Here is a 57,671-nt window from a genome sequence, read left to right on the forward strand (position 1 = left end):
GATGAATTCCTCACCCCCGTAGCGGCCCAGCAAATCGGAGGGGCGCTGCAGACAACCTTTTATCGCTTGCGTGATCTGCTTGAGACAGCGGTCGCCCGCCGGGTGGCCGTAGTGATCGTTGTAGGGCTTGAAGTGGTCGACATCGATCATCAGCACACTGGTGGGTGTCTGATGGCGAACCGCGAGCCGCCAGTGTTGGTTGGCCTGATCGTTGAACGTGCGGCGATTGAGAATCTGGGTAAGACTGTCGAGTTGGCTGAGGGCTTCCAACTCCGCATTCAACTGGTTGAGCTGGTCGCGCATCTCGGCAATCCGGGCCATGGCCCGGATTTTGGCCTTGATGATCACGGGGCTGACCGGTTTGATCAGATAGTCGTCGCCACCGGCCTCGATCCCTTCGCGATAGCTTTCGTCCTCGTTCTTCCCGGTCACGAAGATGATCGGCACCCAGTGTCCGCCGAGCCACTCCCGGATCAGGCGCGTGGTTTCAAAGCCATTCAGCCCTGGCATTTCCACGTCCATAATGATCAGGTCGACGGGGGTGTCTTCCAGCAACTGCAGCGCCTCTTCTCCGCTGCGGGCAATGAGTGGCGTGTGGCCCGCCTCGCTGATGTACTGGGACATGGCGTGGCGCAAGGTGGCGCTGTCTTCGACCAGCAAAATCTTCATGAGCTGACGATTATCTCACTTGTTATTGTTGAATGGACTTTTATGATCCTCTGTCCCGGGAATAAGTTTACGGGTTTACGGCTTCAGGGTCGATCGCCTTCGGCGGAAATTTCGACCTGGATCACGGCCCGGAACTGGCTTTTTCGCGGGGTTTTCGGTATGTTGTGCGACCATTTTCCCCGTAGCCGTTCCGGCCCTGATTCAACCTGACTCCTACAGACTGCCTGTGATGACCGAGTTCGACGATATTCGTCCCTATGATGATCATGAAGTTCGCCCCACCCTGGAGCGATTGCTGACCAACCCTGAATTGGCAGACGCCGTAGCGCGTCTCAAGTTCCCTCGGGCTGCCGGTCCCCTGGGCTGGTTGTTGCGCCCGTTGGTGCAGAAAGCCATGCGCCGGCAGATGCGCGGTGTGGACACCGTTCTGGGCTTTCAGGAGGTGGTCAAGGGCTACATGCAGCGGATGATTGCCGATACCACCACCGAGCTCACCACCTCGGGGCTGGACCGGCTGGACCCGAACGGCGCCTATCTGTTCGTCAGCAATCATCGGGACATCGCCATGGACCCGGCGTTTGTGAATTGGACCCTGTACCACGGCGGCTTCAATACCCTGCGCATCGCCATTGGTGACAACCTGCTCACCAAGGACTACGTGTCGGATCTGATGCGGCTCAACAAGAGTTTCATTGTGAACCGCTCGGCGCGCGCACCGCGGGAGAAGCTCAAGGCTGCGAAGAAACTGTCCGCCTACATTCATCACTCAATTGCCGAAGATCACGCCAATATCTGGATCGCCCAGCGCGAGGGGCGGGCCAAAGACGGCAAGGACAAGACCAACTCGGCGGTCGTGGGCATGTTCAGCCTAAGTCGACCCAAGAGCCAGCCCTTTGCCGAATACGTTCGCGAACTGAAAATCGTCCCGGTCTCCATCTCCTACGAGTGGGATCCCTGTGATGCGGCCAAGGCCCGTGAGCTGCATCAGCAGCGCACCAGTGGTGGTTACCAGAAGGCCGAGCACGAAGACGTGAAAAGCATTGCCATGGGCATTGCCGGCCAGAAAGGGCATGTGCATGTCGCCTTTGGGGATGTGCTCGACGGAGACTACGAGGATACCGACGCGGTGGTGGCGGAAATCGACCGGCAGATTCTGGACAACTACGTGCTCCATGCGACCAACTGTCTGGCCTGGGAGCGCCTGAATGGCGACCTGCCGGACATGGCGCACGGGTATCCGCCCAAAACCTTCACCCCGGAGGACCTGGGAGAAGTGCGTCAGCGGTTTGAGTTGCACCTGGCCAACATCCCGGCGGATCACCGCGCGCTGGTGCTGGACATGTACGCCAATCCGGTCGCGGCCAAGCTCGACCGGCGCTGAGTATGCTCACCGACGCGGTCAAACAACAGATTCAGACGGCCTACCGCCAGTTCCTCCAGAACCGGGAGCTGAACGCGCGCTACGGTCAGAAACTGATGATCGCCGAAATTGCCCGCACCCTCGGTGGTATTGAGCTGAATGACGAGGGCGAGCGCGAAAGCCGGGGGCATGTCTGTGTGATCGAAGCCGGCACCGGCACCGGAAAGACGGTGGGCTACCTGTTGCCGGCATTGATCATCGCCAAGGCGCTGGGCAAAAAACTCGTGGTGTCTACCGCAACGGTGGCGCTACAGGAGCAGGTCGTGAACAAAGACCTGCCGGAGCTCAAGCGTCACAGTGAGCTGTCGTTCAGCTTCACCCTGGCCAAGGGGCGCGGGCGCTATGTGTGCCTGAGCAAGCTCGATAATCTCCTCAGCACCATCCACGAAGGCCTGGACCCGACCCGTCCGCTGTATGAAGACGAGCTGCCCGCCGTGGATGAGCGGGCGGTCAAAATCTATGACTCCATGGTCGATGCCCTGGCGCAAAACCGCTGGGACGGCGAGCGCGACAGCTGGCCCGACGGTATCGAGCAGGAGGATTGGCAACGGGTGACCACCGACCACCGCCAGTGTACCGGCCGTCGCTGCTCGAACGTGTCGGTGTGCAGTTTTTTCCGGGCCCGGGAGGCGCTGCACACCGCCGACTGTATCGTCACCAATCACGATCTGGTACTGGCCGATCTGGCGCTCGGCGGCGGGGCCATTCTGCCCAGCCCCGAAGACAGCATTTACGTGTTTGACGAAGGCCACCAATTGCCCACCAAGGCGCTGAATCACTTTGCCCATCACAGCCGTGTGGTCAGCACCGTGCGCTGGCTGGATCAGTGCAACAAGGCGCTGGGAACCATGCTGGGCCACATCAGTGGCGCGGGCAATGTCGACCGTTTTGCCGAACAATTGCCGGCGGCCCTGATGGACTGCAAGCAGCGGCTGGAGCAACTGCATCCAGCCCTGGACGCGCTGGCGCAGGAAGTGGCCCTGGACGACCGACAGAGTCACTATCGATTCCCCGGGGGGCAGTTGCCGGAGTCGCTGGTGTTGCCCTCGGTCGAGCTGCACCGGGGCTTTGACCGGCTGTCGGACCTGCTCGATAAAATGGTCGCGGAAGTCAGTGAAGCCATGGAGGATGCCCACTGCCCGGTGCCCAAAGTGGACCTCGAACAGCACTATCCGGCGCTCGGGGCCTGGCAGGCCCGGGCAGAGGCCAACCGGGAGCTCTGGTTCAGCTACGCCACTCCGGACGACAAAGACGAGGTGCCGCGGGCGCGCTGGTTGACCCCCGTGGATGCGGGAGCCGGCATTGATATTGAGGTCTGTTCCAGTCCCATTCTGGCCGCGGGCACCCTGGCAAAAAGCCTGTGGTACCGCTGCTGCGGCGCGGTGGTCACCTCGGCGACACTGGCGGCTCTGGGGCGCTTTGACCGGTTCCAGATGCGCGCCGGTACCCCCAAGGATAGCCAGTACGCTCAGATGCCCAGCCCGTTTGATTTCTCCCAGGCGAGCCTGGAAGTGCCGGCCTGGGCGGTGGAAGCGGGTGACGCCCTACGGCACACCGAATCCCTGGTCACGGGGCTACCCGATCTGCTCAACCCGGGTGAGGGCAGTCTGGTCCTGTTTTCCTCCCGTCGACAGATGCTCGATGTGTACGACCAGTTGCCTGATGAGTGGCGCGAGCGCATTCTGGTTCAGGGTGACAAGTCCAAGCAGGCCATGCTCGATACCCACCGGGAGCGGATTGACGCGGGGCAGGGCAGTGTACTGTTTGGTCTGGCGAGCTTTGCCGAGGGGGTGGACCTGCCGGGCGATTACTGCCGGCACGTGGTGATTGCCAAACTGCCCTTTTCCGTGCCGGATGATCCCATCGAAGCGGCGCTGGCCGAATGGGTGGAGGCCCGGGGCGGCAATGCCTTTATGGAGATCACCGTCCCGGACGCCTCGCTGCGCCTGATTCAGGCCTGTGGGCGCCTGCTGCGCAATGAGAGCGACAGCGGCACGATTACGCTGCTGGACCGGCGCGTGGTCACCAAGCGCTATGGCAAGGCGCTGCTCAATTCATTACCGCCTTTCAAGCGAGTGATTGCATGACCGATATTCACAGAGAGTTGGCCGAAACCCTGTTTGAGCTTGAGCGCGAGTTGCGCGCGCTCGCCCTGTGGGATGAGACGCCGCCAAACCCCGAAGCCCTGGCCAGCACCCAGCCGTTTGCGGTGGATACGCTGGAGCTGTACCAGTGGCTGCAGTTCGTGTTCATTCCCAGGCTGTATCGGCTGGTGGAGCACCGGATGGGGCTGCCGGAGAGCTGTTCGGTCTCGCCCATGGCGGAAGAGTATTTCCGGCCCCGCCCGGAGAGCGGCGAGGCGGTGATTGCGGTGTTGGAGCGGATCGATATCCTGGTTACATCTGCTCCATAACCTCAATACCCAGCAGCTCCAGCCCCTGAGCCAGCGTGCGTGACACCAGATCACACAGGCGCAGGCGGCTGGCGCGCAACTCGGCGGGAACCCCGTCTTTCTGCACCGGACAGGCTTCGTAGAAGCGCATATACAGGCTGGCGAGGTCGTACAGGTAGGTGCACAGCAGGTGCGGCATGGCATCCCGCGCCACCTGATCCAACGCCTCGCTGAACTGCAGCAGCTTGATGGCCAGCGCCCGCTCCTCGGCTTCCACCAGTTGAATCGCCTCGGACAGACTGTCCGGTTGGACGCCCGCGCGCCGGAAAATGCTGCGCACTCGGGTATAGGCGTATTGCAGGTAAGGGGCGGTGTTGCCGTCAAAGCTGAGCATCGCGTCCCAGTTGAAGACGTAATCGTTGGTGCGGGTTTTACTCAGGTCCGCATACTTGACCGCACCAATGCCCACTTTGCGGCCGATCTCGGTCATGGCCTCCGGGCTCAATTCGCTGTTTTTCTCCCGAACCAGTGCGGCGGCCCGTTCGGCGGCCTCATCCAGCAATTCGGCGAGTTTGACGGTGCCCCCGCTGCGGGTTTTGAACGGTTTGCCGTCCGAGCCCATCATGGTGCCGAAGGCGTGATGCTCCAGGCTGACGTTCTCGCCGACGAAACCGGCTTTGCGGGCGACGGTGAACACCTGCTGCATATGCAGGGACTGACGGGCATCGATAAAGTACATCAAGCGGTTGGCGCCGAGCTCGCCAGCGCGAAAGCGCAGGGCCGCCAGGTCGGTGGTGGCGTAGAGATAGCCACCGCCCTGTTTCTGAATGATCACCGGTGAGGGGTTGCCGTCTTTATCCGCCAGCTCCTCCAGGAACACCACTTTGGCGCCCTGATCCTCCACCGCGAGGCCTTTCTCTTCCAGTTCAGCCACCAGCGGGGCCAGATCGTCGTTGTAGAAACTCTCGCCGCGCACATCCTCCGGGCGGAGGGTGACGTTCAGCTTTTCGTAGATCTCCTGGCTGTGATCCAGGGAGACCGAGCGGAACTGCTCCCACAGCGCCAGCACATCGCTATTCCCGGATTGCAGCTTGACCACATAGTCCCGGGCCTTGTCGGCGAACGCCGGGTCTTCGTCGAAGTGCCGTTTGGCCTGCTGGTAGAACACTTCCAGGTCGCTCAGGGCCATGGTGGCCTCGCGATTCTCCGCCAGTTGCTCTTCAAGTTCGGCGATCAACATGCCGAACTGGGTGCCCCAGTCGCCGACGTGGTTCTGGCGGATGACCTGGTGGCCCTGAAAGCTCAACAGGCGGGCCAGAGCGTCCCCAATGATGGTGGAGCGCAGGTGGCCTACGTGCATTTCCTTGGCCAAGTTCGGGGAGGAGTAATCCACCACCGCCGTCTGTGGCTCGGCCACGGGGGCAATGCCCAGGCGGGTATTATCGGCCGCCTTGCCCAACTGCTGGCTCAACCACTCCGGTGCCAGGTGAATATTGATGAACCCGGGGCCGGCAATCTCGACCTTCTCCGCAATACCGTCCAGCTCCAGGTGGCGCATGATCTCACCTGCGAGCTCCCGAGGGTTGGTCTTCATGGCCTTGGCCGCGCCCATCGCGCCATTGGCCTGGTAGTCACCAAAGCCGGGCTTTTTGCTCGGAGAGACCATCGGGGGGTGCTGGAAGGGGATATGAGCAGACAGCATGGCCTGCTGGACCTTGTGGTTCAGTAAATCGCGAATATTCATAGTCACTATGTGTGGTTTGGGCGAACGCGGGATTGTAACCGGCCAGCTCGGCGTGTGTCATCTATTGCTGCTACTATTCAGGCATAAATTGGCGGTCAGAGTGCAAACCGGAGGAAGACACCCGATGACTGAGCGACTGAACGGTCAGAATGGCCAGGCACCGACGGTCCTGGTGGTGGGCGGAACCAGTGGGATCAATCGCGGCATCGCCGAGGGTTTTGCTCGCGATGGGGCTCGAGTCGCCGTGGTCAGCCGTTCCGAGGACAAGGTGCGCGCCACCCTGGGGGCGCTGCGAGCACTGGGCGCCGAGGCCGAGGGGTTCACGGCGGATGTCCGTGCCCCTGAAGCCCTGCAGCAGGGGGTGGCCGGGCTCTGCGACCGGTGGGGGCCTCTGGATGTGGTGGTCTCCGGTGCGGCGGGCAACTTCCCGGCGCTGGCCTCGGGTATGTCGGCCAATGCCTTTCGCTCGGTGGTGGAGATTGATCTTCTGGGCAGCTTTCATGTACTTCAGGCGGTCTACCCCCACCTGCGCCGTCCCTCATCGGTTATTCAGATCTCAGCCCCCCAGGCGGTTCTGCCCATGGTGGGGCAGTCCCACGTCTGTGCGGCCAAAGCGGGGGTGGATATGTTGACCCGAACCCTGGCCCAGGAGTGGGGGGCGGAAGGAATCCGAGTAAATTCGGTGCTCCCCGGCCCGATTGCGCACACCGAAGGCATGAAGCGTCTCGCCCCCTCACCGGCACTACAGGAACAGGTTACCGCATCGGTACCACTGAAACGGCTCGGACAGGCGGAGGACATTTATCGGGCCTGCCGGTTTTTGGCCTCCGCGGATGCCGACTTCATTACCGGCGCGGTGTTGCCGGTCGATGGCGGTTGGTCGCTGTCGGGCGCCTCGCGGGTGGGCGATGCCCTGGCGGAAGCGCTCAAGCGCTGACCCACAACCCGCTCTTCGGAGTGTCATGTTCGAGCGGGAGTGTCAACGCCTGCCCAGCGGGCCGGTGGTTGTTGGCACGGGCTCCCGAGGCGTCTCACAATCTCCTGAAACCCCTTGTCTTCTCAGCGCATCGCGCGCTGCCTGTTTTGACACGCCCCACCTTTTCTGACCATCGTTAAACTGGGACGAACACTCGCGACCATTCTGCCAGAGTACCTCCTCAGGCGGCCAGGGCCACGCCCTGAAGCTTCAACCAAGGGATGACGTTGCCGCCGGACAATAAACCGAATAATGACAGCAATGAGTGAGGTCACCGCTATGAATAGGCGCCTTTTGGGATTCGGCATTCTGTTTTTTGCCACATCAGTTACCGCGCAGAACTATCCACCACCGAGCACCACGCCCACCGAAAGTGCGGTCAGTGTCGGGGCAGGCAGCTATCTCAGCGAATGGGATAGTCGAGTCGATGCCGCGATCCCGGACAACCGGGATGTGCAGCAGACGCAGCACATTACCTCCAACCTTGAGGGGCAACCGATCCCGACCAACGACTGGTGGAGCTCTCTGGTGTGGGCGGGGGTGAACGAGCCCTGGTTGGATTGGGGGACGCGTGGTAGCCACAACGTCAGTTATGCCCATCCGTTCGCACTGAAAGCGCAACGCAATGGGATGCGGCTCTATGCTCCGAACAAGAGTGATTACTGGACGGCGGATTATGCCTTCGTCGGAGCCATGCCAAACCCGGTGGAAGAGTGGGTGGACGGTACGCCCACCCCGCTGTTTGATACGGTCTACTTCAAAGACCTGGATTTCGTTCTGGGCAACAGTGCCGCCGATGACAACCTGAATGCGAAGGTTCACGATTTCAGCGATTGGTTTGTGACGACCCGAATGGAGGCACCAGGCGCGTCCATGGACCTGACTTTCGGGCATGGGTCACCCTATGTGTTTGCCCACTACGCAACCGGGAATCCGACGCTGGAGTTTTCCACCGACAGTACCGCCCCCGATGCGGCCGTCGCGCAGGTCTGGGCGGGCTCGGAGAACACACCGGTGTTGGGGTTCACCGTGGAGGGGCGTCACTACGCGGCTTTTGCGCCGGAAGGGACCACCTGGGAAGGGTTGGGCACGGCCACCATTACCGCCAACTTACCCCAGACAGATCGTTACTTCAGTGTCGCGGCCTTGCCGGATCCAGACGCCCTGGCACTGTTTGAGCGGTACGCCTACAACCACGTGACGCACTCGGAGGTCAGTTGGGACTACCGGCAGAATGAAAGCGCCGTGGTCACCACCTATCAGGTCGAAACGGAAAACCATGTCGAAAGCGAGGCGCCTGGCACGTTGTTCGGATTGTATCCGCACCAGTGGCGCAAATTGGCCGACGGTGTGACCTTTACCGGGGACGCCTATTACACGCCGCGCGGTGATATGAAGCTGGCCGAGGGCGATGGCTTTACCACCCGGGCGCGGTTCCAGGGGGTTATTCCGGAGCTGCCAAGGCTCGAGAGTGAGGCTGATCTGGAACGGCTGTCGGGGCTGGTTGAATCCGCGCGTCGAGAGACGTTCACCCACCGCGATACCTATTACACCGGGAAGCGGCTCGGCAAGCTGGCTACCCTGGTGCCGCTGGCTCGACAGTCCGGTAACACCGACGCCGGGGAGCAGTTTCTCGATGAGCTCAAGTGGCGTCTGGAAGGCTGGTTGAAGGCGGATGTGATTGATGATCTGGAACCCTCGCCGTTTGCCAAAAACCTGTTTTATTACAATGACCACTGGGGAACGATGTTGGGTATCGATGCCAGCTTTGGCAGCATCGACCAGCTTAACGACCATCATTTTCATTACGGCTATTTTGTGCGAGCGGCGGCCGAGATTGCCCGCGTTGAACCCGAGTGGGCTTCGCCGGCGCAGTTTGGTGGCATGATTGAATTGCTGATTCGGGATTACGCCAATTGGGAACGACCGGGACAATCCTCGACGCCGGAGGGGGCGATGTTTCCCTTTCTCCGCAACTTCGATATCTATGCGGGCCACTCCTGGGCGTCCGGGCACTCGCGCTTCGGTGCGGGGAATAACAACGAGTCCTCCTCCGAGGCGATGAACGCCTGGACGGCCATGATTCTCTGGGGTGAGTTGACCGGCAACACCGCCATGCGGGATGCGGGCATTTATCTGTACACCACGGAAAAAACCGCCATTCAGGAATACTGGAACGACGTGTATGAAGAAAACCTGCACGAGGATTTTACCAAGCCCATGGCGTCACTCATCTGGGGCGGTAAAACCGATTATGCCACCTGGTTCAGTGCCCGCCCCGAGGCCATGCACGGCATCATCTTGCTGCCGATTCAGTCCGGCTCGCTCTATCTTGGGGAATACCCCGACAACGTAAAGGCGAATTACGAGTTCCTGGAAAACAGTGTGGACCAGTTTGTCCAGTGGGATGCCATTTTCTATGCCTTTCAGGCCGCGTACGACCCCGATGGGGCGCTGGCCAACTTCAACGCAAACGAGGGCCTTATGGCGTCATCGGTCAGTGGCCCCGCGGCGCGCACCGAAGTGGGCAACTCCTTGGCCAACACCTTTTCCTGGATCAAAACGTTTGACCAGTATGGCCGTATCGACCGGGGCGTGTATTCAACCAACCATCCCACCGTCGCGGTGTTCAATGATGGCGATCTCAGAACCTATGTGGTCTATAACGCGGATCTGAGCAATGCCAAGGACGTTACGTTTAATGATGGTGCTGTGGTGCCGGTAGGGCCCGGTGAATTGGTTGTGCAGCAGGCCGTGATACCGGACTCCAATGTGCCAGAGGCGCCCGAGCTCAACCGTGTTGCCGCTGAGAACTCGGCGTTGCGGGTGAATTTTTCACCGGTCGATGGCGCGACTGAATATCAGGTGGCTTACGGTGAAGTGGGGCAGCCGCACACGGCGATCATGGCGGCGGGCGATGCGACCGATTACGCCTTGACCAACCTGCAAAACGGAACCGAATACTACATTCAGATCAGAGCGACCAATCACTTTGGTGACGGTGCCTGGTCCGAAGCGCAGTATGCCACTCCGGGCTCCGGGGGTTCTGGTAGCAGCCAGTCGTCTTCCAGTTCTGACAGCTCATCCAGTGATTCCAGTTCGTCTAGTAGCCACTCTCAGAGCAGCTCCTCGTCCAGTCACTCCCAAAGCTCGTCGAGCAGCACGTCGTCCTCGGCCAGTTCCTCCGACGCCAGTAGCTCGACGCCACCAATGCCCGAGACTGGCGAGATCCAGATTACCTCCCTGAGCGACGGAGCGGTGCGGTTCAGCCTGCGCCTGGATGAAGAGAAAAATCAGGTTCATCTGTTTACCCGCCGTAACGGTCTTCAGGATTATGTGGTGATCGATCTGCACGCCCAGGCTGGCGGCGTAGCGGATAACGGTGATGGCACTTTCACTTATTCAGCGATTCGCGACGGCGCCTATTCGATCGGTGATCAGGTGGAGGCCCGGTTCTACACCTATACGCCCGACAGTGGCCAGGTGTTTTATCCCGGGCCGACGGACAATGTCTGGGCGTTGGCCAGCTACGAGCCGGGCGCTGCTTCATCCAGCAGCTCGTCAAGCAGTGCGTCGGATGTCTCATCATCGAGCAGCCCCTCATCGTCCTCCAGCTCGTCGTCGGTGGCCTACTCGGACGAAGCGGTCCTGCCCAACGGGGCGCCTGTCGAGTACACCACAAGTGCCCGGTATGAAGGCGGCGATGTGATCATTACCTTCACGACCGAGGAAGCGTTGAATTGGGCCTGGTGCTTTACGCCGGGCTGGAATGAGATGACCGCTGTGGACGATGGCCATTACGAGGTCCGTATCCCCGATCAACCCCCCGGAACGACGCTGACCTACTACTTTACCGTCAGCACTGCGACTCGCGGCGAGGGCAATAACAACAATGAGCCCCACCGCTTTGTGATTGAGTGATGGGGCGGGCGGGACTGCGTCCGGTCCTGGTCAGGGAGGGTGTTTGACGGTCCCGCCGGCGGTGCGCTACTGTCTTGACAGGTGGTGGCCACCGCCCACGCATTTCTGACCTTTAAGGAGGCGCTATGAGCACGTTAGCCAACCAGACCTGTGAGGCCTGCCGGGCCGATGCCCCCCGGTTATCCGACGCGCAGATTGCGGAGTTACAACCTGAGGCGCCAGAGTGGGAGTCGCTTGAAGTGGATGGCGAAAAACGCCTCAGGCGAATGTTCAAATTCAAGAACTTTGCCGAGGCCCTGGCGTTTACCCAGCGCGTCGGTGACCTGGCGGAAGAGGCCGATCACCACCCGGCGCTGTTGACCGAGTGGGGTAAGGTGACCGTTGACTGGTGGACCCACAAGATCGGTGGTCTGCACCGCAATGACTTCATCATGGCGGCCAAGACAGATCGGGTCTATTCATCTTAGAGGATGCTCTTAGCGGGTCCTCTTAACGGGGCGTTGCCTCACTCCCGGAGGGCCGATGATCTGAAATACCCTTCGCGCTGACTCCCTCAGTCCTGCCTTGCACCCTGGTGGTGCACGGCACGGCCTTCATGTTGTAATATGTGCCAGGTTGCCGGTCCCTGAGGCCGGTCTGTTTCATCATGGAGACCTTTGGAGGTCGGCTATGTGGCGAGTTATGGTTCCTGTAATCGGAGTCCTGGCGCTGTGGGCGGGCCTGGTGGCACCGTTGCAGGCTCGGGAGGTGCTGCATATGGTTTCCCGGGGCGATCACAACGCCCATTATACCGAAACCATGATCCGCCTGGCCCTGGACAAAGCCGGCTATGCCTATACCCTGGAAATCCACCCTGGCAACCTGACCGCCGCCCGGCAACAGCGGGATACCCGGGAAGGGCGCATCGACATCATGTGGTCGGCGACCTCCCGTGAGCTGGAAGAAACCTTGCTGCCGGTGCGTATTCCACTTTACAAGGGACTGATCGGGCACCGGATATTCATCACTCACCCTGAGCATATCGAACAGCTGAAAGCGGTGGAAAGCCTCGAGCAGTTGCGAGCCTTCAGTTACGGGCAGGGAGTGGGCTGGCCGGATTCCCGGATTCTGAAAGACAATGGGTTCGATGTGCGCGAGGAAAGCTTTGATCGGCTGATAAAAATGGTGCACGCCAAACGCTTTCAGCTATTCCCTCGTGGAGTGCACGAGCCGTGGAGTGAGGTGAGCAACCGGCCGGAACTCGAGCTGAGCATCGACGCGCACATTATGCTGGTCTACCCCATGCCGTTTTACCTGTTTGTTACCCCCGAGCACCCCGAGTTGGCCCAGGCGCTTGAACGGGGTTTGATGCGCGCCGTTGAAGATGGCAGTTTTGATCAACTGTTTCGAAGCAGTCCCATGGTGCAGTCGGTTATCAATCGGGCGGGGATTGCCCAGCGTAAGGTTTTCTACCTGGAGAACCGCGCGTTGACTGAGCAGACGCCGCTGAGTGACCCACGCCTGTGGTTGTCTCTGGAAGAGCTGGTGCCGTCGTCCTGATCGACGCTGCGGGCCGATACGGAAAACGCCGCGCAAGCGCGGCGTCCAGTGGTCGGCTTGAGACGCAGGGCCCGGTCAGTCGGTCGTCTCAGCGTTGAGCAGCCGGTCGGCGGCCAGCGCGAGGAACATGAAGTTGCTGGCTCCGCCACCCAGTACATACTCCGATTGTTGCCAGAGGTAGGGAAACTCCTTCAACTCGGGAAAGTCCGGCTGAATCAGGGCCGTCCCCACAATCACACCGCCAGGAATATAGCTGTAATCCATGCGGTTCAGACCGTAGGCGGCGCGCTTGGACTTGGCGCCCACCCCGGTGGCGTAGGACTGGGCATTGGCCCCGGGGTTGGTGCCCAGCACGTAGTGCAGAATGTTCAGCAGATACTCCTTACCGAACGCCTCGGGGAAAGCCTTGTGTAAAAAGTACTGGGCAACGCCTTCGTGCTGCAATGTCCAGCCCCGGCCCCACAGCTGCATTTCAAAATCCAGTCCGTAGGGCGTGGCGTTCATTTTCTGTTGCAGCTCCCGATCGTACTCGGCGGCGGCGTTGCGCATGGCGTCGGTCAGGGCCGGGTCGTCCAGCTCGTGAACCACCCGGGCCACGGCCCAGCCGATCTGGCGGAACTGATCCAGAATATGATCGCGCTGATTCAGCAGGAACGAGCGGTACTCGGCTTTCCCCGTGGTGCGGAACAACTCGACGGCGGCTCGGATCTGCTCGTTGCGCTCAGTGGTGCTCTCCACGGCCCGCTCAACCCGCCACAAAGCTTCGGCCGCCGCCAGAGTACGCTCGGCCAGGTCATCGTCATAGCCGCGCATGGGGCCGACACTGGCGGCAATGTTGGCGATGGCATCGAACTCCCGGGCGGGGTTTTCCTCGGTGAAGACCCACCGATCATCGGGTAGCCCCGAATGGGTAGCGGTGCGCTCCTGCCGGCCCAGCGTCTTGTCGTAGATCAGGTTGTCGGTCTGACCGGAGAAGTCGCCGCCCATGACGTATTGAGTAAGGGTGGGCACGATAATGCCCCGGTACAGCCGTCCGAGTACTTCGTAACCGCCCACGACGGTCAGCAGGCCGTGCTCGATCTGTTGCAGGATGTCGGGCCGTCCGTCGGGCTCGCGTAGTTCGGTCAGGCGCAGTTCCTGATCAATCAGTGTGTTGTCGTGCTGAATACCAAACTCGTCGTAGGCGGCACTGAGAATAAAGACCTCGCCGGATTGGGACTCGATGCGGAAATCTTCATCCCCCGCGTCATACCAGCCGCCGCGGGTCAGCCCCGGGACATGCTCGCCGGGGGCAAAGTCCGTCAGCGTGCTGCTGCCCTGGACATAGCCGTCAAAGTGGTTGATGTCCGTTGGCGCCATCAGGGCATCGTCCCGGTGGCTGTCGTCATGCCAGAGCTTGTACTTTTCCTTGACCCGCATATGGCCCATCTGCACCGGCAGGAAGTACTCCAGGGTGGGCTGCCAGACATTCTGGTCATAGACATTGCGGGCGATGCGGAACGGGTGGCTGCGGGTGTCGCCGAGCGCCAGCTGCTACAGCCCCTCCTCCTGTACCGAGGAAAAGTCGAACTGGTAGTAGCGGTAGCGCAGGAAGTCGCCCCACAGGGTGGGGGCCTGAGAGATGACTTCCTGAGCGCCACTGGCGTCCAGTTTCAGCAACCGCACGGGGTCACCCAGCGGCGCGTCCGGATCGGTTTCAATCACCGCCACTTTATTCTGCTCGGGGTGATAACCCACCATGGAGTGTTGGATGACCGGCTCGCGCGCCCAGCCATCCACCACGTTGGGGGTGATTCGCCAGGACACGGCATTGGTGGTGGCTCCCGCCTCGATCGGGCTGCGCAGCGTGAACCAACCGTTCTGGTGCTGGACCCGGCCATCGAGCAGTTGCAGCTCACCCTTGAGGCTCTCAATCTGCAGGCGCATCGGGTCGGACTCCGGCGCTACGGTCAGCGTTTGGCCGCTCGCCAGGGGGGCGGGCTGGGCGCGGTGGTGCGCCAGTGGGGCCAGGCCGGCCCGCTCACCGTCGGAGACAATTTTCGGTGTGGGCGTCGAGTCGTCCGGAACGGTCACCCCGTAGGGTTGGCGCGGGAAAATGCCCGTGGCGTCGTCCATGATCCAGCTCTTGCCAAACAGGTCGGCGGGGTAGAGCTCCAACTGAAAGCCCACCTTTCCGGCCCACTCCTCGGGAAGCGGCGACTTGAGATCAACCTGAACCAGAAGGTCGTCCCCCTCGGCGCGAACCCGCAGGTCGTACTCCAACTCCAGGTCCGGGTAGTCGAGCGGATTGAACCCGGTGCGATGCTGGCGCTCGTCGGGGTACTTCAGCGTCGCCACGATTTCGCCTTTTTCCCGGTCCACCGTGCGACTCAGCAGGCGGGGCACCGGGGACCATTGCCCCGGGGTCAGCTCCAGGCGCAGGTCGCCATTGGATGCCAGGCGGTTGTCGTGACTGACCAAAATCAGTCCGCTCTGCCGGCTCTCGGGCGAGGTGTCCTGGAACACCATAAGGCCGACGCCCTGTTGCTCGAAGTAACCCTGGTCGTTGAGGGCGAAGCCGCTCTGGGAGGGTGCCGGGGTGTCTGAGGAATTGCCGCAGCCGCTGAGCGCTGTGCTCAGGGCCAGACCGAATAGAATCTGCCGGGTATGCATGGGACTGGGTCTCCGGTTATTGGAATTATGAGTGCTAGTGGTCCATGCGAACATAAGGCAGCTTTGGCGCGAAAGTCAACCTGGGCCGCTCTGTGACTGGCCCTCAGAGCACTTGTCGCTTGCTAAGTTGGCGTATTTCGCTAATATCCCCGTCACTACCAGCGATGTATCCAGGGGGTTGAGTGAAGTCAGACGTTTCGGCAGAAGAAGTATTTCGGCAGTTGGCTGACAGTCTGGCACTCAACGACTCGCCCGATTTTTTTCTGAACCTTTGTCAGCGTCTGACCGAGCTGCTGGGCGTCGACCACGCGCTGGTTGCCGAAGTGTTTCCCGATCTCGCCCAAGCACGGACTCTGGCTGTATGGTCCCAGGGGCAGCCCGTCGATAACTTTTCCTACCCTTTGGCAGGCAGTCCCTGTAACACCGTGGTGGGCGCCAGCGCCTGCCTTTACCCCGCGAGTGTATGCACCCGCTTTCCCGATGATGAAATGCTGCAGGCAATGCGGGTGGAAGGCTATTTCGGGTTTCCCATGACCTCCCAGGATGGCTCGGCAATGGGGCTGATCGCCCTGCTGAGCGATGCGCCCATGGTGTTGCCCGGTGTGGCCGAGGAGGTGCTGCGTATCGCCGCCGCTCAGGCCGGCGCCGAACTGGGCCGGCGCCGCGCCGAGGAGTCGCTGTTGGAAAGCGAGCGGCGGCTGCACACTCTGATGAACCATCTCCCCGGAATGGCCTACCGTTGCCGTAACGATGCCGATTGGACCATGGAGTTTGTCAGCCAGGGCGCGCGCGAGCTGACCGGTTATCCGCCCGAAGCGTTGATCGAGAGCCGCCAGATCGCGTTTGCCCAGCTGATTCATCGGGCCGACCGGGCCAGGGTGGATACCGAGGTTCAGAGCAGCGTTACCGCAGGCAAACCCTACCGGGTGATCTACCGACTGATCAATGCGCAGGGCGATGTCCGCTGGGTCTGGGAGCAAGGGCAGGGGGTATTCAGCCCGGATCGCGGCGAGGTGTTGCTGGAGGGGTTTATCTCCGATATTACCGAGCAGCACGAATCCGAACGGGTTCAGGAGGCGGTTGTGCAGACGGCGACGGCGATTACCAGTCGTCTTGGCGCGGACTTCTTTCAGCAACTGGTGCTGCATCTGACTCGCGCGCTGGATGCCGATGTGGGGTTTGTCGCCACCCTTCAGGGTGACGATGAGATGGAGACACTAGCGCGGGTGGTGGCCGGTCAGCCGGTGGAAAATGTTCACTACCGGCTGGAAGGTTCTCATTGTGCGGAAGTGCTGTCCAAAGGCGAGAGTGTCGGCGAATTCGATCCGCCAATCAGTATTCCCCATCCGAACGGCGGGGAGCCCGTTCTGGCCCGCAGCTATGTGGGGCGGCGCCTGGACAGTGCCAGCGGTGAGCCGATCGGCTCCCTGATGGTGATTTATAGTCACGCCACCCCGGATCTGAGCCTGGCGACGTCCGTGCTTCGAATTCTGGCGGTCGGGGCGGCCGGGGAGTTGGAGCGCCAGACCAATGATCGGCGTATCTATCAGTTGGCTTATGTTGATAGCACCACCGCGCTGCCCAACCGCATTCATTTCATGGAGCGCCTCGGCAGCGCCCTGCAGCACGCCGAACACTCCGGGGAATCCCTCAGTCTGGTTTTTCTCGACCTGAAACGGTTCAAGGAAATCAATGATGTCCTGGGCCACGATACCGGCGATCAACTGCTGGCCGCGGTGGCCCGTCGACTGGAGCAGGCCTGCCGGGTTGATGAGTTTCTGGCGCGCCTGTCCGGTGACGAGTTTGCTCTGCTGGTACCCAATTTGGGTGCCGACGGTTTACCGGCAGTGATAGAGCGCTGTCATCAGTGCCTGGCCCGCCCGGTCTACGCGGCGGGGCGGGAGTTCTCGCTCGACGTCAATATTGGAGCCGCCTGCTACCCGGTGGATGCAATGACCGCGGCGGACCTGTTCCAGTGTGCCAGTGTGGCCATGCATGAGGCCAAGCGCAGTGGCGGCAATGCCTGCATCTTCGATGTCTCGATCGCCGAGGCGCTCAATCGGCGCCGGGCGCTGGCGGAGCGCTTCGCCCGGGCCCTGGTGGACGACCGGTTGACCCTGCATTATCAGCCCCAGGTCGACCTGGTGACCGGTGCTCTGGTGGGCGCGGAAGTGCTCTGTCGTTGGAAGGATGAGCACTGGGGGTGGGTAAACCCCTCGGAGTTTATTCCGCTGGCGGAGGAGCGCGGCCTGATACACGATCTCGGGCAGTGGGTGCTCAGTTCGGCGAGTCGCCAATGGGCCGCCTGGCAGGCGCAGGGTTTGCGTTTTCCGGGGCGGTTGTCGGTGAATATCTCGGCGCTTCAGTTTACCGACCTGTCTTTGGCTGAAGAGATCAAAACGATGGCGGCGCCGGTGCCCCCCGAGGCGATCGGGCTGGAGTTGACCGAAAGCGGGTTTATGCGTGACCCCGAGCTCGCGGTAGAAATCACCGAGCGTTTGCGCCAGGCCGGCTTCGCCTTGTCGATTGATGATTTCGGTACCGGCTACTCGTCGTTGAGTTACTTGCGCCGATTTGCGGCGGACACCCTCAAGATCGACATGTCGTTTGTGTGCGATATGCTTGAAAATCAGAGTGATTACACCATCGTGACCACGATCGTCGCCATGGCACACAGTCTGGGTATGATGACAGTGGCAGAAGGGGTGGAGACCCGGGCCCAGGCAGACGCCCTGACTCGGCTTGGGTGCGATCGGGCTCAGGGTTTTCTTTACGACCGCCCCCTGGACAGTCAGCGATTCGCCGCGCGCTGGCTGACGCCCGAGTAGGGCACGGGTCAGATCATCCGGTAGCGTTCGTCCACCTGTTCGATGCCGGTGATCGGCTTCATCAGGTTGCGCAGAATGCCGTCCTCAATACTGTAAATCCAGCCGTGAACGGTCAGTTCCTGACCGCGTTTCCAGGCATTCTGCACGATATTGGTGTGGGTGACGTTGGCTACCTGCTCCATGACATTCAGCTCGCACATCCGGTCCAGACGTTGGGTATCGTCGGCAATTTCATCCATCGCGTCCTGATGTTTCAGATACACCTCGCGAATATTGCGCACCCAGTAATCCAGCAATCCGTACTGCTGGTTGGCCAGTGCTGCTTTGACCCCACCGCAGCCGTAATGACCGGTGACCATAATGTGTTTGACTTTCAGGTACTCGACGGCGAACTGCATGACCGAAAGACAGTTCAGATCGGTCTGAATGACCAGGTTGGCAACATTGCGATGGACGAACAGCTCCCCCGGCATCAAACCGACGATTTCGTTGGCCGGCACCCGGCTGTCCGCGCAGCCGATCCAGAGATATTCCGGTGCCTGTTGCTTGGACAGGGTGGCAAAAAACTGCGGGTCTTCCGACTTGATCTGGTCTGCCCAGGCACGGTTGTTCTGAAAAAGATCGTCGAGTTCGGGCATGCAGCCTCCTTTACGGTCGTTCGGCGGATTATAGCAGCCGGTAGGCCTGAACGGAGCCGGGTGGTAAAGTGGCGACACATTCTGGTGTGAGGAGCCCGGCAGTGAGTGAGTCCAAAACCCTGTATTGGCACGATTATGAAACCTGGGGTGAGGTGCCCGCCCAGGATCGTCCCAGCCAGTTTGCCGGCGTGCGCACCGATGAGAACCTGAACATCATCGGTGATCCGTTGATGCTCTACTGTCGGCCGGTGGTCGACTGTCTCCCCAAACCGGAAGCCTGCCTGGTCACCGGTATTACTCCGCAAATGGCGCTGGAGAAAGGTGTCCCCGAGCCCGAGTTTATTGCCACCATCATGGCGGAGCTGGGCCAGCCTGGCACCTGTGGCGTGGGGTATAACTCGATCCGTTTTGATGATGAGGTCACCCGCTATACCCTGTACCGCAATTTCTACGACCCTTATGAGCGCGAGTGGCGCAATGGTAATTCGCGCTGGGACCTGATTGATGTGGTGCGCATGACCCGGGCACTGCGGCCCGAGGGGATTGAGTGGCCGGATTACGACAACGGTAAACCCTGCTTCAAGCTGGAAAAACTGACCGAGGCCAACGGCCTGGATCACGCCGCCGCGCACGATGCGCTCTCGGATGTGTACGCCACCATTGCCATGGCCCGCCTGGTGCGGGATCGGCAGCCAAAACTGTACGAGCACGCCTATCGCCTGCGGGACAAACGGTTCGCCGCCGGGTTTATAGATATTGATGGTCATCGCCCGCTGTTGCACATTTCCGGCATGTATCCGGCCGAGCGCGGTAACGCGGCGCTGGTGCTTCCGTTGGCGCTGCACCCGGCGAACAAAAACAGCGTGCTGGTATTTGATCTGTCGGAATCGCCCGAGGACCTGTTGTCGGCCTCGGAAGACTCTCTGCGCGAGCGCCTGTTTACCCGCTCCGAGGATCTGCCGGAAGGCACCCGGCGGCCAGCGCTCAAGGAAGTGCACCTGAACAAGACCCCGATGATCGCCCCGGCCAACACCCTGGATGAGCGCACCGCTCGGCGCCTGGGTATCGACAAGGCTCAGGCGGAAGTCCATTGGCGGCAACTGGCCGACCTGACCCTCAGTGAGCAGCAACAGCTTCGGGCCAAGTTGCAGAGCATCTATCGGGCGCCGGGCTTCGAGCCGCGCACCGATCCCGATCAGCAGCTATACGACGGCTTTTTTGATGACCATGACAAAAAGCTGATGACCGAGCTGCGCCGTGCTCAGCCCGAGGCGCTCGCGGCCAATGTGTTTGATTTTCATGACCAGCGCCTGCCGGAGCTGCTGTTCCGCTACCGGGGGCGACATTTTCCGGACAGCCTCACCGACGAGGAACGTCGACAGTGGCGCGACTTCTGCTATCGGCGGCTGACTGATCCGGCCGCGGGTGCCGGGCTGACCTGGGACCAGTTACAGGCGAGACTTGGGGCGCTGCGCGCCGAAGGCGTGAGTGCAGAGCAGGAGCGGGTCCTGGTCGCGCTGGAGCATTACGCGCGCGGACAACTCGACGCGATGGGCTCTTAGTCAATCTCCTTGAGCCACTCAAGGTGCACCCCGACGCTGTCTTTGTCGCTGGACACCCAGACATCCTGTTCACTGATGTTGAACTGCAGAACCATGCCGCGCTCCACCATGCCGGCGAGCTGCTGCAGCGCCTCATCTGGCAGGGCCCTGACACTGAGGTTGCGATAGCGTGCCAGGGCCCGCTCCTGTTGCTGCCACCAGACCCGGACGCTGTTCTCGCCGTAGGCGAACACCTGCACCTGTCGGGCGCGATTGCAGGCTTTACGAAGCCACTTCTCATCCGGAGTGCCAAAGGCCACCCACAGTTCGATGTCGCCCACCAGGTTCCGGCGGGACAGCTCCGGCTCCTCGTCCTCTGAGCTCAGACTGCTCGAAAAGGTCAGGTCATCGGAGGCATTGAGGGCAAAGGCCAGCAGCCGCACCATCAGGCGCTGGTCGTTTTCCGACGGGTGCCGGGCCAGGGTCAGGGCATGACTCTGGTAGTAGTGCCGGTTCATGTCGGCTATCTCAAGGCGTGCCTTGATCACGGTTGCATTGGTGGCCATGGGTCTCTCGCTGTCCGGGCGCGGTGTTGGGGGAAGTGTACACGCTTCCCCGGTCAAATGCGGCGAATTCGCCTCCAGGGCTATGGGATTTCAAGGCAATCGCGGGTACAATATGCGCCGCTTTGAGGCCGTCCCCAGGGCGTGAAACCTCCATGAAGTACTGATTCTCAGCGGGAGCACTCTATGTCATCCATCAAGAAAGTGGTTTTGGCCTACTCCGGTGGCCTGGACACCTCGGTCATCGTCAAGTGGCTGCAGGAAACCTACAACTGTGAAGTGGTGACCTTCACCGCCGATATCGGCCAGGGTGAAGAAGTGGAGCCCGCGCGGGCCAAGGCCCAGGCGCTGGGTGTGAAGGAAATCTACATCGACGATCTGCGCGAGGAATACGTGCGCGACTTCGTCTTCCCGATGTTCCGCGCCAACGCCATTTATGAGGGCGAGTACCTGCTGGGCACCTCCATTGCCCGGCCGCTGATCTCCAAGCGCCTGATCGAAATCGCCAATGAGACCGGTGCCGATGCCATCTCCCACGGCGCCACCGGTAAGGGCAACGATCAGGTGCGCTTCGAGCTGGGCGCCTACGCCCTCAAGCCCGGCGTCAAGGTCATCGCCCCCTGGCGCGAGTGGGACCTGAACTCCCGCGACAAGCTGATGGCGTACTGCGAAGAGCACAACATCCCCGTGGATTTCTCCAAGGGCAAGAAAAAGTCGCCCTATTCCATGGACGCCAACCTGCTGCACATCTCCTACGAGGGCGGTGTGTTGGAAGACCCCTGGACCGAAGCCGAGGAAGATATGTGGCGCTGGAGCGTCTCCCCGGAAGCGGCCCCGGATCAGCCCACCTATATTGACCTGACGTACGAGAAAGGCGATATTGTGGCCATTGATGGCGAGCGTCTGTCACCCGCCACCGTGCTGGAGCGCCTGAACAAGGTGGCCGGTGACAACGGCATCGGTCGCCTGGATATCGTAGAGAACCGCTACGTGGGCATGAAGTCCCGCGGCTGCTACGAAACTCCCGGCGGTACCGTGATGATGAAGGCGCATCGGGCGATCGAATCCATCACCCTGGACCGCGAAGTGGCTCACCTGAAGGACGAGCTGATGCCCAAGTACGCCGAGCTGATCTACAACGGCTACTGGTGGAGCCCGGAGCGTCAGATGCTGCAGACTGCCATCGATCAGACGCAGGAACACGTTAACGGTGACGTCCGTCTGAAATTGTACAAAGGGGGCGTACACGTTGTGGGCCGTCGTTCGGCGGAAAGTCTGTTCGACGAGAAAGTCGCCACGTTCGAGGACGATGCCGGCGCCTACGACCAGAAAGATGCGGAAGGCTTCATCAAGCTGAATGCCCTGCGCATGCGCATTGCCGCCAATAAGGGCCGCAAACTGCGTTAATACCCGGGGCGAGCGCCCCGGCTTTGCCCCGCTTTGCGGGGCAACCCACCACTAATAACAATTCCACAACGACTGACGAACCGCGTTTTTTTGACTGAGGTCAAGAAGGCTGGCTGCGCTTTGCGCGACAATGCCCGCGCCAGACGCCCGCCCGAGTTGTCGGCTCGGTGCCCGTGTGCGTATACGCTGGGTGGAATAACAATTTGATCTGCAATAATGGGAAAGACCTATGAGTAGTAATCTGACAGCGGCCGGGGATCATCCGGTGTACGACTATAAAGTCGTGCGTCAGTTCTCCATCATGACGATTGTCTGGGGCATCTTCGGGATGGGGGTTGGCGTGTTGATCGCGGCACAACTGGTATGGCCAGCACTGAATGATCTGGTGCAGCCGTTTACCCATTTCGGTCGGCTTCGGCCCCTGCACACCAACGCGGTCATTTTTGCGTTCGGCGGCTGCGCCCTGATGGCGACCTCTTACTATGTGGTCCAGCGGACCTGTCAGACGCCGCTGTTTGGCGGTTGGTTGGTGCCGTTCACTTTCTGGGGCTGGCAAGCGGTCATCGTTCTGGCCGCGATCACCCTGCCCATGGGGCTGACCAGTACCAAGGAGTACGCGGAACTGGAGTGGCCGATTGATATCCTGATCGCGGTGGTCTGGATCAGTTACGCCATCGTGTTTTTCGGCACCATTGCCAAGCGCAAAACCTCCCACATCTATGTGGCCAACTGGTTCTATGGTGGCTTCATTCTCACCGTTGCGGTACTGCACGTGGTCAATAGCGCGGCCATTCCGGTGGCCTGGTTCAAGTCATACTCGGCCTATGCCGGTGCGGCCGATGCCATGATTCAGTGGTGGTATGGTCACAACGCGGTGGGCTTCTTCCTGACCGCCGGCTTCTTGGGCATGATGTACTACTTCGTGCCCAAGCAGGCCAATCGCCCGGTGTACTCCTACCAGTTGTCCATTGTTCACTTCTGGGCGCTGATCTCGGTCTACATCTGGGCCGGCTCCCACCACCTGCACTATTCCGCGCTGCCGGACTGGGCCCAGAGTCTGGGCATGGTGATGTCCCTGATCCTGCTGGCGCCGAGCTGGGGCGGAATGATCAACGGTATCATGACGCTCTCCGGTGCCTGGCATAAGCTGCGCACTGACCCGACCCTGCGTTTCCTGGTGGTGTCACTGTCCTTCTACGGCATGTCCACCTTTGAGGGGCCGATGATGTCCATCAAAACCGTGAACGCCCTGTCCCACAATACCGACTGGACCATCGGCCATGTGCACTCCGGTGCCCTGGGCTGGGTGGCGATGATTTCCATTGGCGCCATTTATCACCTGCTGCCGATCCTGTTTGGCAAAAAGGAAATGTACAGCGTCAAGTGGATCAACATCCACTTCTGGTTGGCGACCATCGGCACGGTTCTGTACATCGCCTCCATGTGGGTCAACGGCATCACGCAGGGGCTTATGTGGCGCGCCTTCAACGCCGATGGCACCTTGACGTACAGCTTTATTGAATCGGTGATCGCCAGTTACCCGGGTTACTTTGTACGCTTCGTGGGCGGTGCCATTTTCCTGTCTGGTATGTTGCTGATGGCCCTCAATGCCTGGCGCACTGCCGCGAGCTCGACCTCCGTGGCGGGTGAAGACAACTTGACTCAGCCTCAAGCGGTTTAAGGGAGCGGTCCATGAAATATCATGATGTAGTTGAAAAAAATATTGGCTTAATGACCGTGCTGATGGTCGTTGCCATCAGCTTCGGTGGTCTGGTTCAGATCGTGCCGCAATTCTTCCTCAAGGAAACCACCGAGCCGGTGGCCGGGCTGAAACCCCTGGCCCCGCTGGAGCTTGAAGGGCGCGATATTTATATTCGTGAAGGTTGCCACGTCTGTCACACCCAGATGGTTCGTCCGTTGCGTGCTGAAGTGGAGCGCTACGGGCACTACTCGGTGGCCGGCGAGCATGTTTATGAACACCCCTTCCTGTGGGGTTCGAAACGTACCGGGCCGGACCTGGCGCGCGTGGGTGGTCGCTACTCTGACGACTGGCACAAAGCCCATTTGTACAATCCACGCACCGTGGTGCCGGAGTCCAACATGCCGGCGTTCCCCTGGCTGTATGACAACAAGCTGACCGGCGAACACACCGAAGCGAAAATGCGCGGTTTGCGCAAAGTGGGTGTGCCCTATACCGACGAGGATATCGAAGGTGCGGGTGAAGAGGTCAAGGGCGTGACGGAAATGGATGCCCTGGTCGCCTACCTGCAGCAGTTGGGCACCTTGCTGACCGAGAAGCGGTGATTTATGGATCAGGGTACCTTGGGCGCAATATCAACGGTTCTGGTAACCATCGCTTTCATCGGCATCTGCTGGTGGGCTTTCTCGCCACGTCGGAAAAAGCGCTTTGATGACGCGGCCAATTTGCCCTTTGCCGATGAAGACCAGAACAAACAAGCTTCGGAGTCGCCCGACTCCGAGGAACAGAATGAACAGGCGGATCATCACGCCGGTGATGAGACTGACAGGCGGAACTGATTATGAGTACATTTTGGAGCCTTTGGATTATTGTCCTCACCCTCACCAATCTGGCGCTGCTGCTGTGGGTGCTGCTCGCCAACCGGAAGGTCGCGGTACGGGATGACGAAGACCCGGAAAACCGCACCACCGGGCATGTGTATGACGGTATTGAGGAATACGACAACCCGCTGCCGCGCTGGTGGTTCAAGATGTTTATTGCCACCTTCATTTTCGCGGGCGTCTATCTGATTCTGTACCCGGGCCTTGGCAGTTTCCCCGGGGTGTTGGGCTGGACGCAGGAGAAAGAGTTGCGCGGTCACCAGCAGCAGGCACAGGCGCGCTTCTCCGAGCAGTTCGGTGAGTACGCCCAAACCCCCATTGAGGAGCTCGCACGGGATCCTCAGGCCATGAAAATGGGCCTGCGTCTGTTCGCCAATAACTGCGCGGTCTGCCATGGCTCAGACGGTGGCGGGAACTGGGGCTTTCCGAACCTGACCGACGATGCCTGGCATTGGGGGGGCTCCCCCGAGCGTATCAAGCAGACGCTGGTACAGGGGCGCAAAGCGGCCATGCCGGCGTGGAGTGCGAGCCTGGGTGAGCAGGGTATTGCCGAAGTGACTGAGTACGTTCTGAGCATGGGTGACCGTGAGCACGATGCTGAACTGGCGTCCGCCGGTGAGCAGAAATTCATGCGCAACTGTGCTGCCTGTCACGGAGCCGATGGCACCGGTAATATCAATCTGGGCGCGCCCAACCTCACCGATGATGTCTGGTTGTACGGCGGCGAGCCGAGCGACATTCGCCAGACGCTGCGGGTCGGTCGCAACGGTGTGATGCCCGCCCAGGGCGAACTGCTCAAAGACGACCGGATTCATATTCTGGCCGCCTACGTCTACAGCCTGTCACTGAACTATGACGAACAAGAGTAAGAAAACGGAGCAGGAAAAGGATACAGGGATACGCTATGTAAACCTCTATGAGGCCGATGATAAGGTGTATATGCGGCGCATTACCGGCTTCTACCAGAAGCTGCGCCGCTACACCGGCTTGCCGCTGTTGGCCGCTTACCTGTTGATGCCCTGGCTGGTCATCGACGGGCGTCCCGCCATGCTGTTCGATCTTCCCGAACGGCGCTTTCACGTTCTGTGGCTCAGCTTTGGGCCCCAGGACGGCATGTTTCTCGCCTGGCTGCTGATTATTGCCGCCTTCATGCTGTTTACCGTCACAGTCCTGGTGGGCCGCGTCTGGTGCGGTTTCACCTGCCCGCAAACGGTCTGGACCCAGATGTTCATCTGGGCCGAGTTTCTGTGCGAGGGCGATCGCAATAAACGTATGAAGCTCGATGCGCAGCCCTGGGGGCCGGAGAAAATGGCTCGCAAAGGCGCCAAGCATGGTATCTGGCTGCTGATTGCCCTGGTGACCGGGCTCACCTTCGTGGGGTACTTTTTACCCATACGGGAATTGTTGGTCGGGCTGGTGGCTATTGATGTCCACCCGGCAGCGGCCTTCTGGGTGTTCTTTTTTACCGCAGCCACCTATATGAACGCCGGCTTTATGCGCGAGCAGGTGTGCAAGTACATGTGCCCCTATGCCCGCTTTCAGTCGGTGATGTACGACAAAGATACCCTGACGGTATTCTACAACTACGTTCGCGGTGAGCCGCGCGGTCCGCGCAAGCCCTCCGATGATCCCGGGGAGAAAGGGCTGGGCGATTGCATTGACTGTTCCTGGTGTGTGCAAGTCTGTCCCGTGGATATCGACATCCGCGACGGTCTGCAGGCCGACTGTATCGACTGTGGTTTGTGCGTGGATGCCTGTAATCAGGTGATGGATCGCATGAATTACCCACGCGGTCTGATCAGTTTCACCACCGAAGATGCCATTGAAAAAGGCCACACCAAAGTGTTCCGGCCCCGGCTCCTGGGTTACGGTGCGGTGTTGCTGGTCATGTTCAGTGTGTTCACCTATGCGCTCAGTGCCCGTCTGCCCGTTGGCCTGGACGTATTACGCGATCGGGGCATGCGGATGTACCGGATCAGTGGCCCCGACGTGGAGAACGTCTACACCCTGAAAATCAACAACAAGGACCGCGACACGCACATCTACGACCTCTCGGTCAGTGGCGACTACCCGTTTGAGCTGGAAGGTTATCGGCCCCTGCCGGTGAGCGAAGGGGAGGTATTGACCTTGCCGGTGCGGGTGGTTGTGCCCAGAGAGGCTCTGGATACCGTGAAAACCTCAGTGACTCTGCGCGTCGAGGCGCGGGAAAACCCGGAAATCTACACCGAACATACCACCACGTTTATTGGCCCGGCGCTGCGCGATCAGTAGTGCCAGCCTCAATGCAAAGGTTGACTATGACCGACAAGACGCCCGTCGCACCCTGGTATCGGCAACCCTGGTTCTGGTTTGTCATGTCGCCGCTGATGGTGGTGATCTGTGTGTCCCTGAGCTTTGTGACCGTGTCGGTGTTTTATGCCGATGACCGGGTAGTGGACAACTACTACAAGCAGGGCCGCACCATCAATCAGAGCTTTGAGCAGGAGGCCCGGGCCCGGGCACTCAATCTTGCCGCTGAGGTGGTGTTCGATCCGGTTACCGGGGAAGTTCTGCTGAGTTTATCGGGTGACGGGGCCCTGCCAGAGGTGTTGCATCTTCTGGTCGGACACCCGGTTAACGCGGATCAGGATCAGCGAGTGCTGCTGCAGAAAGTACGCAATGGTCACTATCGCGGGGATCTGACCCGGGCGATCAGCCACCGCCGCTATCTGACGCTGCTGCCGGACCATGATGCCTCTCAGATGCGCTCCGCCGAGTGGCTCCTGCGCGGCGAAATCCATTTCGATCAGGGCAACCGGATTGAGCTTCGTCCCACCGATCGCGCACCCTAACGCTTCCTTCGCCTTGCCCGAGTCGACTTCATGAGTGAGCGTCCCTGCTATCACTGCGGCCTGCCGGTCCCTGAAACGGCGGACTTTGCGGTCACCATCAATGGTGAGCGCCAGTCCATGTGTTGTCCTGGCTGCCAGGCGGTAGCCACGGCCATCGTGGATGGCGGTCTGGAACGTTTCTACCAATACCGCTCGGAAGCCAGCGAGCGCCCCGATGAAACTGCCGTCGTTGCGGCCGAGTGGCAGCTATACGATACTGAAGCACTGCAGGCGGATTTTGTCAGCGCGGGGGAGGGTAGTGAACGCCGCGCCCAGTTGTTACTGGAGGGCATGACCTGCGCCGCCTGCAGTTGGCTGATTGAAACCCACCTCAAGCGTAGCCCCGCCGTCCGGCAGTTGTCCGTCGATGTCACCACCCACCGCTGCACCCTCACCTGGGATGCCGACCAGCAGCCGCTCAGCGAACTGATGGCCGAACTGGCGCGCATTGGTTACCGCCCCCGACCGGCCACCGACGAGGCTCACCGTGCCCTGGCGCAACAGGAAAACCGTCAGGCCCTGCTGCGCCTGGGGGTGGCCGGGTTTGGCATGATGCAGGCGGGAATGGTGGCGGTGGGCATGTACACCGGCGCTGTGGACGAGTGGAAACTGTTTCTGCGCTGGCTCAGTTTCCTGGTGGCCACGCCGGTGGTCTGGTTTTCGGCGGCGCCGTTTTTTCAGGCCGCCTGGCGCAGTCTCAAGGCCCGGCAGCTGATCATGGATGTACCGGTGGCCCTGGCCATCGGACTGGCCTATGGCGCCAGCGCCTGGGCGACCATCACAGGGCGGGGGGATGTCTACTTTGAATCCATCGCCATGTTTACGTTTTTCCTGTTGGTGGGGCGCTATCTCGAAATGCGCACCCGGCATCGCAACCGCCTGGCCTATGGCAATCTGGCGCAGCTGATGCCACTCAGCGCCCGGCGGCTTGAGCAGGGTAAAGAGGTGTCGGTGCCGGTCAAAACCCTGACACTCGGCGACCGGGTGCGGGTCAAGAGCGGCGAGACCTTCCCTTGTGACGGACGGGTGATTCAGGGCCAGAGCGATGTGGTGGAAGCGCTGTTGACCGGTGAGTCCCGGCCGATACCCAAGGGGCCGGGCGATCGGGTGGTCGGTGGCACCCTGAACGGGGAGAGCGATCTCGAGCTTGAAGTGACGGCCGTCGGTGGTGACACCCAGCTGTCCGCCATCGAGCGCCTGGTGGTGCAGGCGGAAGCGGAAAAACCCCGCCAGGTGGCTCTGGCCGATACCGTGGCCCGCTACTTTGTAGGCGCGGTGCTGGTGGTGTTTGCCCTGGTCTGGGGCGCCTGGATGCTGATCCAGCCCGAGCGCGCATTCTGGGTAGCCCTCTCGGTGTTGGTGGTGACCTGTCCCTGTGCCCTGGCGCTGGCGATGCCTACGGCGCTGACTGCCGCCACCGCCAATTTGCGACGACGGGGCTTTCTGATTGCCCGCGGCCATGTGCTGGAAACCCTGGCCAAGGTTGATCGGGTCATTCTGGACAAGACGGGTACCCTGACACTGGGGCAGTTCTCGTTGCAGTCGGTGAAGAATGTGTCCCGAGCTAAGGATCATCACCCCGACGAGTACTGGTTAGCCATCGCCGGTGCGCTTGAGGCGCCGGCGCGGCACCCGCTGGCGGTGGCCTTTCGTCCCTGGTTCGACCACTTCCGAGCACAAGAGACTCGCCAATATACGGCGGCCGGAGTCGAAGGTACGGTAGATGGCGAACGCTATCGCCTGGGCAGTGCCGCGTTTGCCGGGGCCCTGTATCAGGCGACCGAAGCGCCGACGCCACCGGATGATGAGGCACTGTGGTTACTGCTGAGCAACACCCGGGGACCGCTGGTCTGGTTCTCGTTGGAGGACGAGCTGCGCCCTGGCGCCCAGGCACTGATATCGACCCTGCGTGCCCGCGGTCTGGCCCTCGAGCTGCTGAGCGGAGACTCCTCGGGCGCGGTGGCGCGCCTGGCCGACACCCTCGGAATCGACACTTACACCGCCGGGGCCCGCCCCGAGGACAAGTTGCAGCGTCTGCAGGAAGTGCAGGCGCGCGGGGAAAAGGTGGTGATGGTGGGCGATGGTATCAATGATGTGCCGGTGCTCTCCTCGGCGGATGTGTCCGTGGCCATGGCGTCCGCCTCGGATCTCGCCCAGACGAGGGCGGATGCGGTGTTTCTGAATTCCGATCTGGCTGTCCTGGCGGGCATCTTTGAGCTGGCCAAACGCACCCGGCAGGTGATCCGGCAGAATCTGCTGCTTTCGCTGGGCTACAATGTGGTGGCCCTGCCTCTGGCCGCCGCCGGCCTGGTGCCGCCCTGGCTGGCCGCCATTGGCATGACCAGCAGTTCACTGGTGGTGGTGTTCAACGCGCTGCGCCTGCACCGGGCGCCCGCCACCGGGCTTGCCCTGCGCACAGGAGGTTGATGTGGAAAGTCTGTTTTTATTGGTGCCCATCGCCCTGATTTTTGTCGCCATTGCCCTGAAAGTGTTTTTCTGGGCGATCAAGAGTGGCCAGTACGACAACCTGGATACCGAAGCCCACCGCATTCTGTTTGACGATGACGAGCCCGATGAGGCGCAACGCACCGCTCAAAAGACCTCTGGAAGGCGTACTGAGTCCGACGACCAGACCGATGGGAAGGGTTCGTGATGGCGGTCGACGCGTCGGTGTGGGGAGGCTGGTTGGCGGCCTGGATGTTAGGGCTGTTCAGCAGTGCCCACTGTCTGGGCATGTGTGGCGGTATCATGGGCGCGCTGTCCGCCGCAATTCCCGCCGAAGCCAGGGGGCGTCGCTGGCAACTGCTGCTCTCTTACAACGTTGGACGCATTGCCAGCTATACCCTGATGGGATTTCTGGCCGGCCTGGTAGCCGGCGGCATCGCGCCACTGGATCCGGTGCTGCGCCTGCTCGCCGGGTTGTTGCTCATTGCCATGGGGCTGTACCTGGCGGGCTGGTGGCGTGGGCTGACCTGGCTGGAGCGAGGGGGCGCCGTGGTATGGCGCCGGCTCCAGCCGCTGGGAAAATCCCTATTGCCGGTTCGTCGCGCGCCCCAGGCGCTGTTGCTGGGCGCCTTGTGGGGCTGGTTACCCTGTGGGCTGGTGTACACCGCCCTGGCTTATGCCTTGGCCCAGGGCAATGTCTGGGCCAGCGGCGGGACTATGCTCGCCTTCGGTTTGGGTACCCTGCCGGCGGTGCTGGCGGCGGGGGTAATGGCACAGCAACTGACCCGGCTGCTCCAGCGGCGTGGCTTGCGGGTCTTCATGGCTCTGGCCATCATTCTGTTTGGTCTCTGGACTCTGTGGCCGGCCGTCGGCGGCGGTCACGGGGGCGAGGGCCATAACCCCGACGCTGATCATTCCCTTCACCACTGACTCGGACGCGCAACCCCGGGGCGTTTCTGCGGTCCAAGCGCCGTGAGTGGGTGCTCCGTCTCTGTCCGCCAAGTTTATCCGTGACGCTGCGGTTTCTTCCGGTATATGATGGGGTCTATTGTTGAATGGGTGCCTGGCAGGCATCCCGGTGGGCGAGAATTATAACTGTTGTGAAAATATGGAAGCCAGGTAGTCACCGATTTTTGCTCGGATCGCGTCCTGTAGTGCCAAACTGGCGGCGATTAGCGTGCTTGCTCAGCAGTTGCTGTCTGCCCGGGCTGGTACAGGCGACGCCCGTGAGTACGGACACGGTGGCCGGTGAGGGCGGTCAGGCCTGCGAGCACTTTCAGTATGAGTATCGCGACCTCGCGGAGCAGCGGGAGAGTCGCCTTGTGTTCGATGCTTTTAATGAGCACGAAGGCAAAACCATCCGCCGTATTCAGTTTGACAGTCGGGCCATTTTTGATGAGTCGGACCCCGCCGAAAACAACTGGCTGTACCGTGGCTTCAACCGCCTGCATATCAACACCCGCGAACCCGTCATCGCCAGCCAGTTATTGCTGCAAGAGGGGGATTCGCTGCGTCAAAATCTGGTGGCGGAATCCGAGCGGATTCTGCGCAGCCGCAATTACCTGACCAGTGCCTATATCGTTCCCGATGTGGTCTGCCCGGATTATATTGACTTGAGGGTCATTACGCGCGACTCCTGGGTGACCGAACCCGAGTTGACGTTCAAGCATGAAGGCGGCGAAACCGAATCCGGCATCGGCCTTAAAGATGGGAACTTTCTGGGTACCGGCGATGCGATTGCCCTTCGTTATTCGCAAAATATTGAACGCTCCAGTGTCGGTTACGAGTATAAAACCGACCACTTTATGAAAACCCGTTTGGCGACCCGGCTGTATTACGCACAAAAGAGTGACGGGGAGGATAAAGCCTTCAGTCTTGAGCGGCCCTTCTACTCGCTGGAAACCCCCTGGGCGGCCGGTGGCTTCACGGAGGATGTAGCTGAGGTTCGCACCATTCGTGAGGGGGGCGAGGATATCAACGAGTTCCGGCACCGCACTCGAGACAGTGAGATTTACTTCGGGGTGGCGGCCCGGGCCGATGAGCGGTTTACCCGGCGTTGGCGCCTGGGTATCACCCGAGAGGAGGATATTTTCAGCGCTTCGGATGAGACGGTGCTGGGGGTTCCCGAAAACCGCAAGGGCAATTACGGTTGGTTGGGGCTGGAAGTGATTGAAAACCGCTTTGCCACCTACAAGAACCTCAATCAGATCCAGCGCACGGAAGACGTTGCCATGGGCGTCAATTACCGGCTGAGACTCGGTTATGGCGGCTCCCAGCTCGGTAACGATCGGGATCTGATTCGCTACCAGGCCGCTTACAGCAACGTGATCGGGGTCGGAGAGCACCACATTCTGCAGCTACATGGCGAGCTGGACGGCCGCCACTACAAAAGTCCCGATCCTATCGACAGTGGCGTTCTGGGGCTGGAAGTCAATTACAACTGGTTCCGCGACGACCAGAATCGTTGGTATCTGAAGCTGCGCTACGACATTGGCGAAAACCTGGAGCAGTTTGAACAGTTGACACTGGGTGGAGCCAATGGGTTGCGGGGCTATCCGGTGGACTATCAGCGGGGGGATCGACGCTACTTGCTCAATATTGAGCGACGTTATTTTTCTGATCTGCACCTGTTCAATATTGTACGTATGGGGGCAGTCGCATTTTTTGATGCCGGCCGAACCTGGGGAGCGCAGATTGATGGTGAGTCCAACGCACATCTGTCAAACGTCGGCATCGGACTTCGTTTCAGCTCAAGTAAAACCAAGGTGGGGAATGTCCTGCACATCAACTTGGCCACACCTCTGGTCGAGCGGGCCGGTTTGGATAGTGCTCTCATTTCGGTCAAAGCAGAGAGCGCTTTCTAAAAACGAGAAAGGGCGCCCAAAGACGCCCTTTCTGATCTGATTGATGCCCTGCATTTACTTTTCGTTGAAGATATGGAGATCGCGCTGGGGGAACGGAATGCTCATACCGTTGGCTTCCAGCTCCACTTTGATCTTTTCCGTCATATCCCAGTACACCGGCCAGTAATCCTCGGTTTTCACCCAGGGCCGGACGATGAAGTTGACACTGCTGTCCGCCAGCGCCGAGACCGCCACATTGGGGGCCGGATCTTCCAGTACCCGCTCGTCCGAGGTGAGGGCGGCCATCATGACTTCTTTGGCTTTCTTCAGGTCATCGCCGTAGCTGATGCCGAACACCATATCGACTCGGCGGGTGTCCCGGGCGGAGTAGTTGACGATATTCCCACCGTAGATGGCGCCGTTGGGGATGGTGACTTCTTTATTGTCGGGCGTGCGCAGAATGGTAGAGAAGATACTGATTTTTTCCACCATGCCCGCGGTGCCGGCAGCCTCTACATAGTCGCCGGCTTTGAACGGCCGCAGGACCAGCAGCAGGAAGCCGGCGGCAAAGTTCTGCAGAGACCCCTGCAAGGCCAGACCGATGGCCAGGCCGGCAGCACCGAGAACGGCAATCAGGGAGGTGGTGTTCACACCCAACTGGTCCAGTGCGGCCACGATGACAAAGATCAGCAGCAGGACTTTGGCAATGGTCTGGGTAAACTCAATCAGTATGCTGTCGAGCTTGGTACGACCCATGACCTTACCAAGAATGCCGATCAGGATGCTGATGACGATCCGACCGATGATGAAAATCAGCAGGGCGGTAACGATATTGATCGACCAGGGTATGACGTAGAGACTGATCAGTTCATTGATTTTTTCGGTGTCGAACATGGACGTATCCCTCGATAGGTGATGAACGGTAGACCCTAAGTCTAACGGATATTTCATCACTCTGCCGAGAGATTACCGGGCGGTAGGGCTTGTGGGCTTAGCTGATATTCCCGGTGGTGCGTACCCGCTTGCTGCCCTTGACCGGCTTGGCGGTACGCAAGGCTTCCCGGCGCTTCAGTTGCGCATCAGCGCTGTTTTTCAGCGCGATCAGAAAACCGGTCACAATAAAGGCCCCGGGCGGCAGCACCGCCACCAGAAAGCCGGGATAGTGCTCGAAGGGCTGCCAGGTCCAATTCCGGGCGCTTTCGCCCAGCAGGAGGTGCATGTCATCGAACAGGGTGCCGTTGCCCAGCAGTTCGCGCACGGCGCCCACGGCGAGTAGTACAAACATGAAGCCCAGGCCCATCATCAGCCCGTCGGCCGCGGAGGGCAGCACCGGGTTCTTGCTGGCGAAGGCATCGGCCCGGCCCAAAATGGCGCAGTTGGTCACGATCAACGGAATGAAAATCCCGAGAATGGTGTACAGCTCGTAAGTAAACGCTCGCATCAGCAGTTCGATGCAGGTGGTCAGGGCCGCAATGATCATCACAAAAGCGGGCAGCCGCACCGCATCGCTGACGCCCTTGCGAATCAGGGACACAACAATGTTCGAGCTGGTCAGTACCAACAGGGTGGCCAGGCCCAACCCCAGGGCGTTGACCACGGAACCGGTCACCGCCAGCAGCGGGCACAACCCGAGCAGTTGTACCAGCGCCGGGTTGTTGGTCCAGAGGCCGTTTTTGGAAATCGCTTGATAGTCGGCGGCGTCACTCATTGCGTCGTGCCTGTATTTTCAGAGGATTCAGGAGCGGTTTCAGCGGTGTTGTTCGGGGCATCTTCCAGCGCTTGCTCAAAGAGCACCGCGTGGTTTTGGTCCACAAATTCCAGAACGCGTCGAACCTGATTGACCACCGCCCGCGGGGTAATGGTGGCTCCGGTGAACTGGTCGAACGCGCCCCCGTCTTTTTTCACGCGCCAGTCTTCCACGCTCGGGTTACCGAGGGAGCGGCCGTGAAAGCCCAGGATCCAGTCGCTTTTCTTCAGGTCGACTTTATCACCCAGCCCCGGCGTTTCATTGTGGGTAAGTACCCGCACACCGGCGATCTGGCCGTCCCGTTGAACCCCCACAATCATCCGGATGGCGCCGCTGTAGCCGTCCGGAGCGATGGCGGGGACAATCACCGCCTCAACCCGTCCGTCCTGGCGGGCCAGGTGGATGGCTTCGGACTGGCGCAGGCCCAGGGTATCCAGCGCATCCTGCGGCACCGGCAGGGTGTCGGAGAGTAGGTCGTTATCGTGCTGGTCCCTGGGAATGATTTCCAGCAGCGCGGCGGCCGCTGCCTGTCGCTCGGCCTCGGCAATTTGCTCCCGGGTGGCCTGGTAGGTGCCGGCGAGCACACCGGCGGTCACCAGGGCGAAGGCCCCCAATAACAGGCTGTTTTTACCAATCGACCAACCGAACATCTAGTGTTCCTCCTTTTCGGTCGCGCGGCGCGCCTTGGTGTGACCGTAGGTGCGGGGCAGCGTGTAGTAATCGATAAACGGCGCCGCGAAGTTGGCCAGCAGCACCGCAAAGGCTACCGCATCGGGGTAATTACTCCAGGCGCGCATGACGTACAACAGCACGCCAATCAGGGCCCCATAGACCAGCCGACCACGAACACTGACCGCGGAACTGACCGGGTCGGTGACGATGAAGAAAGCCCCGAACATGGTGGCCCCGGACAACAGGTGGAAGATCGGCGAGCCATTGCTGGCCGAGCTACCATCAAAGAATAGTACAGACATGACCGTCAGGGCGACCAACATGGCCACCGGGGCGTGCCAGGTGAACACCCGCTGGTACAGCAGGAAGGCGCCACCGAGCAGGAAGCCGAGGTTGACCCACTCCCAGCCGGCGCCCGCCAACCAGCCGGCGCTCAGCGTCGGATCACTGGCGTACAGGTCAGCCATGGTCTGGCCGCTGTTCTGTTTCATCACATCCAGCGGGGTGGCCGCCGTGTAGCCGTCCACCGGAACGCCAGCCACAATCTGCTTGAAGCCCTCGGCCAGGCCCATCAGCGATTGGCCCTCAGCCAGGGTCGCCGCCGGGGCGGCCCATTGGGTCATCTCCACCGGGAAGGAAATCAGCAGCACCACATAACCAACCATGGCGGGATTGAACGGGTTGTAGCCCATGCCGCCATAGAGTTGTTTGGCCAGAATGATGGCAATGCCACTGCCGGTTACCACCAGCCACCAGGGGCAATAGGGCGGCAGCGCCAGACCGAGCAGCACGCCCGTGACCAGGGCACTGCAATCGCGCAGATAAAACAGCACCGGCCGCCCACGCAGTTTCATGACCAGCGCTTCGAACGCCAGGGCAGACGCGCTGGCCAGAAGGACATTGAACAGGCTGCCCCAGCCGAAGGCCAGGGTCATGGCGACCAGACCGGGCAGCGTGGCGAATACCACCAGGCGCATCAGTTGCCCGGTACTGCGGGTGCTGTGTGTGTGCGGGGAAGTGACCCTCAGCATCGGTTACCGGTCCTCGGTCAGTTGTTGCAGTTTGTCTTCCAGCTTGGTGAGGCCGGTGCGAAACGCGTCCACGTTTTCGTCCTGCTCCGCCTCGGCTTTTTCCAGTCGCTGGCGGGCCTTCTCAATGCGGGCCTTGAGCGATTCAATCTGGGCCCGCTGTTTGTCTTCGGCGCTCATGGTTTCCATCGCGGCGGCTTTCGCCTTGGCCCGTTCAATGGCCATGCTGGCGACGTCGTCGGTATGGCGCGACGCGGAGCTGGGTTCGGCCACAGTGGACGGCGCCAGCTCGGACAGCTCCTGCTGGGTGTCGGCGATTTTCTGCTTGAGCTTGTCGACGCCCTGCTGCAAGGCATCCGCCTTGTCATCACCCGATTCCCGCGCCGCCTTGGCTTTTTCTTCGGCCTTCGCCAGGCGCTTGTAGAGCGACTCCAGGCTGGACTTGAGCTTGTCTTCCGGGCTCATGCTCATCTTCGCCTGAGCGCGGGCGATCGCGGCAGAGACCGGATCGTCGGCCGGTTTTGTGTCGCTGGCTTCAGGCGCCTTCGGTGCGCTGCTGCCTTGCGCCAGGTGCTGTAGCTTTTCTTCCGCTTCCCGGACTTTGAGCTCCGCCTGTTTGATGCGCGCTTTCTGCTTCTCACGCTGCTCGTCTGTCACCTCTGCACCGGGCTCGCCTGGCTCCAGAGGGCGCTGGGCTTTTTCCAGGCGATCCTTAGCTGCGGCCAGGTTGCGTTCCAGCTTGGCCCGCTGCGCCTCGGGGGATTGTTGCTTGGCCTGAGCCCTGGCCAGTGCATCTGCCACCGGGTCGGCCTTGGCGGCCGGCGCGTCGTCTTTCTGTTCGGCCAACTTGCGCTTGGCTTCTTCGGCGGCCTTTTTGCGAGCCTCGCGTTTCGCGGCCTTTTCGGCTTCCTCTTTGGCGATACGCTCCTGCCGGAACTCAAAGCGGCGACGAGCCCGGTCGGACTTTTCTTTCTCGTGCTGCTGCTGGCGAATGGCCCCTTTGGAGGCGCGGTAATACTGCACCAGCGGAATATGGCTGGGGCAGACATAAGAACAGGCCCCGCACTCAATGCAGTCAAACAGACTGTGCGCTTCGAGTTTTTCGTAATCTTCCGCCTGGGCGTACCAGAACAACTGTTGCGGCAGCAGGCTTGCCGGGCAGGCCTCGGCGCACAAACCGCAGCGGATGCAGGCCTGGGCTGGTTGAGGTGGCGGCAATTCTTTTTTGGTGGGCGCCAGAATGCAGTTGGTGGTTTTGATCACCGGCACGCTGGGCTCCGGCAGGGCAAAGCCCATCATGGGGCCGCCCATCACCAGGCGCGAGGCTTTTTTGGCCTCGAAGCCGTGCTGTTCAAGCAGAAACTCGATGGGGGTGCCCAGCAGCACTTCCACATTGCGCTGGGTTTCCAGGGCTTCACCCACCAGGGTGGTAATGCGGGACACCAGAGGCTCGCCGTAACGCACCGCCCGATAGGCCGCCACTGTGGTGCCCACGTTCTGGCACACCACACCAATGCTGGCCGGTATCTGGCCGCTGGGGACCTCTTTGCCGGTCAGAATCTGGATCAGTTGTTTTTCGCCACCGGACGGGTACTTGGTCGGGAAAGACACCACCTGCACCGGCGTGCCTTCGGCGGCTTTTTCAAGAGCGGCGATGGCCTTGGGTTTGTTGTCCTCGACACCGATCAGCAGCGCGTCCGGGCGATCAAGCAGCTTGGCCAGCAGCAGGGTGCCGGCGACAATCTCATCCGCCTTGACCTGCATCAGCATGTCATCGGCGGTGATGTAGGGCTCGCACTCGGTGCCGTTAATGATCAGGGTGTGAATTTTGTGGTCCGCTCGCGGGCTCAATTTCACCGAGGTGGGGAACCCCGCACCGCCCAGACCGGCGACACCGGCGCCGCGAATTTTCCCGAGCAGCTCGCTTTTATCCAGCGCGTCGTAATCGTCGCAGCGCTCCAGCGGGACCCATTCGTCCTTGCCGTCCACGTCGATGACAATGCTCGGGGCCGAGTAGCCGGAAGGGTGAGGAATCAGTCGATCTTCGATGGCACTGATAAGGCCGGAGGTGGGCGCGTGCACCCGGGCGCTGAACACGCCTTCGGCCTCCGCGACCAGTTGGCCGCCCAGCACCCGATCGCCGACCTGTACCACCGGTTTGGCGGGCTTGCCAATGTGCTGGTTCAGCGGCAGGGTCAGCACCGGCGGTAGCGGCATCTTGGCCAGGGGCAACTGCAGGGATTGCGCTTTGTTCTCCGGCGGGTGAACGCCACCGGGAATGTCCCACACTTTGATTAAACTACCCATTACGCCGCTTCACCTGTGGTGTCTCGATCAGTGGCAATCAGGTTGACCGCCTGCGCTTCGGCCGGAGCCGGTTTCGCCCACTTCCACTCGTTCAGTCCGGTTTCCACCGGGATCATGTCGATGCAGTCCACCGGGCAGGGCTCAACACAGAGGTCGCAACCGGTACACTCGTCAGCAATCACCGTATGCATCTGTTTGGCCGCGCCGATGATGGCGTCCACGGGGCAGGCCTGGATGCACTTGGTGCAGCCGATGCATTCGTCTTCCCGGATGTACGCCACTTTTTTCGCTTCGGACTCTTCGCCGTGCTCCGCATCCAGGGTGGGGGCTTCCACATCCAGCAGGTCGGCCAGCGAGTTGATGGTGGCCTGGCCGCCCGGCGGGCACTTGTTGATGGCATCGCCATTGGCGATGGCCTGGGCGTAAGGACGGCATCCGGGGTAGCCACACTGACCACATTGGGTCTGGGGCAGAAGGTCATCAATCTGCTGGATGACCGGGTCTTCCTCCAGGCGAAAGCGCACGGCGGCATAGCCCAGAATGGCGCCGAAGATCAGCGCCAGGCTACCGAGCGCGATCAGCGCCGAGGTAATCGGATTTTGTACGATCAGATCCAGCATAAGTCGATGCGAGTCAGTCGGTGAACGGTCGGTTTGGCGCTAGACCAAACCACCAAAGCCCATAAAGGCCAGGGACATCAAACCGGCGGTAATCATGCCGATGGCAGCGCCTTTGAAGGGGGTCGGCACATCGGCGACGGCCAGGCGTTCGCGCATGGCGGAAAACAGAATCAACACCAGGGAGAAACCGAGTGCGGCGCCAAAGCCGAACACGGTGGACTCAAAAAAGCCATGGTCCTTGGTGGTGTTTTGCAGCGCCACCCCGAGTACCGCGCAGTTGGTGGTGATCAGGGGCAGAAAAATACCCAGTACCCGGTACAGCAGGGGGCTGGTTTTTTCGATGAACATTTTGGAGAACTGCACCACCACGGCGATCACCAGAATGAACGAAATGGTGCGCATGAAACCGATGTCCAAGGGCATCAGTATCCAGGTGTTGATCAGGTAGCTGCACACCGAGGCCAGGGTCAACACAAAGGTGGTGGCCCCGGCCATGCCAATGGCGGTTTCCAGTTTGTTGGACACGCCCATAAAGGGGCACAGTCCCAGAAACTGAACCAGTACGAAGTTGTTCACCAGAATGGCGCTCAACAATATGATGGCGAATTCGGTCATGCCTGTCCTTACCTGGGAAGTGCGCCCGCTAAGGCGCACATTATCGTTAACCGGCGGGAGCGCTTCAATCTAAAAGCCCCGGCTGGTTAGGCTGTTTCAGCATATGCTTATGCCGCCTTACGGTTACGGCGGATGCGCTTCGCTTATCCGCCCTACGGATACCACGGCAGTTCGCGTAGGGCGGATAAGCGAAGCGCATCCGCCGTCACCCAACCTTACATCACTCGCTGACCTGGCTTGGCACCGCTGTGCGGCTCAAGAATATGAATATCTTTGCCGCCTGGCCCAGCCGCCAACACCATGCCTTCGCTCATGCCGAACTTCATCTTACGCGGCTTGAGGTTGGCAACCATAATGGTCAGTTTGCCCTGGATGTCTTCCGGGGCATAAGCACTCTTGATACCCGCAAAGACATTGCGGGTTTCGCCCCCGAGGTCGAGTGTCAAGCGCAGCAGCTTATCGGCGCCCTCGACATGCTCGGCCTTGGCGATCAATGCCACGCGCAGATCCACCTTGGCAAAGTCGCCAAATTCGATTTCCTCGGCAATCGGTTCGTCGGCCAGAGGGCCGGACGCTTTCGGGGCCGGGGCGGCTTCTTTGCTGGCTTCAATCATGGCGTCTACGTGCTCCTTTTCCACCCGGGTCAGTAGGGGATTGAATTTCTCGATGCTCTCACCGCCACGGAAACGCAGCGGCTGACTCCAGTCCAGCGTCTCGTTCAGGAACGCCTCGGCCTTCCCGGCCAGTTGCGGCAGTACCGGCTTGAGCCAGGTGACCAGCGCGCGGAAGCAGTTCAGGCCCTGGGTGCAGATGGCCAGCACCTCGGCCTCGGTGCCTTCCTCTTTGGTCAGCTTCCAGGGCTCTTTGGCCGCGATGTACTCGTTGGCGGCATCGGCCAGGGCCATAATTTCGCGCATGGCCTTGCTGAATTCGCGGTTCTCGTAGTGCTCGGCGATGCTGGCTTCGGCATCCACGAAACGCTGCCAGAGCTCGGGCTCGGCGATGTCGTTTGCCAGGGTGCCGCCGCTTTTCTGGACAAACTTGGCGGTGCGGCTGGCGATGTTGACCACCTTGCCCACCAGGTCGCTGTTCACCCGCTGGATAAAGTCGTCCAGGTTCAGGTCCAGATCGTCCACCGCACCGGTCAGCTTGGCGGCGAAGTAATAGCGCAGGTATTCCGGGTTCAGATGGTCCAGATAGGTCTGACCATTGATGAAGGTGCCACGGGATTTGGACATCTTCTTGCCATTGACCGTCACGAACCCGTGCACACAGATTTTGGTCGGTGTGCGGAAACCGGCCGAGTGCAGCATCGCGGGCCAGAACAGGGCGTGGAAGTTGATGATGTCCTTGCCGATGAAGTGGTACACCTCGGCGTCGGAGTCCGGCTTCCAGTAGTCGTTCCAGTCTTTGCCCTGGGCGTCCAGCAGGTTTTTCAGGCTGGCGATATAGCCGATGGGGGCGTCCAGCCAGACATAGAAGTATTTGCCGGGCTGGCCGGGAATTTCAAAGCCGAAGTAGGGGGCATCCCGGGAGATATCCCACTCGTGCAGATCCGAATCCAGCCACTCGGACACTTTATTGGCCACTTCGTCTTGCAGGTGCCCGGCGCGGGTCCACTGTTTCAGGAAGTCGGCAAACTCGGGCAGCTTGAAAAAGAAGTGCTCGGACTGCTTGGGCACCGGTGTGGCACCGGACAGGGCGGACACCGGGTCGATCAGGTCCATGGGCGAGTAAGTGGCGCCGCAGGCCTCGCAGTTATCGCCGTACTGGTCCGGAGTTTTACATTTCGGGCAGGTGCCTTTGATGTAGCGGTCGGCCAGGAACAGCTCTTTCTCCGGGTCAAACGCCTGGGTAATTTCGCGCCGGGCGATATGGCCGTTGGCGTCCAGGCGGGTGTAGATCAGTTCGGCCAGCTCGCGGTTTTCCGCAGAGTGGGTGCTGTAGTAGTTGTCGTGCTGGATCAGAAACCCTTCGGACACGGCTTTATGGGCGGTGTGCATCCGTTCGATGTGTTGCTCGGGGCTCAGGCCCAGTTCTTCTGCCTTGAGGGTGATGGCGGTGCCGTGGGCGTCGTCGGCGCAGACGTAGAGGCAGTCGTGGCCACGCAGTTTCTGGAACCGCACCCAGATGTCGGTCTGGATCTGTTCCATGAGGTGCCCCAGGTGTAGGTCGCCGTTGGCGTAGGGGAGGGCACTGGTCACGAGGATTTTGCGGGCGGCTTGGCTCATGGTCTCTGCGATCGTCTGATGGTGAAAAAAGGAGGCGCACTATAGCAAATTTTGCCCGTTTCTTCAGGGGGTTAGCCGGAAAAGTTGACCACAACACTTGGTTTTTCCCGTTTCGATGCAATAATGTGGTCACTGAAACTCATTTATTGATGGCTTGGGTGGTTGTCGTAAAGTCCGGCAGCGAAGGGGGGATAGGGGTTGGAGACCCGCCGTGAACCCATCCATGGGGGCTTCTCGTCGGCTCCCTGCCTCCGAGAGTCTCCAACCCCTATCCCCCCTTCGCTGCCTAAGTGCCACTTTGCAATGCAGGTGGTAAGACGCGGGCAACCTCCATCTTGGTACATGCCATGTGTCGGCGTAGGGCGGGTCGGTCCGACGCTTCGGAGCGCAAAGCGCGCACCCGCCGCAACCGAAGGTAATTCACAATTGGCCGGTTTTTTGGTGGATGACGCCTTTGGCTTATCCACCCTACGTCCAGGTTGGCACTGAGGCCTAGGTGGGAGGAAACCCATTGGAGACTCTCGGAGGCAGGGAGCCGACGAGAAGCCTACAGGGATGTATTCACGGCGGGTCTCCAATGGGTTTCCTCCCACCTAGGCCGGACTGGCTAAAAGCCACTCAGCAACTCAATGGAATCCAGGATTTATGTCTGAACAAACTCAAACCAACATCGAAAACGCCGTAAAAACCGTCAAAGACCCCACAGCAGGTCTGTCTTTGGGTGAATTGGGCGTGACCCCCGAAATTCACCTGGACGCCGGAGAAGCCGAAATCTCTCTCACATTGGGCTACCCCGCCGAAGGTGTCGCAGAGGAATTGGCGGGGGCAGTCAATGAAGCCGTGTCGTCAATTGACGGCGTGGACTCGGTCGCGGTCAATATCGACTGGGCCATTCCCGCCCGGGGCGGCGCCAATACCGGGGGTGAAATCCCCGGGGTGAAGAACATCATCGCCGTCGCCTCCGGCAAGGGTGGGGTGGGCAAATCCACCACCGCCGTCAATCTCGCCTTGGCTCTGGCCGCCGAGGGCGCTCGGGTGGGGATTCTCGATGCCGATATCTACGGCCCCAGTCAGCCCAAAATGCTCGGTGTAGGCCAGCGCCGGCCCGAGGTGGTGGAAGTCGATGGTAAACAGATGATGGTGCCCATCGAAGCCCACGGCATTCAGTCCATCTCCATGGGTTACCTGGTCACCGAGCAGACCCCCATGGTCTGGCGCGGGCCCATGGTCAGTGGCGCGCTGCAGCAACTGCTGACCCAGACCCGCTGGGACAATGTCGACTACCTGATCGTCGATATGCCGCCGGGTACCGGGGATATTCAACTGACGCTGTCCCAGAAAGTGCCGGTTACCGGTGCGGTGATTGTCACCACTCCTCAGGATATTGCCCTGCTGGATGCCCAGAAAGGCATTGAGATGTTCCGCAAGGTGAAAGTGCCGGTGTTGGGCGTGGTGGAGAACATGGCGGTTCATGTCTGCTCCAACTGTGGTCACGAAGAACACATTTTCGGTGCCGGTGGCGGCGAGCGCATTGCTCGAGATTACGACACCCGGCTGCTGGGGTCGCTGCCCCTGGATCTGTCCATTCGGGAAACCACTGACGGCGGCACACCCACGGTGGCCGATGATGCGGATTCGGCGATCAGTCAGCGTTATCGCGCTATTGCCCGGACGTTGGGGGCTACCTTATGGCAGCAGTCCGGTGGCTCGGGCGGGCCCGAGATAGCCGTTGTCGAAGATTAGCGGGGGGAGAGAAACCTGTCCGGCGACCAAAGTCACCGGACAGGTAGGTGTGACCCTTTAACGGGGATTATTGACAGGTGCCAGTGCTGTTGGCGCTGTCGAAGGTCAGTGTTGTGTCGGTGATGTCGCTGACACAGAAGTTGACCGTGACACCGCCACTGGCGCTGGTGCTGGTAATGAAGCTGGCCACGCCATTGGCATCGGTGGTGGCGGACTGGGTTTCACTCCAGGTGCCGGAGAAATCACCGGTTACGGTGGCGCCGCTGACCGGGTTGCCCAGATTGTCCGCGATGGTCACGGTGGCGGTGCCAAACTTCTGACCGCGTCCGGCGCTTTCGGTGCCGGTGCTGACGTTGCTGACCACAACAGAGCTGGCCTGCTCGTCGCCAGTGCCACCATCACCACCGGTGGAACCGCCGGCACCCAGAATCGCAATGTTGTCGATCACATAGGTGTCGGACGTAAAGGCATCCGGATCAATCAGGAACATGACGGAGTCGACATCAGTGTTGGTGGTTTCACCGTCGATGCGGTCGGCCAGGCGGAAGCGTAGGGTCTGCGCTCCGTTGGCATGCTCAACGAAGGCCTCATACTTGCTGTGCCGTCCGGTGGGGTAGTTGTCCGCCGTGGCGGTGGCCGTGTTTTCCAGTTGAACCAGGATCTGCTTGCCCACCAGGTTCGGGTCGGTGTTGTTGATGTCCATGACAAAGGCTTTATCGCCGGTCAGGAAGGGCGCAACATCCGGCAGGGCGCTGGTGGTGGTGGCGATCACATCCCACTGGCTGGCGCCATCGCGGGTATAAGTCAGAACACCGCCGGTGGTATCAAACGTACCGGTATAGCTGGTGTAGGTCAGTGCGCTGTTGCCATCGAAATCGTCCAGAACCGTCTCAACGCCGTGGTCCGGCTCAATGAATACCGGAATGTTCAGCGTGTGAGTGCCGCAGCTGTTGGAGACTTCAACGGACAGGTTGCCCGACGTCGCGCCGGTGTAGTCTACCTGTGCGGTTGCCGTGCCCTGGCCGGATAAGGTCGCCCCTGCCGGTACGTTCCAGGTATAGGTGCTGTCGGTGCCGATTTCGCCGGTCAGCTCGTAAGTGGCCTGCTCGTTCGGAGCAACAATGTGCGGTCCGTCGATGGCCGGCTGGCCCTGGTCATAGACGCGAACGTAGTCCACCTCCATGGTGACCGGGAAGATGCTGTCATCGGGCGTGCCGCCCCAGGTGCCGCCGACAGCGAGGTTCAGCAGGAAGTGATACTGGTAGTTTTCAAAGGTCCACCAGCTGCTGTTCTCCAGGTCAGAGGAGGAAATGGTCGAGTAGAGAATGTCATCGACGTACCAGCGCATTTCAAAGGGGGTCCATTCCACCGCGTAGGTATGGAAGTCGTCGGACCACTTCGCCGGTTGGCTCAGGGTATGGGCGCCGGTAAAGGAGTTGTTGGGCCAGGGTTCGCCGTAATGAATGGTGCCGTGGGCGAGCATGGACGCCTGGCCGGTAGATTCCAGGATGTCGATCTCACCACTCATCGGCCAGCCCACGTCCGGGTCGGTGGGCAGCATCCAGAACGCTGGCCACAGGCCCTGGCCTTCCGGCAGCTTGAGGCGCGCCTCAAAACGGCCATTGGTCCACTGGCCGCTGGCCGGCATATTCGCCGTACGAATGCGTCCAGAGGTATAGTTCAGAGCCTTGACCCGTTCCTTGCGGGCGGTGATCTTGAGGGTGCCGTTAGAGACGTCAAGGTTGTTGGCGCTGTAGGATTGCAGCTCGTTGTTGCCCCAGCCACAGATACCGTACTGGCAGCCGTCACCTTCCTGGATATCCCAGGCGCTGGTGTCTAACTGGGAGCCGTCGAACTCGTCACTCCAGACCAGGTTCTGGCACTGCTGGGCCTGGGCGGTGCCGGCCGAAAAGGCCAGAATGCCCGCCAAGGCAGCGGATAGCCCCAGGGAGCGTTTGACCGATGGCGTGTTGTCGCGACGTTGGGCGTCGGAGACAGGTGTCTTATGGTTATATCTCATGCCGTTTTACCTTTGTTATATATGAAAATGGTATCGCGGTTGTTGTGCGGCCCTGCTCAAAAAACCGCAGTGTCAACTTACGCCTCGGCCGGTAGTGGGTCGTCCCACTTTGGAGTGTGAATCAAAGAGGGACATGGCCCGGCGTAAAGTGGGACACCGCATATTCCCGCCAGGGCTGTGTTTTCGGGCATTGGGTGTTGCGTCGGCCGAACGTGGCCTTGCAAAGGTGGGATTTGGGCGTGAAAACCGCTATGATGCGCTCCCTTCATTTTCAACTGAATCGCCCTCTGTGGGAGAACCCGATGAGTATCAAGTCTGACAAATGGATGCGCCGCATGGCGGAGCAGGAAGGCATGATTGAGCCCTTTGAGCCGGGGCAGGTGCGCTATGACGCAAACGGCGAGCGGATGATTTCCTACGGCACCTCCAGCTATGGCTACGATGTGCGCTGTGCCGACGAGTTCAAGATCTTTACCAATGTCTACTCATCGGTAGTCGACCCCAAGAACTTCGACGATAACAGCTTTGTCGACGTCAAGAGTGATGTGTGCATCATTCCGCCGAACTCCTTTGCCCTGGCCCGGACCGTGGAATACTTCCGGATTCCGCGCAATATCCTGACGGTGTGCCTGGGCAAATCGACCTACGCCCGCTGCGGCATAATAGTCAACGTGACTCCACTGGAGCCCGAGTGGGAAGGCCATGTGACCCTCGAGTTCTCCAACACCACGCCCCTGCCGGCGAAAATCTATGCGAACGAAGGTGTCGCCCAGATGCTGTTCTTCGAGTCCGATGAGGTGTGCGAGACGTCCTATCGGGACCGGGGCGGGAAATACCAGGGACAGCGCGGCGTCACTCTGCCAAAGACCTGATCGGGTCGGACTGCGTTGCGTAATAGTCCCGCACAGCGCGGTAATCTTTCAGTAGCTGACTCACGCTGAACTGATAATTACCGCGCTCGTTGCGCTGGGGCTTGAACACCGCCTGCAGTTGCGCCCTCGGGTTGAGTAAGAACAGCATCAGCCCGTGCTCCACGCCCTCCGGCCCCACTCGGGCCAATATTCCCAGCCCCTGCTCAAAATTCTTATGCTGTCGGCGGCTCTGCTCGGCGCGGGTCAGACCAATGAACTGTGGATGAAAGTAGGGCACATACTGCGCGAGCACCTCGGGCCGGTCCCGGTCCCCATCCACGCTGTAAAACAACACTCTCAGGTCCTGATAGTCTTCCGCCTGCTCCAATAACGCCATCATGTCCGCTACCTGGACCAGAGTGGTGGGGCATATATCCGGGCAGTGGGTATAGCCGTAAGAGATCAGGTGCCACTGCCCTTTGAGGTCCGAGCGGTCGAAGGGTGAACCATGATGGTCCAGCAAAGTGAACGCGTCGAGCTTTCGGGCGGGCTGTAGGTACGCGCCCTGCAAGGTTGGCGGCGGGGCATAATGGGTCAGGATGTGGTAGCCCGTGGCGGCGGACAGAATCAACAGCAGGCCTGTGGCGACCAGGATCCAGCGGCGCATGGTCAGGGGCTCCCACCGCTCCACCGGAAACTGAGAAACGTCAGGCGGCTCCAGTCGATGTAGTTCGCTTCGATGGCCATCAGGGCAATGAAAACCAGGATGGCAAACAGTGGCACGATGACGATGAACTTGAGCGCGAAGCGCTCCCAGGCAAAGTGCATGAATATTGATACGATCAGACCGGCCTTGAGCATCATGAACAACAGAATCAGGGACCAGCGCAACGCCCCCTGCAATTGAAAATAGTCCACCAGATAAGAGAACAGGCTCAGGATAAAGAGCAGTAGCCATACCTTGAGGTAAAGGCCGATCGGGTGCTGTTGGCCGACGGTTTCCACATGACTCATAGCTCACCTCACCATAGATAGAAGAAGGCGAAAATAAACACCCAGACCAGGTCGACAAAGTGCCAGTAAAGGCCTGCGATCTCGACGATTTCGTAGCCTTTTTTTTCGTAGTCCCCGCGACGGACCTTGAATGCCACAATCGCCAGGTAGATGACGCCGCCGGTAACGTGCAGGCCATGAAAGCCGGTGATCATGAAAAACACTGCGCCGAACTGCTCGGCGCCAAACGGGTTGCCCCAGGGGCGAATGCCCTCTTCGACAATCAGCTTGGTCCACTCAAACGCCTGAAGCCCGACAAAGCTGGCCCCGAGAAGCGCGGTCAGCAACATGAACAGGAAGGTCTTCTGCCGCTCGCGCCGGTACGCCCAGTTCACCGCCATGGCCATGGTGCCGCTGCTGGTAATCAGAATGAACGTCATGATGGCGATGAGTAACAGCGGAAGGTGGGCGCCAAACAATTCCATGGCGAAGATCTCGCTGGCCGGGGGCCAGGGCTCCGAGGCCGACATGCGCACCGACATATAGCCGATCAGAAACAGGCTGAAAATGAAGGTGTCACCGACGAGAAACACCCACATCATCAGTTTGCCCCAGGGCATATCGAAGGCCTGCTTATCGGCCGACCAGTCGACGACCAGACTGTCCCAGCCAGAGGGGGTGAGAGGCGTGTCGGGTTTATCGCTACTCATGGGGCTAGGCCTCCAGTCCGCACAGGATGGCCAGGGCTCGATAGGTACCCGCCGAGCGGGTCAGCAGCCAGAACAGCAATACCCAGACCGCAAGCAGGTAGTGCCAATAGAGCGCGCACAGGCGCAGACTGTCGATGATGGTCCGGGCCGCCTCGGCTCGCCACATATGGCGCAGCGGCCGATACAGAACGCCCAGCCCGACCAGCAGGTGAATACCGTGAACGCCGGTGAACAGGAAGAAATAACTGCTGGCCGGGTTGCTGCGCACCCCATACCCCATGTCGCTGAGAATCTGCCATAACCACATCTGGGCAATCAGGAACTGCAGTGCGAGAAAGCCGGCGCCGAGCAAAGCCGCCAGGCTCAGACCGGGCTGACTGGCCCGGGCCGCGTTCAGGGAAACCTGCATCAGCACGCTGCTGAACACCAGCAGCCCCGTGTTCACCCAGAGCCGCGTCGTGTTGCTCAGCGGGCGCCAGGCGTCCCCGGCCAGGGCTTCAAAACCCGGGTACTGGGAGTGGGTCAGAAAGGTCACGGCAAACAGAGAGAACAGTACCGTGGCGATCGCCAGAAACAACGTCAACGCGATCCGGCGACTCTGAAACTCCCGCTGCGGTGAATCAAACGGGACGCTGGCTGGCACGGATTCTGCGAGCCAGGATTTTTCCGTCAGTGCGTGCCAGAGTTTCATGACGACGCCTCCTGTGTTGGATGTTTGCGAACCTGATCCGGGGGCAGGTTCTGGGGAAGGTAATCGTCCTCGCAGTCCGGAACGCTGTAGGCATAAGCCCAGCGGTATACCTTCGGGCTCTCCGGTCCCCAGTTACCATGCCGGGGTGGCATATCGGGGGTCTGCCACTCCAGTGTGGTGGCGTGCCAGGGATTGCGCTCGGACGGTGAGCCCCGTTTCAGACTCCAGAACAGGTTGATGATGAAGATAATCTGGGCCAGACCGACGATCAGTGCGGAAACGGTAATGCCCGCGTTGAGGGTCTGGGCGGAGTCCGGCACGAAACCGGTCTCCCCCATGGCGTAATAGCGGCGGGGCACGCCGAGAAAGCCCAGGTAGTGCATGGGAAGATAAATGGCGTAGGTACCGAGAAAGGTTACCCAGAAGTGCAGTTTGCCCAGCCCCTGATGCAGAATGCGCCCGGTGATCAGGGGGTACCAGTGATAGATGGCGGCGAACAGAACCATGATGGGGGAAACCCCCATGACCATATGAAAATGCGCCACTACAAAGTACGTATCGGACAGCGGCAGGTCCACCACCACATTGCCGAGGAACAGACCGCTCAGGCCGCCGTGAGTGAAGGTAAAAATAAAACCGATGGCGAACAACATGGGTACCGTCAGATGGATGTTGCCCCGCCATAGCGTCAGCACCCAGTTATAGACCTTGATCGCGGTGGGTACGGCGATGATCAGGGTGGTGGTGGCAAAGAAAAACCCGAACGTCGGGTTCATACCGCTGACGTACATATGATGCGCCCAGACGACGAAGCTGAGCAGCCCGATAATGACAATGGCCCACACCATCATTCGGTAACCGAAAATGTTTTTTCGCGCGTGAGTGGCGAGGATATCGGACACGATACCGAAGGCGGGCAGGGCGACGATGTACACTTCCGGGTGACCGAAAAACCAGAACAGATGCTGGAACAACAACGGGCTGCCGTCGGAGTAATCCAGGGACTCCCCGAGGGATACCAGGGCGGGCATGAAAAAGCTGGTGCCCACGGTCTTGTCCAGCAACATCATGATGGCGCTGACCAGCAGGGCGGGGAAGGCCAGCAGCCCCATGATGGTGGCAATGAAAATGCCCCACAGGGTCAGCGGCATACGCATCAGGGTCATGCCGGCGGCGCGCGCCTGCAGAATGGTGGTGACATAGTTGAGCCCGCCCATGGTGAAGGCAACGATGAAAATGGCCAGCGAGGCGAGCATGCAGATGATGCCCCACTCATACCCCGGCGTGCCTTTGAGAATGGTCTGTGGCGGGTAGAGTGTCCAGCCGGCGCCAGTGGGGCCCTCCGGCACAAAAAAACTCGCCATCAGCACAATGACCGCCAGCAGGTAGGTCCAGTAGCTGAGCATATTGAGGTAGGGAAAGACCATATCCCGGGCGCCGATCATCAGCGGGATCAGATAGTTGCCAAAACCGCCCAATAAAATCGCCGTCAGCAGATAGATCACCATGATCATCCCGTGCATGGTGACAAACTGCAGGTAGGAATTCGGATTGATGAAGTCAAAGGTGTCCGGGAAGCCCAGCTGCAGGCGCATCAGGGCCGATAATGCCAGAGCCACCAGACCGACAAACACGGCGGTCAATGCGTACTGAATGGCAATGACCTTGTGATCCTGACTCCAGATGTACTTGCTGATAAATCCGGTGGGCTCGTGGGTGGCCACCGGTTGATCGGCCAGAGCGGTGTATTTCATACCGGATCCTCAGACAGTGCTCGGTTTACAGTTGATTGATGTAGGCCAACAGGTCATCAATGGCCTGATCGTCGTGCAGGGTTCTGGCCATCAATGTCATCTGGGTCCCGTAGTAATCGCCCTTGTGGCTACCGCGTACCCCCTGCTTGAAGTGTTCCAGTTGGCGACGCAAATACCAGTCGTGTTGACCGGCCAGTGCCGGCGCATTGGTGGCGTAGTTTCCCTCGCCCCGATCGCCGTGACAGCTGCTGCAGTTGCGATACAGACGTTCGCCCCGCTGCGCATCGCCGGTCACGCTGGTGTCGGGGGGATCACTGGTCAGGGAGTCGATATGCGCGGATACATCCCGCATCGCCTGTCGATCCGGCAGGGTGGCCATCATGCCGGCCATCTGTTGACCGAAACGGTCCGCTTCGTGGCTACCGCGCACGCCGGTTTTGTAAAAGTGCAATTGCCGCTCGAGGTACCAGGGGGCGAGGTGGCTGAGCCGCGGCGCGTTCATGTTCGCGTTGCCGCCGCCCTCCGGACCGTGACAGCTGGCACAGACGCTATACAGTTGGGCGCCCCGCTGCGGATCGGCGCGATCGTCGTCCTGAGTGTCGGCAAAGGTTGGCTGGCTGGCCAGCCAGCGGTCAAAGTCCTCGCGCGGCTCGATGACCACCTGACCGCGCATGGTGTGGTGGGCCATGCCACACAGCTCCATACACAGAATGTCGAAGCGGCCGTCCCGCGAGGGCTCGAACCACAGATAACTCACCATGCCCGGCACCATGTCCATTTTGACGCGGAACTGAGGAACACCGAAGTTGTGCAGCACGTCGCGGGAGCGCAGCAGGGCCTTCACCGGCTGATTGACCGGCAGGTGCAGTTCGTTGTTGAACACCAGCCGATCGTCCTGGCCGGCGGGATCGCCCGGATCCAGGCCGAAAGGGTTCTGCTCACTCATGAAGTGCGGATGGGTGCGGCCCAACTGGCCGTCCTCACCGGGGAAGCGGAATGTCCAGTGCCACTGTTGGCCGAGCACCTCAAAGTGAGCGGCGTCCTCGGGAGGGTCCACAAATTTGGCCCAGACAAACAGCCCCGGTGCCAGCATGGCCGCTACCCCGACGCTGGTTATGACGGTCAGCCACAGCTCCAGGGGTTTGTTCTCGGGTTCGTAGTGGGCTTTGCGATCCTTGCGGAAACGGTGGCGGAAGATGGCGTAGGCCATGAACAGGTTGACCGCAATAAACACAAAACCGGTCACCCAGAAGGTGATTTCAACGGTGCTGTCGATATTGCCCCAGTTGGACGCCAGGGCGGTAAACCACCAGGGGCTGACCAAATGAAACAGCAGGGTGCCTGCAACCAGTAACACCAGAACGATTACCAGAACCATGGCGGTGCTCCGCTGCCTTTGTTATCGGTTGGGGCGGCAGACCGGCCGGGGGCCGGGGGTCGCCCGACGGTGGCGACCCCTTCGTGGGCCGCCTAAGGAGGAGAGACGGTCTGTCAGGGCGCCCAGCGGACAAACTTGTGCCACTGTTTCTGGGCTCCGACCACCCAGCCCGGCACCGACTCGCCCAGTCCCATATCCTCGACATTGGGGTGATCGGCGATGATTTTCATCAGCCGCTTTTCCTGCCCCGGGTCCACATCCACAATCAGCAGGTGCCGCCCGGAGTTGATGGCGCGCTCAAATTTCAGGTACTGGTGGTTTGGTCTCTGAATGCCGATCAGACCGCCTTCCCAGGTACAGAAGCCCAGCAGAATGATCGACAGGAAGATCACCGGAATCCACAGGTAACCTTCGCTCAGCCCGACAATGTAGGCGACGACCAGGGGAATGGCCGCGGCAACCAGGCCAACCAGGAAACCGATTTTGCCCGAGTGAACGACGTCCTTGCGCAGCAGTGATTCCACCTGATGGAGGTGATGGGACTCCAGACCAGCGTCGTTATTGCTCAGAATATGGATCTGTGGGCGGGCAATGCCCCGAGCTTCCAGGTCGCTCTCTAGGCGCTCAAGGTCATCCAGATCGTCACTCAAATAAAAATGGCGTCTCATGCGTGTCACCTCTGGTTTGGGGGGTGGGTGCACTGGGTCAGGGGCTGACAGCTTGACGGCCTCAGATGAAGTATAGCAGCGGCGTTGGAGGCGATTTCAGCGCCTTGGGGCCCGGTGGGTGAGCGTGAACGATTGGGTATAAGGGGAGGTGCGCTTACATCGTGAGCGCATAAAATTGCGCGCTTTATCCGGTTTTTATGATGTGGCTTTGTTAGCCGCCCGGCGGTTATGAAAAGATCATCTAGCCGGGTCCGTCTCCGCTCGGGACTAAAGTTTTCAGGGCCCCGGCCGTCAAATCCTGTGTTAAGAACGTTCTTTATAGATATCGGTGATAACCAGCCGAATTGATATAAGCGACCGCTGAAAAATGGCTGGGAATACGCTATAGTTGGGCCATGAGTGTGACGTAGGCGGTTGTTTTTAGCGCTGATTCGTGTTCCCGGCGATCCGCCGATGCGTCGAGCTCAACAAGAATGAACTATCGGTACCCGCCAACCGCGTTTGGCGGCGCGTCAATTCAAGAAAGCAGCAAGTTCGAGAGAGGAACGGTGAAACGCAGAGATCTACTGGTTGGCTTTGTATCCGGGGTTGGCTTTACGGCCGGCAACGCGTACCTCTGGCAAATGGCGGAGAATAGCAGTCAGGCTCGTGAGACGTTGGCAGAAGACGGCTACGACCTGGACGGAGATCCCTTTGCCATTCCTGACGGTGAAGAAGGGATTGGTGCGCCGGTGTCCCCTCCGGCCTCCCGAGTTCGAGCGACGGTCGCCGACGCAGTTGACCTGCCGTCACTGGATGCCCTGACCGAAGAGCGCTCGATTCAGAGCAGTTCTCTGGTGGAGGCGGTCGAGCAGAACCTGGCGCAGGCGGACCGCGAGAGCTGTTGCAGTGGTCACAATCACTCAGCCGACCATTTGGGTCAGGTCGCGGAAGGTGAGGCGCACGCCCGCGTTCTGGAAAAGGTCCGGAACTTCAATGGCGATTTCATTGACGATATCTTCCTGACCGAAGCGGAAAAGCCGGTACTGCACTCGCTGTTTGTACGCCTGAAACGTGCCGAGCGCCTGGTAGGGCATGGCAACTACAACCTGCTGAGCTTCGATGAGCTGTTCAAGTACGGCAAACGGTTTTCGGAAGTGGGGGCCTTCACCCCGGCCGAATTCCAGATGATCGAGAAGCTGTTCTTCACCGAGGCCAAGAAGTACGGATTCTATGGCGAAAAGGTCACCACCGAGCTCACCGCCAAGATTCCACCGCGTGAAACCATCAAAATTCCCTATTCCGGCCATTATCTGCTGCGGGGCGACTCGGCGTCTTATTACGACAAACTGCGCCGGGACATTGGGGACAGTGTCATCCTGACCTCCGGGGTTCGTGGCAACGTCAAACAGATGCACCTGTTTGTGGCCAAGTGCCTGGAGTCCAATTACAACCTGTCCAAGGCCTCGCGCTCCCTGGCCCCGCCGGGCCACAGCTATCACGGGATCGGCGACTTCGATGTGGGCCGCGTGGGTTGGGGCTACTCCAACTTTACTGACAAATTTGCCGAAACCGACGAGTTCAAGCGGATGCAGGATCTGGGCTACGTGCAGATCCGCTACACCAAGGACAACCACTACGGGGTGCGTTTCGAGCCCTGGCATATCAAGGTGGTGTGACGGCGCCATTTACGCCGTTGCAGACAGCAAAAAGCCCCTGACGCCAGGCGTTCAGGGGCTTTTTCGTGGGGTGCGCGGTGCACCCCGGCAGCAAGCGCTGGGCGCTTAGTGCTCGTGACCTTCCGGGCCGTGCACGTGGCCGTGGGAGATCTCTTCTTCGGTGGCGTCACGTACGTCGGTGACTTCCACGTCAAAGTTCAGGTCCACGCCGGCCAGCGGGTGGTTGGCATCGATGGTGACGGTGTCACCTTCAACGGCCGCCACGCGGACGATCTGGGTGCCCTGCTCGGTCTGGGCCTGAAATTCCATGCCCACTTCCACCTTCTCAACACCGGTAAACATGTTGGCCGGCAGCTCCTGGATCAGGTTGTCGCTGCGCTCGCCGTATGCTTCGGCGGCCGGTACCTGGGCCGTCAGCTTGTCACCCACGCTCTTGCCTTCCAGCTGCTTCTCCAGGCCGGGGATGATGTTGCCAGCGCCGTGCAGGTAAACCAGCGGACCACGCTCGTCATTGGACTGGTCCAACTGTTTGCCTTCGCTGTCGGTCAGGGTGTAGTGAAAGCTGACGACGCTGTTGTTGGAAATGCTCATAAATTAACCTATTGGTTGCGGGTGAATGAAAACGCGTTAAACGTTGATGGGGACGGTGGCGGCAGAATACAACCGCCGGACGCCCAAAAATGTTCGAAGATTCAGAAGGATTCGATGTTTTTGCCGTTAACTCGGGCTTTATCGATGTCAATCGTGTGTGAATCACCGTCTTCCTGCTGCTCCAGACGCACCAGCAAATAGTCCCATTTGGGTGCCAGCCAGGCGTAGGTGACCCGATCGTCATCGTCGCGGCTGCGCATGACTTTGACGGTATCCACCTCACCCATGGGGGTATCCAATCGCTCTTCGGCGACAATTTCAAACCGGTATTCCTTCATCTGGCCGCCATCGGCAATGGCGTACTTCAGGTTGTTTCGGCCCTCGATCAGGTCTTTCTGGAGCTGAATCTGGTAGCTCAGCTTGTCCTGGACCCGCTTGCGGATATCCATGGCCCAGCTTTTACCCTGGACATCATTGATCACCCGCTCCTTGTCCCAGTTGAAGGTTAGCTCGGCATCCCGGTCGCGGCCCAGGCCGCGGCGCTTGTAGAAGTATTTCCGGGGCTGAACCACGCCGTCTACCCAGTCAAACTGGGAGATTTCCTCAATATTGCCGATCCAGGAGTCCGCCTCGAAGCGCAGCTGCTGGCCGCCATCTTCGAGGTCCGTCAGCTTGTGGGTAACGGTGACCTTGATGCCGAAAATACGGGTGGAGTACTCGTTTTCAAAGCTTTTGGGCATTTCCGCACTGACGCTCGTGGCGAGCAGGGCGGTCAAGCCGACGGTGGCTAGGGTGCGCAGCAATACGTGCTTGAGGGGCATAAAAGGCTCCTGTACGTCCTGTTTAAGACTGGGTTGTGTCCATTAGATACCCATTTGGCCCTAAAGGTTCGTTATTCAATAACGCCCGGCCGGATTCCATGCGCAATCGCCCCTCGGCAAACCACTTCACTGCCAGGGGGTAAATGACGTGTTCCTGGCTCTGAACCCGCGCCGCGAGCGACTCGGCGTCATCGTCCGGGAGCACCGGCACGCGCGCCTGGACGGCGGGCGGGCCGCCATCGAGCTCGGCGGTCACAAAGTGCACCGTGACCCCGTGCTCGGTCTCGCCAGCGTCCAGCGCCCGTTGGTGGGTGTGCAGGCCCTGGTACTTGGGCAGCAGTGAGGGGTGGATGTTGAGCATCCGGCCCTCATAGTGACGGGTCAAGGCGGGCGTCAAAATTCGCATGAAGCCGGCCAGAACCACCAGCTCCGGCCGGTAACGGTCAATGCATTCCTGTAACGCGGTGTCGAAGGCTTCGCGGGAGTCGTACCGGGTGTGATCGAGTACTTCGGCGGGAATGCCGGCGTGCTCGGCCCTCAGCAGCCCGCGCACGGCGGGCCGGTTGCTGATGACCGCGACAATATCGATCGGCAGTTGGCCGCGCTGCTGGCCGTCAATCAGGGCTTGCAGGTTCGAGCCGCTGCCGCTGATCAGCACCACGACCCGGGTCGGTTGGGCTGAACTCAAGCGTCGCTCCCCTCTAATGAGGTCAACTCAACGCGGGCTTCGCCCTCCTGTGCCTCGGCAATCTGTCCGACCACAAAGGCGTCTTCACCCGCGGCCTTGAGCAGGGCCAGGGCGTCGGCTTCCTGGGCCTTTGGCAGGGCAATCACCATGCCCACGCCGCAGTTGAAGGTGCGGTACATTTCCCGGGGCGCCACGCCGCCGGCCTGCTGCAACCAGCGGAAAACCGCGGGCAACTGCCAGCTCTGGGTGTCGATCACTGCCTTGCTGTTGGCGGGCAGTACCCGGGGGATATTCTCCAGCAGACCGCCACCGGTAATGTGGGAGAGGGCGTGGACATCCAGTTCGCGGATCAGTTTGAGCAGCGATTTGACATAAATGCGGGTGGGCGCCATCAGCGCTTCACTCAGGGGCTGACCGTCGCAGTCCTGAGTCAGGTCGGCGTCGCTCACTTCAATGATTTTGCGAATCAGGGAGTAGCCGTTGGAGTGCGGTCCGCTGGAGGCCAGACCAATCAGGGTGTCACCGGCGGCCACTTTGGAGCCATCGATGATTTCCGATTTCTCCACCACGCCGACGCAAAAGCCCGCCAGGTCGTAGTCGTCGCCTTCGTACATGCCCGGCATTTCCGCCGTCTCGCCCCCGACCAGAGCGCAGCCGGCCTGTTCGCAGCCAGCGCCAATACCGGTGACCACATCCGCCGCCACATCCACGTTCAGCTTGCCCGTGGCGTAGTAGTCCAGGAAAAACAGCGGTTCCGCCCCGGCCACCACCAGGTCGTTCACACACATGGCGACCAGATCGATGCCAATGGTGTCGTGGCGCTGGAGGTTCATGGCCAGGCGCAGCTTGGTGCCCAC

Annotated in this window: 49 protein-coding genes (1 of these 49 running past the window's edge); 23 read left to right on the plus strand and 26 right to left on the minus strand. The window is 60.4% G+C overall.

What is annotated here, in order from left to right; translation table 11 throughout:
• Positions 1–669, minus strand: a 669-nt coding sequence (locus tag N645_RS0100025) for a diguanylate cyclase domain-containing protein (RefSeq protein ID WP_024459460.1), incomplete at its 3' end; no start/stop codon positions are given.
• A 229-nt stretch (positions 670–898) separates the two neighbouring features.
• Here N645_RS0100025 and N645_RS0100030 point away from each other — a divergent pair.
• From N645_RS0100030 to N645_RS0100040, 3 genes are read left to right on the plus strand one after another with little or no spacing between them, the layout of a single operon-like run.
• The gene (locus N645_RS0100030; protein ID WP_024459461.1) at positions 899–2,050 is read left to right on the plus strand and encodes a 1-acyl-sn-glycerol-3-phosphate acyltransferase; all 1,152 of its coding nucleotides are present in this window, start codon (positions 899–901) and stop codon (positions 2,048–2,050) included.
• Between the two features lie 2 nt (positions 2,051–2,052).
• Positions 2,053–4,176: an ATP-dependent DNA helicase DinG gene (dinG, locus tag N645_RS0100035; RefSeq protein ID WP_024459462.1), complete on the plus strand. Its 2,124-nt coding sequence runs from the start codon at positions 2,053–2,055 to the stop codon at positions 4,174–4,176.
• Entirely contained in the window at positions 4,173–4,502 is a 330-nt protein-coding gene (locus N645_RS0100040; RefSeq protein WP_024459463.1) for a YqcC family protein, read from the plus strand. The genes dinG and N645_RS0100040 overlap by 4 nt, the downstream gene beginning before the upstream one ends.
• Here the strand turns inward: N645_RS0100040 and argS are convergent.
• A complete protein-coding gene (gene argS, locus N645_RS0100045) occupies positions 4,486–6,225 on the minus strand; it encodes an arginine--tRNA ligase (protein ID WP_024459464.1) in 1,740 nt (579 codons plus the stop codon). The genes N645_RS0100040 and argS overlap by 17 nt on opposite strands.
• Before the next feature lie 124 nt (positions 6,226–6,349).
• Here argS and N645_RS0100050 point away from each other — a divergent pair, with 124 nt between their 5' ends.
• The 4 genes from N645_RS0100050 to N645_RS0100065 all read left to right on the plus strand — a co-directional run bounded on the left by N645_RS0100050 (position 6,350) and on the right by N645_RS0100065 (position 12,661).
• Complete coding sequence (locus N645_RS0100050) at positions 6,350–7,162, plus strand: SDR family oxidoreductase (protein WP_024459465.1); 813 nt, start codon at positions 6,350–6,352, stop codon at positions 7,160–7,162.
• Between the two features lie 318 nt (positions 7,163–7,480).
• Entirely contained in the window at positions 7,481–11,122 is a 3,642-nt protein-coding gene (locus tag N645_RS16385) for a glycosyl hydrolase (protein ID WP_193744931.1), read from the plus strand.
• 125 nt (positions 11,123–11,247) lie between these two features.
• A complete protein-coding gene (locus N645_RS0100060) occupies positions 11,248–11,589 on the plus strand; it encodes a 4a-hydroxytetrahydrobiopterin dehydratase (protein ID WP_024459467.1) in 342 nt (113 codons plus the stop codon).
• Between the two features lie 202 nt (positions 11,590–11,791).
• Positions 11,792–12,661, plus strand: coding sequence for a hypothetical protein (locus tag N645_RS0100065; RefSeq protein WP_036159658.1), 870 nt, complete (start codon positions 11,792–11,794; stop codon positions 12,659–12,661).
• A 75-nt stretch (positions 12,662–12,736) separates the two neighbouring features.
• On the opposite strand, the gene N645_RS17295 is transcribed toward N645_RS0100065, so the two are convergent.
• Together N645_RS17295 and N645_RS17300 are read right to left on the minus strand one after the other, a co-directional pair.
• Positions 12,737–14,191, minus strand: a complete 1,455-nt coding sequence (locus N645_RS17295; protein ID WP_369755111.1) for a glycoside hydrolase family 9 protein — start codon at positions 14,189–14,191, stop codon at positions 12,737–12,739.
• A 3-nt stretch (positions 14,192–14,194) separates the two neighbouring features.
• Positions 14,195–15,313, minus strand: coding sequence for a hypothetical protein (locus N645_RS17300; protein WP_051174191.1), 1,119 nt, complete (start codon positions 15,311–15,313; stop codon positions 14,195–14,197).
• Between the two features lie 182 nt (positions 15,314–15,495).
• On the opposite strand from N645_RS17300, the gene N645_RS0100075 reads away from it, so the two are divergent.
• The gene (locus N645_RS0100075; RefSeq protein WP_024459469.1) at positions 15,496–18,141 is read left to right on the plus strand and encodes a bifunctional diguanylate cyclase/phosphodiesterase; all 2,646 of its coding nucleotides are present in this window, start codon (positions 15,496–15,498) and stop codon (positions 18,139–18,141) included.
• An 8-nt stretch (positions 18,142–18,149) separates the two neighbouring features.
• Here N645_RS0100075 and can read toward each other — a convergent pair whose 3' ends face one another.
• The gene (gene can, locus N645_RS0100080; RefSeq protein WP_024459470.1) at positions 18,150–18,779 is read right to left on the minus strand and encodes a carbonate dehydratase; all 630 of its coding nucleotides are present in this window, start codon (positions 18,777–18,779) and stop codon (positions 18,150–18,152) included.
• 101 nt (positions 18,780–18,880) lie between these two features.
• On the opposite strand from can, the gene sbcB reads away from it, so the two are divergent.
• A complete protein-coding gene (gene sbcB, locus N645_RS0100085; protein WP_024459471.1) occupies positions 18,881–20,341 on the plus strand; it encodes an exodeoxyribonuclease I in 1,461 nt (486 codons plus the stop codon).
• On the opposite strand, the gene N645_RS0100090 is transcribed toward sbcB, so the two are convergent.
• A complete protein-coding gene (locus N645_RS0100090; RefSeq protein WP_024459472.1) occupies positions 20,338–20,886 on the minus strand; it encodes a YaeQ family protein in 549 nt (182 codons plus the stop codon). The two genes, sbcB and N645_RS0100090, sit on opposite strands and share 4 nt — an antisense overlap.
• Before the next feature lie 183 nt (positions 20,887–21,069).
• On the opposite strand from N645_RS0100090, the gene N645_RS0100095 reads away from it, so the two are divergent.
• From N645_RS0100095 to N645_RS0100145, 11 genes are all read left to right on the plus strand, one after another.
• Entirely contained in the window at positions 21,070–22,290 is a 1,221-nt protein-coding gene (locus tag N645_RS0100095) for an argininosuccinate synthase (protein ID WP_024459473.1), read from the plus strand.
• Positions 22,291–22,519: 229 nt separating this feature from the next.
• Complete coding sequence (ccoN, locus tag N645_RS0100100) at positions 22,520–23,971, plus strand: cytochrome-c oxidase, cbb3-type subunit I (protein ID WP_024459474.1); 1,452 nt, start codon at positions 22,520–22,522, stop codon at positions 23,969–23,971.
• An 11-nt stretch (positions 23,972–23,982) separates the two neighbouring features.
• Complete coding sequence (gene ccoO, locus N645_RS0100105) at positions 23,983–24,594, plus strand: cytochrome-c oxidase, cbb3-type subunit II (protein WP_024459475.1); 612 nt, start codon at positions 23,983–23,985, stop codon at positions 24,592–24,594.
• Between the two features lie 3 nt (positions 24,595–24,597).
• Entirely contained in the window at positions 24,598–24,828 is a 231-nt protein-coding gene (locus tag N645_RS0100110; RefSeq protein ID WP_024459476.1) for a CcoQ/FixQ family Cbb3-type cytochrome c oxidase assembly chaperone, read from the plus strand.
• Positions 24,829–24,830: 2 nt separating this feature from the next.
• Positions 24,831–25,739 (plus strand): cytochrome-c oxidase, cbb3-type subunit III, encoded by a 909-nt coding sequence (gene ccoP / locus N645_RS0100115; RefSeq protein WP_024459477.1) that lies wholly within the window; start codon positions 24,831–24,833, stop codon positions 25,737–25,739.
• On the plus strand, positions 25,723–27,141 hold the full coding sequence (gene ccoG, locus N645_RS0100120) for a cytochrome c oxidase accessory protein CcoG (protein ID WP_024459478.1): 1,419 nt from the start codon (positions 25,723–25,725) through the stop codon (positions 27,139–27,141). The genes ccoP and ccoG overlap by 17 nt, the downstream gene beginning before the upstream one ends.
• Positions 27,142–27,167: 26 nt before the next feature.
• Positions 27,168–27,701, plus strand: a complete 534-nt coding sequence (locus N645_RS0100125) for a FixH family protein (RefSeq protein WP_024459479.1) — start codon at positions 27,168–27,170, stop codon at positions 27,699–27,701.
• A 30-nt stretch (positions 27,702–27,731) separates the two neighbouring features.
• Positions 27,732–30,167, plus strand: coding sequence for a heavy metal translocating P-type ATPase (locus tag N645_RS0100130; RefSeq protein ID WP_024459480.1), 2,436 nt, complete (start codon positions 27,732–27,734; stop codon positions 30,165–30,167).
• Between the two features lies 1 nt (position 30,168).
• Positions 30,169–30,393 carry a cbb3-type cytochrome oxidase assembly protein CcoS gene (gene ccoS, locus N645_RS0100135; protein ID WP_024459481.1) on the plus strand — a complete coding sequence of 75 codons (225 nt, stop codon included), beginning with the start codon at positions 30,169–30,171 and terminating at the stop codon, positions 30,391–30,393.
• Positions 30,393–31,115 (plus strand): sulfite exporter TauE/SafE family protein, encoded by a 723-nt coding sequence (locus tag N645_RS0100140; RefSeq protein ID WP_024459482.1) that lies wholly within the window; start codon positions 30,393–30,395, stop codon positions 31,113–31,115. Before ccoS ends, N645_RS0100140 begins: the two co-directional genes overlap by 1 nt.
• Positions 31,116–31,411: 296 nt before the next feature.
• Positions 31,412–33,049, plus strand: coding sequence for a hypothetical protein (locus N645_RS0100145; protein WP_024459483.1), 1,638 nt, complete (start codon positions 31,412–31,414; stop codon positions 33,047–33,049).
• A gap of 54 nt (positions 33,050–33,103) precedes the next feature.
• On the opposite strand, the gene N645_RS0100150 is transcribed toward N645_RS0100145, so the two are convergent.
• From N645_RS0100150 to metG, 8 genes are all read right to left on the minus strand, one after another.
• Positions 33,104–33,922 (minus strand): mechanosensitive ion channel family protein, encoded by an 819-nt coding sequence (locus N645_RS0100150; RefSeq protein ID WP_024459484.1) that lies wholly within the window; start codon positions 33,920–33,922, stop codon positions 33,104–33,106.
• A gap of 97 nt (positions 33,923–34,019) precedes the next feature.
• Positions 34,020–34,736 (minus strand): electron transport complex subunit E, encoded by a 717-nt coding sequence (locus N645_RS0100155; RefSeq protein ID WP_024459485.1) that lies wholly within the window; start codon positions 34,734–34,736, stop codon positions 34,020–34,022.
• Positions 34,733–35,425, minus strand: a complete 693-nt coding sequence (rsxG, locus tag N645_RS0100160; RefSeq protein ID WP_024459486.1) for an electron transport complex subunit RsxG — start codon at positions 35,423–35,425, stop codon at positions 34,733–34,735. Before rsxG ends, N645_RS0100155 begins: the two co-directional genes overlap by 4 nt.
• Positions 35,426–36,478, minus strand: a complete 1,053-nt coding sequence (rsxD, locus tag N645_RS0100165; RefSeq protein ID WP_024459487.1) for an electron transport complex subunit RsxD — start codon at positions 36,476–36,478, stop codon at positions 35,426–35,428.
• 3 nt (positions 36,479–36,481) lie between these two features.
• Complete coding sequence (gene rsxC / locus N645_RS0100170) at positions 36,482–38,782, minus strand: electron transport complex subunit RsxC (protein ID WP_024459488.1); 2,301 nt, start codon at positions 38,780–38,782, stop codon at positions 36,482–36,484.
• A complete protein-coding gene (gene rsxB / locus N645_RS0100175; protein ID WP_024459489.1) occupies positions 38,782–39,402 on the minus strand; it encodes an electron transport complex subunit RsxB in 621 nt (206 codons plus the stop codon). The genes rsxC and rsxB overlap by 1 nt, the downstream gene beginning before the upstream one ends.
• A gap of 39 nt (positions 39,403–39,441) precedes the next feature.
• A complete protein-coding gene (gene rsxA, locus N645_RS0100180) occupies positions 39,442–40,017 on the minus strand; it encodes an electron transport complex subunit RsxA (protein ID WP_024459490.1) in 576 nt (191 codons plus the stop codon).
• 215 nt (positions 40,018–40,232) lie between these two features.
• Entirely contained in the window at positions 40,233–42,248 is a 2,016-nt protein-coding gene (metG, locus tag N645_RS0100185; RefSeq protein ID WP_024459491.1) for a methionine--tRNA ligase, read from the minus strand.
• 645 nt (positions 42,249–42,893) lie between these two features.
• Between metG and apbC the strand changes: the two genes are divergently transcribed.
• Positions 42,894–43,991, plus strand: a complete 1,098-nt coding sequence (gene apbC / locus N645_RS0100190) for an iron-sulfur cluster carrier protein ApbC (RefSeq protein WP_024459492.1) — start codon at positions 42,894–42,896, stop codon at positions 43,989–43,991.
• 67 nt (positions 43,992–44,058) lie between these two features.
• On the opposite strand, the gene N645_RS17305 is transcribed toward apbC, so the two are convergent.
• Complete coding sequence (locus N645_RS17305; protein ID WP_081665757.1) at positions 44,059–46,011, minus strand: family 16 glycosylhydrolase; 1,953 nt, start codon at positions 46,009–46,011, stop codon at positions 44,059–44,061.
• Between the two features lie 302 nt (positions 46,012–46,313).
• On the opposite strand from N645_RS17305, the gene dcd reads away from it, so the two are divergent.
• Positions 46,314–46,883 carry a dCTP deaminase gene (dcd, locus tag N645_RS0100200; protein WP_024459494.1) on the plus strand — a complete coding sequence of 190 codons (570 nt, stop codon included), beginning with the start codon at positions 46,314–46,316 and terminating at the stop codon, positions 46,881–46,883.
• Here dcd and N645_RS16400 read toward each other — a convergent pair.
• The 7 genes from N645_RS16400 to N645_RS0100235 form a co-directional block, all read right to left on the minus strand.
• Positions 46,864–47,529, minus strand: a complete 666-nt coding sequence (locus N645_RS16400) for an SCO family protein (protein WP_152521592.1) — start codon at positions 47,527–47,529, stop codon at positions 46,864–46,866. The two genes, dcd and N645_RS16400, sit on opposite strands and share 20 nt — an antisense overlap.
• Before the next feature lie 2 nt (positions 47,530–47,531).
• Entirely contained in the window at positions 47,532–47,876 is a 345-nt protein-coding gene (locus N645_RS0100210) for a cytochrome C oxidase subunit IV family protein (protein WP_024459496.1), read from the minus strand.
• Between the two features lie 8 nt (positions 47,877–47,884).
• A complete protein-coding gene (locus N645_RS0100215) occupies positions 47,885–48,565 on the minus strand; it encodes a heme-copper oxidase subunit III family protein (protein WP_024459497.1) in 681 nt (226 codons plus the stop codon).
• A 4-nt stretch (positions 48,566–48,569) separates the two neighbouring features.
• Positions 48,570–49,256 (minus strand): cytochrome c oxidase subunit 3, encoded by a 687-nt coding sequence (locus N645_RS0100220; protein ID WP_024459498.1) that lies wholly within the window; start codon positions 49,254–49,256, stop codon positions 48,570–48,572.
• Positions 49,253–51,010 (minus strand): cbb3-type cytochrome c oxidase subunit I, encoded by a 1,758-nt coding sequence (locus tag N645_RS0100225; RefSeq protein WP_024459499.1) that lies wholly within the window; start codon positions 51,008–51,010, stop codon positions 49,253–49,255. The genes N645_RS0100220 and N645_RS0100225 overlap by 4 nt, the downstream gene beginning before the upstream one ends.
• A 25-nt stretch (positions 51,011–51,035) precedes the next feature.
• Positions 51,036–52,388 (minus strand): c-type cytochrome, encoded by a 1,353-nt coding sequence (locus N645_RS0100230; RefSeq protein WP_024459500.1) that lies wholly within the window; start codon positions 52,386–52,388, stop codon positions 51,036–51,038.
• Positions 52,389–52,501: 113 nt separating this feature from the next.
• The gene (locus N645_RS0100235; protein ID WP_024459501.1) at positions 52,502–53,056 is read right to left on the minus strand and encodes a hypothetical protein; all 555 of its coding nucleotides are present in this window, start codon (positions 53,054–53,056) and stop codon (positions 52,502–52,504) included.
• A 548-nt stretch (positions 53,057–53,604) separates the two neighbouring features.
• On the opposite strand from N645_RS0100235, the gene N645_RS17310 reads away from it, so the two are divergent.
• Positions 53,605–54,714, plus strand: coding sequence for a M15 family metallopeptidase (locus N645_RS17310; protein WP_193744932.1), 1,110 nt, complete (start codon positions 53,605–53,607; stop codon positions 54,712–54,714).
• A 105-nt stretch (positions 54,715–54,819) separates the two neighbouring features.
• Here the strand turns inward: N645_RS17310 and N645_RS0100245 are convergent, their stop codons facing one another.
• From N645_RS0100245 to purM, 4 genes are all read right to left on the minus strand, one after another.
• Positions 54,820–55,305 (minus strand): peptidylprolyl isomerase, encoded by a 486-nt coding sequence (locus N645_RS0100245; RefSeq protein ID WP_024459503.1) that lies wholly within the window; start codon positions 55,303–55,305, stop codon positions 54,820–54,822.
• 101 nt (positions 55,306–55,406) lie between these two features.
• Complete coding sequence (locus N645_RS0100250; protein WP_024459504.1) at positions 55,407–56,126, minus strand: DUF3108 domain-containing protein; 720 nt, start codon at positions 56,124–56,126, stop codon at positions 55,407–55,409.
• Positions 56,127–56,148: 22 nt separating this feature from the next.
• Positions 56,149–56,814 (minus strand): phosphoribosylglycinamide formyltransferase, encoded by a 666-nt coding sequence (purN, locus tag N645_RS0100255; protein WP_024459505.1) that lies wholly within the window; start codon positions 56,812–56,814, stop codon positions 56,149–56,151.
• Positions 56,811–57,671 carry the 3' portion of a phosphoribosylformylglycinamidine cyclo-ligase gene (gene purM / locus N645_RS0100260; protein WP_024459506.1) on the minus strand. The gene runs 207 nt beyond the window's last position, so the window shows 861 of its 1,068 coding nt (coding positions 208–1,068); its start codon lies beyond the right edge, outside the window; it ends in the stop codon at positions 56,811–56,813. Before purM ends, purN begins: the two co-directional genes overlap by 4 nt.

The organism is Marinimicrobium sp. LS-A18, assembly GCF_000463525.1.
GTDB lineage: Bacteria > Pseudomonadota > Gammaproteobacteria > Pseudomonadales > Cellvibrionaceae > Marinimicrobium > Marinimicrobium koreense.

Bases quoted from the DNA above. Each gene is read 5' to 3' on its own strand.
- ccoN (WP_024459474.1), top strand. From the start codon at position 22,520: ATGAGTAGTAATCTGACAGCGGCCGGGGATCATCCGGTGTACGACTAT.
- N645_RS0100220 (WP_024459498.1), bottom strand. From the start codon at position 49,256: ATGAAACTCTGGCACGCACTGACGGAAAAATCCTGGCTCGCAGAATCC.
- N645_RS0100235 (WP_024459501.1), bottom strand. From the start codon at position 53,056: ATGAGACGCCATTTTTATTTGAGTGACGATCTGGATGACCTTGAGCGC.
- N645_RS0100065 (WP_036159658.1), top strand. From the start codon at position 11,792: ATGTGGCGAGTTATGGTTCCTGTAATCGGAGTCCTGGCGCTGTGGGCG.
- ccoO (WP_024459475.1), top strand. From the start codon at position 23,983: ATGAAATATCATGATGTAGTTGAAAAAAATATTGGCTTAATGACCGTG.
- N645_RS0100245 (WP_024459503.1), bottom strand. From the start codon at position 55,305: ATGAGCATTTCCAACAACAGCGTCGTCAGCTTTCACTACACCCTGACC.
- can (WP_024459470.1), bottom strand. From the start codon at position 18,779: ATGCCCGAACTCGACGATCTTTTTCAGAACAACCGTGCCTGGGCAGAC.
- metG (WP_024459491.1), bottom strand. From the start codon at position 42,248: ATGAGCCAAGCCGCCCGCAAAATCCTCGTGACCAGTGCCCTCCCCTAC.
- N645_RS0100090 (WP_024459472.1), bottom strand. From the start codon at position 20,886: ATGGCCACCAATGCAACCGTGATCAAGGCACGCCTTGAGATAGCCGAC.
- N645_RS0100230 (WP_024459500.1), bottom strand. From the start codon at position 52,388: ATGGTTCTGGTAATCGTTCTGGTGTTACTGGTTGCAGGCACCCTGCTG.
- N645_RS17300 (WP_051174191.1), bottom strand. From the start codon at position 15,313: ATGCATACCCGGCAGATTCTATTCGGTCTGGCCCTGAGCACAGCGCTC.
- apbC (WP_024459492.1), top strand. From the start codon at position 42,894: ATGTCTGAACAAACTCAAACCAACATCGAAAACGCCGTAAAAACCGTC.
- N645_RS0100210 (WP_024459496.1), bottom strand. From the start codon at position 47,876: ATGAGTCATGTGGAAACCGTCGGCCAACAGCACCCGATCGGCCTTTAC.
- N645_RS0100095 (WP_024459473.1), top strand. From the start codon at position 21,070: ATGTCATCCATCAAGAAAGTGGTTTTGGCCTACTCCGGTGGCCTGGAC.
- N645_RS0100110 (WP_024459476.1), top strand. From the start codon at position 24,598: ATGGATCAGGGTACCTTGGGCGCAATATCAACGGTTCTGGTAACCATC.
- N645_RS0100155 (WP_024459485.1), bottom strand. From the start codon at position 34,736: ATGAGTGACGCCGCCGACTATCAAGCGATTTCCAAAAACGGCCTCTGG.
- dcd (WP_024459494.1), top strand. From the start codon at position 46,314: ATGAGTATCAAGTCTGACAAATGGATGCGCCGCATGGCGGAGCAGGAA.
- N645_RS0100130 (WP_024459480.1), top strand. From the start codon at position 27,732: ATGAGTGAGCGTCCCTGCTATCACTGCGGCCTGCCGGTCCCTGAAACG.
- dinG (WP_024459462.1), top strand. From the start codon at position 2,053: ATGCTCACCGACGCGGTCAAACAACAGATTCAGACGGCCTACCGCCAG.
- N645_RS0100050 (WP_024459465.1), top strand. From the start codon at position 6,350: ATGACTGAGCGACTGAACGGTCAGAATGGCCAGGCACCGACGGTCCTG.
- N645_RS0100140 (WP_024459482.1), top strand. From the start codon at position 30,393: ATGGCGGTCGACGCGTCGGTGTGGGGAGGCTGGTTGGCGGCCTGGATG.
- ccoG (WP_024459478.1), top strand. From the start codon at position 25,723: ATGACGAACAAGAGTAAGAAAACGGAGCAGGAAAAGGATACAGGGATA.
- N645_RS17305 (WP_081665757.1), bottom strand. From the start codon at position 46,011: ATGAGATATAACCATAAGACACCTGTCTCCGACGCCCAACGTCGCGAC.
- ccoP (WP_024459477.1), top strand. From the start codon at position 24,831: ATGAGTACATTTTGGAGCCTTTGGATTATTGTCCTCACCCTCACCAAT.
- argS (WP_024459464.1), bottom strand. From the start codon at position 6,225: ATGAATATTCGCGATTTACTGAACCACAAGGTCCAGCAGGCCATGCTG.
- rsxB (WP_024459489.1), bottom strand. From the start codon at position 39,402: ATGCTGGATCTGATCGTACAAAATCCGATTACCTCGGCGCTGATCGCG.
- N645_RS16385 (WP_193744931.1), top strand. From the start codon at position 7,481: ATGAATAGGCGCCTTTTGGGATTCGGCATTCTGTTTTTTGCCACATCA.
- N645_RS0100125 (WP_024459479.1), top strand. From the start codon at position 27,168: ATGACCGACAAGACGCCCGTCGCACCCTGGTATCGGCAACCCTGGTTC.
- N645_RS0100060 (WP_024459467.1), top strand. From the start codon at position 11,248: ATGAGCACGTTAGCCAACCAGACCTGTGAGGCCTGCCGGGCCGATGCC.
- N645_RS0100030 (WP_024459461.1), top strand. From the start codon at position 899: ATGACCGAGTTCGACGATATTCGTCCCTATGATGATCATGAAGTTCGC.
- N645_RS0100215 (WP_024459497.1), bottom strand. From the start codon at position 48,565: ATGAGTAGCGATAAACCCGACACGCCTCTCACCCCCTCTGGCTGGGAC.
- rsxC (WP_024459488.1), bottom strand. From the start codon at position 38,782: ATGGGTAGTTTAATCAAAGTGTGGGACATTCCCGGTGGCGTTCACCCG.
- N645_RS0100150 (WP_024459484.1), bottom strand. From the start codon at position 33,922: ATGTTCGACACCGAAAAAATCAATGAACTGATCAGTCTCTACGTCATA.
- N645_RS16400 (WP_152521592.1), bottom strand. From the start codon at position 47,529: ATGCGCCGCTGGATCCTGGTCGCCACAGGCCTGCTGTTGATTCTGTCC.
- N645_RS0100225 (WP_024459499.1), bottom strand. From the start codon at position 51,010: ATGAAATACACCGCTCTGGCCGATCAACCGGTGGCCACCCACGAGCCC.
- rsxD (WP_024459487.1), bottom strand. From the start codon at position 36,478: ATGCTGAGGGTCACTTCCCCGCACACACACAGCACCCGCAGTACCGGG.
- rsxA (WP_024459490.1), bottom strand. From the start codon at position 40,017: ATGACCGAATTCGCCATCATATTGTTGAGCGCCATTCTGGTGAACAAC.
- N645_RS0100250 (WP_024459504.1), bottom strand. From the start codon at position 56,126: ATGCCCCTCAAGCACGTATTGCTGCGCACCCTAGCCACCGTCGGCTTG.
- rsxG (WP_024459486.1), bottom strand. From the start codon at position 35,425: ATGTTCGGTTGGTCGATTGGTAAAAACAGCCTGTTATTGGGGGCCTTC.
- N645_RS0100040 (WP_024459463.1), top strand. From the start codon at position 4,173: ATGACCGATATTCACAGAGAGTTGGCCGAAACCCTGTTTGAGCTTGAG.